A 57,671-nucleotide genomic window follows, 5' to 3' on the forward strand; every position below is an offset into this window, starting at 1 on the left:
TTTTTCTTCAGTTTCTGTATCAACTGCAGACAGACAGTCATCAAAAAGTAGAATATCTGGTGTCTTGATGATGGCTCTGGCAATAGACACACGCTGCTTTTGTCCTCCGGATAAAGTAATGCCACGTTCTCCTAAAACCGTATCGTAGCCTTGTTTAAATCCAATGATGTTTTTATGAACTCTTGCATTTTTGGCAGCCTCAATAACCTCTTCATCAGAGGCATCTTCTTTACCAAATTTTATATTGTTTTTTATGGTATCTGAGAATAAGAACGCATCTTGAGGAACATAACCAATACTTTCTCTGAGGCTCATAAGGTTTAATTGGGCTATGGTCTTGCCATCAACCAAAACGCTTCCTTGATCTATGTCATAAAGCCTACCGATGAGATCGAGTATGGTGGATTTGCCCGACCCCGTTTTACCTAGTATGGCAAGTGTTTCACCAGACTTAAGGGAAAAGCTCACGTTTTTCAAAGCTTCAATATTGGTATCTGGATAAACAAAAGATACATCCTTAAATTCAATATCGCCTCTAATCGGTGTTAATTCATTGGCAATATTTCGAATTTCGGGTTCTGTCTTTAAAAACTCATTGATACGCTCTTGTGAAGCCTCCGCTTGTTGCACTAAGGATGTGACCCAACCCACTGTGGCCACTGGCCAAGTCAACATGTTGACATAGATTATGAACTCGGCTATTGTCCCTATATTCTCAATCTCACCGTTCATATATTGCATCCCGCCAACGTAGATAACAATCAAGTTACTAATGCCGATGAGCAATATCATTAAAGGGAAGAAGAGGGCTTGTACTTTGGTGAGGTTAATTTGTTTTTGTCTATTTTCTATGGATAAGTCTTCAAATTCCGAATTAGTTTTTGGCTCAATGCCATAAGATTTAATCACCGAAATACCGCTAAAGGTTTCTTGTGCATACGTGGAGAGCGTAGATAGTGATTGTTGCACTATGGTACTTCGTTTGTTTATAAGCCGACTTAAGTTATATATGGCAATAGAAAGGATAGGTAATGGTATTAATGTATAAAGGGTAAGTTTTGGGGCCGTACTTAGCATATATATAATGGCTACCGTGAACAAAGTCACTGTATTAATACTATACATTAAAGCAGGTCCGGCATACATCCGCACTTTACCAACATCCTCGCTTATACGGTTCATTAAATCCCCTGTTCTATTTGATTTGTAGAAATTCAAAGAAAGGATTTGGTAATGCTGATAGATTTCATTTTTTAGGTCGTATTCGATATATCTCGAAACATTGATAATGGTCTGACGCATTAAAAACGTAAATAAACCTGCCACTACCGCTGCTCCTACGATGTATGATACATCAGTAATTAATTCTGTCTTAAAAACTTCATAAGAGATTTTGCCCTCTAAGCGGTCTGAAATAACATTAATAGCGTCACCGACAAATCGAGGAGTAAACAACACAAATATCTTTGCAATTATTGTGATGATGACACCTACAATTAATCGATATCTGTACTTATAAAAATATTTATTGAGATGTTTTAGTGCTTTCATAGTGCATTTGGTCAGTCAAAAGTATTACGTTAATCTTATTTCAACGTTAATATTTTGCTAATCCTCTAATTATAATTTATTTTTGCTCGCTGTTTTTAGATATCTTTCAAACGGCCTTAAATCTAAATCTTAAATGACTTCAGAAATAATAAGTTCTAAAGCGCTTTCAAAAGCAGACCCCGTATTTGGTCAAAATTCATTCGATGACCACGAGCAAATCGTTTTTTGCAACGACAAAGATACAGGTTTGAAAGCGATTATTGGTATACATAATACAGTGTTGGGACCAGCCTTGGGTGGTACGAGAATGTGGGATTATAAAAATGAGTGGGAGGCCCTAAATGATGTGCTGCGCTTATCACGTGGGATGACCTTTAAATCTGCTATTACTGGTTTAAATTTAGGTGGAGGAAAAGCCGTAATTATCGGTGATGCCAAAACTCAAAAAACACCAGAACTCATGAGACGTTTTGGTGAGTTTGTCCATTCTTTAAGTGGGCGATATATCACAGCGGAAGATGTAGGTATGGAGACGGCGGATATGGATTTAGTTAGGGAAGTGACCCCTTATGTTACTGGAATTTCTCAGAATAAAGGTGGAGCCGGAAACCCTTCGCCAATTACAGCCTATGGTGTGTTTATGGGCATGAAAGCGGCAGCAAAGTTCAAGTATGGCTCGGATATTATAGAAGATAAAAATGTATTCGTTCAAGGTATTGGCAATGTAGGTGAGGCATTAGTAGAACATTTAATAAATGAAGGCGCTAATGTTACCATATCGGATATCAGTCAAGAGCGTATGGAAGACGTAAGCTCCAAGTATGGCGTTAAAATTTATGAAGGCAATGATATCTATAGTGAAGCCATGGATATCTACGCACCTTGTGCTTTAGGAGCGACCATAAATGATAATACCATTTATAAGTTACAAGCTGAAATTATTGCTGGTGCAGCTAATAACCAGTTGGCAGACGAAAATAAACACGGCAGAATTTTACAGGAACGCGGTATCGTATATGCTCCGGATTTTTTAATTAATGCGGGTGGTATTATTAATGTGTATGCTGAGCTAGAGAATTATGACAGACAAGAGATTATGCGTAAAACCGAAAATATATACAATACCACATTAGAAATCTTGGACAATGCTAGAGCCAATGATTTAACAACTCACAAAGCGGCTTTTAGCATAGCTCAAGAGCGTATTGAAACTCGTAAAAGAGAAAATTCTAAATAATTTTTTTCGGAATTAAATAATAGTATTTTTGCAGGGTGAATCAATGTTGATTCACCTTTTTTAATAACCCAGATAACGCGGTTCTTTCTAGATGCTGAATAGAAGACACATCAGAATAAAAGTCATGCAATCTTTGTATGCTTTTAAAGGTCATGAGAGTGACGATTTGGTTAAAGACGAAAAGTTTTTACTGCATAGTTTAGACGGTATGCTCGATTTGTACCTTTCTATTATGGCATTGCTTACCGAATTGCATAAGAAGAGTAAAGATTACAACCAAAAGTTGCAAAAAAAGCTTTTAAGTGCCGATTCTGACAGAAACCCTAACACCAAGTTTCAAGATAATTTATTATTGAATTTTATTAGCGATAATAAAATGTTGCAAGATGTTATCGCCAAGCGAAAGCTAAACTTTTGGCATCTCGATTTTGAATATGTAGATATGCTTTTTAAAACCATTAGAAAAAGCAAGCTCTACGATGACTATCTGAATAGCCCTGATGTCGGTTTTATGCACGATAAACAATTTATCATCACTATTTATACAGAAATTATTGCCCCTAATGATAAATTGTTCGATTATTTTGAGGACAAAAAATTAACTTGGGTTGATGACTTTCCTGTGGTAAATACCGTTCTACTAAAACTTTTAAGAAAGGTAAAGCTCACCTCACCAGAGACTAAGTTATTGCCAGATTTATACAAGGACGAAGAAGATAAAGCCTTTGCCAAGGATTTATTAAAAAAGACCATTTTGAATAATTCAAAATTTGATGAGGAAATCTCCAAAAAAACTACGAATTGGGATACTGAGCGCCTAGCCAGCTTGGATGGTTTATTATTAAAAATGGCCCTTTGCGAATTTCAAAAATTTCCGTCCATTCCACATAAGGTTACCATTAATGAATATTTAGAAATTGCCAAAGAATATTCGACTCCAAAAAGTAGCTTGTTTATTAATGGTATTTTAGATAAAATCGTCAAGGAATACCAGTCCAAAAAAATGTATCCTAAAGCGGGTCGAGGACTAATGTAAAAATACTTGTAAGTTAATTCTTTCATAAACCTGTTAAGAGCGCTCTAAAAAATTTTAATTGCTGCTAATTATTATTACCTTTGCCCGGAATTATTATTACCTTAGCCCCTTGAAAATTCAAAACGTATTAATTAAAAATAATAAGTAATGAAAAAGTTAATCTTAGGACTTAGCGCTTTATGTATGGTAGCTTTTACATCTTGTAAAGATGATGCAGCTAGTAAAGTGAATTCAGAAAAAGTAGCTGTTGCTGCTGAGCGTGATGCTAACGCAGGTAATTTACCTGTAATGGAAATGGACAAAATGGAGCACGACTTTGGGACTATTGTCAACGGAACTCCTGTTGAAACAATTTTTAAATACAAGAATACAGGAAACTCTATGTTGGTAGTAAGCAATATTAAGAGTACTTGTGGTTGTACAGTACCTTCAAACTATACCAAAGAAGTAGCACCAGGAGAAACAGGTCAGTTCACTGTAAAGTTCAACGGTAAAGGTAATGGTAAAGTGTCTAAATCTTTAACGATGACGACTAATACCGAAAAGGGTACGGAAGTGGTAAAAATCACAGCAATGGTTGAGAAAGATCCAAATGCCCCGGCACCTGTTAAGCCTGCTAGCAATCCTTTACCAGCAGCGAAGACAGCAAACTAGTCTTCGTTGATTATTTAATACTATCAATTAACAGAATTTAATGGAAGGATTAGGATCGTTTTTACCGTTTATTGCCATTTTTGCGGTGATGTATTTCTTTATGATTGCACCACAGTTAAAGCGCCAAAAACAAGAAAAGAAGTTTGCAAGTGAGCTAAAACGTGGAGACCGTGTCATCACTAAAAGTGGTATGCATGGAAAAGTCGTAGAATTAAACGATAAAGACCATAGCTGTGTTATTGAAACATCAGCTGGTAAGATAAAGTTTGAGCGTTCTGCGATTTCAATGGAAATGAGTAAAAAATTAAATACATCTGCTAAAGCAAAGTAGGATCCTTTCTTTGAAATATAACTAAAGCCGCTCTTTGAAGTGGCTTTTTTATTTAGCAATTTTTGTATTTATCGTACAAACCAATGCCTTTCATAATCATTGGTGTAATTTTTTCTATGCGCGATTGTTTGGTGGCTTCTCTTTTGGCCTCGTTGATATAACCGCAATATTCGCGCTGTTTCCCCGGTGTTAAAGCAGAAAAACCTGACTTCAGTTCAGCATTTGTGTTTAAAATCGCTTCTAATTCTGGGGGAATAACCACTTGTTTCGCTTGGCGCTGTGGTTTTAGTTCTTTTCCTGCCTTTTGGTTAGCGATAGCTTCCTTCACATAGGCTAATACCAAATCCTTCTTGATATCTACCTTGGTTTCAAACCGCATTTGCCTTAAAGCTTTTGTTTTGCCCTCTTGTGCATTCACTAATAGCTTATGTTCATCTTTTAAAAAGACCCCTTGAAAAAACCAAATACCAAAATGGTTTTTAAATGCCCCCAAGCCAACAACATTTTTACCATTGGAGCAATACGTGGGGGCACTCCATTTCAATGTTTCCTCAAGTCCTGTTGAATTGATAATATCACGCAGAATAGTCAGTTCCTCGCTATAATGCGCGTTTGTTTCTATGTATTCTTCTACGGAGTATACTTTTTTCATAATTATAGTTTTATAAAAGAAAACAACACTTTAAAAGCATGGTTCGTATGATTTCAGATGATTAGAGCCAAACACGGTCGTTGATAAAAAATTAGTTTTCTGTGGCGCTATAGTTTTTTGTATTGTTCTCAATGGTTTTCTTTAAGCTGGCAAGATTTGTGTCTTCCTGTGCTTTGATAGAACTTCCTACCAAGGCCATAATGGATTTAGATACCATGCCATTTCCAACGGCCGTGGTGTTCGATGTTATTTTTGTTTTTCCACCAAGAGCTTCCATGGCGAGTTTGTAATCCATATTCATAAAGTCCGATGTAAAGGACATAGCGATGGATTTATTAGGTACGATGTCTTTAATGGTTTCCCTAATGACCATTTCTTGACCTTCATTTATAAAATAAACATCAGATACAGCTCCTACAGTACCAGGTGTTCCACTGACTTGTTCGATGCGCTGAAATCCATCCAACCAATCAGCCATTTTTTCTTCATCCTGACTAACTGCCCAAGCTTCGTCTAATGGTTTATCTACCGTTACTTCACACTGATAAGTCACTTCCGACTTGATTAATCCCAAAAGGAAAAACCCAATGATTAAAAGGGCCAAAATTCCAAATATATACTTTAAATACTTCATCTTTTGATTGTTAGTTATAGTTTAATATTATACTTATTTGAACTTTGAATATAGAACAATTTAGATGTTTAGGTATAGCCTAAAGATAATGAATTGTAATTGATACAGGCTAAGTGATTATCGATCCGCTGTTCAATGTGGTGTTTTTTACGTTTGTAGTAAAATATACTTTAGGCTCTATTTAGACAACCTTGAATTCTGCATTTTTTGCCCGATTCCATTCGATATGACAGGATTATCCCCTCCTACAAGTTATTTGTATTTATTAGCGGTCAATTCAGCAATCTTACAAATCACTTCTACGGCTTTTTGCATACTTTCAACAGGGACGTACTCATAGCGACCGTGAAAGTTGTGCCCTCCTGCAAAAATATTAGGACAGGGTAAGCCCATATAAGACAACTGCGAGCCATCTGTACCACCTCTAATGGGTTTTATCAATGGTGTAATGCCTAAAGTCGTCATGGCCTCTTCAGCAATATCAACAATATGCATGACGGGTTCAACCTTTTCTCTCATGTTATAGTATTGGTCTTTAATCTCTAACTCAAATACTTCAGCTTGATACTTGCTATTGAGATTTGCCACGATTTTTTCCATTAAAGCTTTACGGGCCTCAAACTTCACCTTATCATGGTCCCTAATAATGTATTGTAAGGTGGTTTCCTCGACCTTACCTTCGATATGGTATAGGTGGAAGAAGCCCTCATAACCCTCTGTGCGTTCTGGTGTTTCCTCTTTGGGTAAGGCATTGATAAATTCTGAGGCATAATACATGGAGTTGACCATTTTACCCTTGGCATAACCTGGATGAACAATCTTCCCGATAACCCGAATTTTGGCACCTGCAGCATTAAAGTTTTCGTATTCCAACTCGCCAATTTGGCTACCATCCATAGTGTAAGCCCAATCGGCGCCAAATTTTTTAACATCAAACTTATGGGCGCCACGTCCAATCTCTTCATCTGGCGTAAAGGCGACCTTGATAGTGCCATGCTTAATTTCAGGATTGTTAATCAAATACTCCATGGCCGTCACGATCTCCGTAATACCCGCTTTATCATCCGCTCCTAGAAGTGTCGTGCCATCTGTAACGATTAAGGTTTGACCAACGTAAAGTAGTAAATCTTCAAAGTAACTTGGGGATAGAATAATGTTTTCTTCAACATTTAAAGCGATATCCTTGCCGTCATAGTTTTTGACGACTCGGGGTTTTACATGCTTTCCTGTAAAATCGGGAGATGTATCAAAATGAGATATAAATCCTATGGTTGGCACCTCATAATCGACATTACTTGGTAGGGTAGCCATGACATAAGCATTATTATCAATGGAAACATCTTTCATACCTATCGAAATTAACTCTTTTGTGAGCTTGTGTGCCAAATCCCACTGTTTTTGTGTACTTGGTGTCGTATTGGAATTTGGATCGGATTCCGTGTCGATGGTTACATAACTTATAAAACGATCAATAATGTGTTGCATGTTTAAAGTTTTTACCAAAAATAACAACTATTGCTAGGAAACATTAAACAGAAATGAAATACTTTTTAATTTATTGGTTTCTAATAAAATAAACTTTACTTTTATTGAAGTGTTATGAACCATTTAGCCAACTATGCACTATACCACCAGTTTTTTACTGACTTTAAGACTCGTTTTATTCTTCACCTTAAAGAATTCTACAAAACTAATTTGACATGAAAAAACAACTAACCGCTCTTGTTTTATGTATTAGTACTATTGTTCTAGCACAAAAACCTAATTATAATATCGGTGTTTTATTAGATAATAATTCAGCAGATTTGACTCCAATTGTGGAGCGATTAAAATCTCAAATTAGCGCTGTCGTTGGGGAAGATGCCACGATTAGTTTTCCGTTAGAAAATTTTTTAGTTAATGGCTATGACCTTCAAAAAGCCAAGCAAAACTATGAACAACTTTTGAATAACGACACGGATATTATCTTGGCCTTTGGTGTTATTAATAATGAGGTTGTGAGTAAACAAAGTAGCTATCCCAAGCCAACGATTTTGTTTGGTGCGGTGAATAGCGATTTTATTGAATTGGACTTAAGCAAGACCAGTTCGGGTATTTCTAACTTCACGTATTTAATTGATTCACAATCCTTTCTGGATGATTTTAAGATTTTCAAGGAGCTTACTGAGTTTAAAACTTTAGGGATTGCCATCGAAAGACCACTAATGGACTTTCTGCCGCTTAAAGAAACATTTGACAGGGAATTTGAAGAATTGAATGCCGATTACAAATTAATCCCTTTTGATAATGCGGCTGATATTACTCAAAACCTGACGGATATTGACGCGATATATTTGGCAGGTGGTTTCTTTTTGGCGCAAGACGATATCAAAGTATTGGCGAAGGCTTTTATACAACAAGGCTTACCCTCTTTTACAGCTTTAGGCATTGATAAGGTAAAGGAAGGTATTATGGCTACCAATCAAGCAGATGACGATTTTGACCAGTTCTTGCGTCGTATAGCCTTAACTGTTGAAGGCTATATCAATGGGAGACCATTGTCTGAAATGCCAGTTTATATTGAGAATAAAAGTAGATTAACCATAAATTTTAATACGGCAGAGGCTGTAGGTGCCATTATAAAATATAGTCTCATCAACAATACCGATTTTGTGGGCGAAATGAAAAATGCCTTATCTGAAAAGCAGTTTGATCTTTTGGAAGTCATTAATGAGGTGCTGAATAAAAATTTGTTCTTACAATCATCCCAAAAGGATGTTGATCTGTCCTCTCAAGATGTAAAAACCGCTAAAAGTAATTATTTGCCAAGTATTACTGCCGCTGCTAATGGCACTTATACGGATCCTGAATTGGCCGAAATAAGCAATGGCCAAAATCCTGAGTTTCAAACGGCTGGTAATATCACTTTAGAGCAAGTTGTTTTTTCAGAGTCTGCAAATGCTAACATTTCTATTCAAAAAAGTTTGCAGAAAGCTGAGCAAGAAAATTTTAACACGGATCAATTAGACCTTATTTTCGATGCCACTAATGTCTATTTTAATGTTCTTGTGTTAAAGACCAATGCTCAAGTGCAATTGCGTAATTTAGATTTGACTAAGCGCAATCTTGAAATTGCTACCCAAAACTTTGAGGCAGGAGAGTCGGGAAAGTCCGATATGTTGCGTTTTCGCAGTCAATTGGCTCAGAATACCCAAACTATGGTGCAGGCTATAAACCAGCTCGAACAAAGTTTTGTCTCATTGAATCAATTGCTTAATAACCCCGTAAATACAGAAATAGATATTGAAGATGCCGAACTTGGTGAAGGTATATTTGAGACCTACAACTACAATCAGCTAAGAGATTTACTTGATGATCCGGTATCTCGCGAACCATTTATAGAATTTCTAATTCAGGAAGCTAAGACTAATGCGCCAGAGCTCAAGTCTTTGGGTTACAATTTAGATGCTACAGAACGCAATATTAGGTTAAATAGCGGGGGACGTTTTTTGCCTACTGTGGCTTTACAAGGACAATATAATCAGGTGTTCGATAGAAGTGGGTTAGGAAGTACGGTATCGCCACCATTCGCATTGGTTGACAATAATTACAGTGTGGCTTTGAATGTATCAATACCTATTCTTAATCAGAATCTCAACAATATTAATCGCCAAACAGCTATTATTCAGAAAGACCAATTAAATATCAATAAAGAAAATACTGAATTGGCCATAGCCGCCAACGTAAGAAATGGTGTTCTGAACCTCATTAACGAGATTTCTAATATTGAATTATCTAAAGTCTCGGAAGAAACAGCCAAAGAAGCCTTAGAGTTAACCCAGACTGCATATTCTAGTGGAGCCGTTAATATTATCCAGTTGATTGATGCCCAAAACAATTATTTAAATGCGCAGTTAGATCGGGCCAATGCAATTTATAATTATTTAATTAATGCCTTGCAGTTGGAACGTTTCCTAGGCTATTACTTTTTACTCAATAGTAAAGAGAGCAACGATGCTTTTACACAGCGCTTTTTAGAATTTTTGAATTCGAGAAACTAATACAAAGAATACAGCTTGATGACTGTTTTATTATTCAAGCCTAACTTAAATACAACCAAAATGAAACACGGACTTAAAAATTTCAGTTTAGTTATTATGACTTTATTGCTTTTCGCTTGTGGTGAAGAGGAAAAGGTCGCCGAAAAACTTACAAGACCGGTCAAATATCAAGAAGTCGGATATTTAGGAGGTGAAAAGATAAGGAGTTTTAGTGGAACGGCGCGAACCGATAAAATCATCAATTTAAGTTTTAGAAATACAGGAATCATTACAGAATTTGATATAAAACTCGGTCAAAAAGTCAAAAAAGGGCAGATGTTGGGAAGACTCGATAATGTGCAATCACGTTTAGCCTATGAGCAAGCTGTTACACAACTTAATAGTGCCGAATCACAAATGAATACAGCCAAACTAAGTTTAAACCGTACACGTTCGTTGTTTGAAAAAGGGAGTGCGTCTTTAAGTGATTTCGAAGCAGCAAAAAATGCCTATAAAACCGCACAAGAAAGTTATCAATCCGCTAAAAGAGGCGTTGGCATTCAGCAAGATCAAATCAACTATGGCTATATTTATGCTCCAGAAGATGGAGTCATAGCCTCAGTGACTGCCGAAATCGATGAGACCGTTAGTCCAGGACAAGCCGTTGCCACGCTTAATGCCGGAACAGATATGGAAATTACCCTTGGAATACCAGAAAGTGTGATTAACGGCGTAAAACAAGATATGAATGTAGAAGTGGATTTTGCCTCGCTACCAGATAAGCAATTTAGAGCTAAAGTGACCGAGGTAGCACCAGCAGTCGATGCAAATACGGCCACCTATCCCGTTCGCGTTCGAGTCACCAATCCGAGCGAAGAAATTAAAAGCGGTATGGCTGCCAATGTTACTTTTGACTTTGGAGAACGAAAAGATAGCAATACAACCTTGGTTATTCCTGCTAGTGCGGTGGGAGAAGATAGTAATGGACGCTTTGTCTTTTTAATTGAAACCGAAGGAGAGAGTTCCAAAGTAAAAAAGCAAAAAATTGCTATAGGAGACTTAACCTCCGAAGGCTTTGAAGTAAAATCTGGATTGTCGGCCGGACAAAAAATAGCAACTGCGGGTTTACAGACATTACTGGATGGCCAAGAAGTTAAACTTCAATAATAAAATACGAACCAACCTATGAATTTAGCAAAATTCTCTATCGATAAAAACCGTATCACATTTATGGTATTGGCCACTATTATTCTTTTAGGGATTAATATGTATTTTGAGTTATCACAAGACAGTATGCCACCTTACACGGTTCGTGTGGCCACGGTGGTCTCTCAGTTTCCTGGTGCCAGTCCAGAGCGTGTAGAGCTTTTGGTAACGGATAAAATTGAAAAAGTGTCGCAAGAACTTCCTGAATTGGATAAAGTTACCAGTACATCCCGTACGGGATTATCCGTCGTCAGTGTGACCTTAAAGGATGAGGTACCACCAGAAGACATGCAGTCCGTATGGGACCGATTAAGACGAAAGCTCAATGCCATACAGGGCTTACCAGATGGGGTAAAACCAAATCTAGATGATGATGGTATTGGGGATGTTTATGGTATAGTGGTCGGGTTAACATCAGATGGCTTTAGCTATGCCGAAATGAAGGAATATGCGGATGATATTAAAGATGATTTAATTAAACTGCCAGACGCGGCAAAAGTAGAATTGGGTGGTGTCCAAGACGAACGCGTTTTTGTCGAATTTGATAATACACGCTTAAAAGAATATGGCTTATCTGCCTCTAGATTGCAACAGACCATTGCATCCACCAATATACTCAACTCGGGTGGACAAGTTAATGTTGGGGACGAGCGTATCATTTTGGAGCCTACGGGAAATTTTAATTCTGTCGATGATATTAGTAATATGCTGATAGCCGTTGGTGACGGGTCACAATCTGTAAAACTTGGCGATATCACGACCATTACAAAAGGTTATATTGATCCACCTTCGCAAATCGTAAGTGTTGATGGTAAGGAAGCGATATCACTCCATGTTAACTTGAAAGAGGACAAAAATGTGGTGTATCTAGGTGAGGCGGTCGATTTAGTAGTCGCAGAATGGCAATCTAGACTTCCTGTAGGCTTGGAACTAACACGAGTATCCTCCTTGGATGACTATATCGATTTTAAGGTCAGTGATTTTATGGTCAATTTAATGCAGTCCATCAGTATCGTTTTAATAGTGATGCTTGTGTTTTTAGGCATTCGTACCGGTTTTGTCATTGCTAGTTTAATACCTATAGTCACTATAATGACCTTAATGATTATGGGCTTAATCAACGTAGGATTAAATCAAGTCACCTTAGCGGCATTAATTATGGCTTTGGGAATGTTGGTAGACAACGCCATTGTTGTTGCAGAAACAATTATGGTGAAATTGGAACAGGGAGTCGACAAGTATAAAGCGGCTATAGAGGCCTTCTCTGAACTTTGGATGCCGCTTTTAATCTCAACTTTAACTACTTCCGCTGCCTTTTTGGCGTTTTACTTATCTCCGACAACCATGGGAGATATTGTAGGGCCTATATTTGTGGTCATTTCTATAGCCTTGTTATCCTCTTGGTTAGTTGCGCTAACCGTAATTATTATGTTCTGCTATATGTTCTTGAAAGTAGCTCCCAAAGGTGAGAAAAAACCAAGTTTGGTGGATCGGATTATTGCTTCTGCAAAGCGCTATTACAAGGATCTGATTATGATTGCTTTATATCATAAATACAAAGTGATTATTGGGATTTTTATAGCATTCTTTATTTCGCTCTATGGTTTTGGATTTATCCCATTTATCTTTTTTCCGGATAGTGACCGAAATATGATTACTATTGATATTAACCTTCCGGAAGGGAATAAGATAGAACGTACAACCGAAGTTGTAAAGAAGATTGAAATCTTTATGCAAGACTCTTTGCGCACCAATGAGCGTCGTGATAAGGGTATTCTTAATTGGTCATCCTATATCGGTGAAGGCCCGGAGTCTTATGATTTGGGTTATCAGCCAGATGAAGCTAATTCTAATTATGCACACATATTGGTGAATACCACATCCTTTAATGAAAATACTGAAATGGTCAAACGCCTAGACGCATATACCTTCCGAAATTTTCCGAATGCAGATATTAAGGTTGGTTTTCTAGCTGCAGGCGGTGGTGGTACTCCAATAGAAATAAAAGTATCAGGACCAGACCCAGATGTCCTTTCTAGCATTGCTGAGCAAGTAAAATTGAAATTATCAGAAGATCCTACCACTAAAAATGTGAAGGATGATTGGGGACCAAAGAGTAAGAAGTTTATTATTGAAATTGACCAGAGTAGGGCGCAAATAGCTGGTATTACAAGTTCAGATATTGCCACATCGTTGCAAACGGTATTAGATGGCTTTCAAACAGGCGAATATCGCGAAGATGATAAATCCATTCCCATATTAATGCGAAGCGGGGATAGCCAACAGCAATCCCTTGCGTCTTTAGAAACTTTAAACATCTACGCTCAAAATAGTGGTAAGAGTGTACCACTGCTTCAGGTAGCCAATATTGTACCGCAATGGCAATATGCAAAAATTAAACGCTTGGATTTAGATCGCACCATTAACGTGAGTAGCGAATTACGCGAAGAGGGTAACGCTTCTGAGACCATGGCTATAATGACACCTTGGCTCAATGAACAAATGGCTAATGTTTGGCCGGACGACTATTCATATTCTTTAGGTGGTGATGCAGAGCAGACTGCTGATAATATGGGGCCTATTATTGGTTATTTACCTATTTCAGGCTTTATTATTGTTTTACTGCTTATTATTCAGTTTAACTCGTTCCGTAAAATGGTTATGGTCGTATTGACCATTCCTCTAGGAATTATAGGCGTAGTGATAGGCTTACTCATATTTCAAGAAGCCTTTGGTTTTATGCCGTTTTTAGGGGTGATTTCGTTGGCAGGTATCGTGATTAACAACGCCATTGTCTTGATTGACCGAATGGAGGTGGAGCAATCTGCAGGACGTACGGATCAAGATGCAGTCATTGCGGCATGTTTACAGCGTTTCAGACCTATCTTATTATCAACGTTTACGACAGTGCTCGGTTTAGTGCCGTTGTATGTGTCGGGAGGTGAAATGTGGGAAGGTATGGCTGTGAGTATTATGATAGGCTTATTATTTGGAACTATTATTACATTATTGTTTATTCCATCTTTATATAGTGCCTTATTTAAAGTAAGCTATAAAGGGTATCAATTTAATGAACAGTTATTAGAGGATTAACTAATGATAGACAAGTTATACAAACTTCGTTTTGAAATTTTCCTGATTACACAATTGGCCATACTGTTTGGATCCTTATTGTTCCCACCAGAATTATATGACCATATTTTGTTACCGCTTTTTTACCTTATTAGTATCGCCGCAGGGATACTTATGATTTCCAAGAATAGACGGTTGACTTGGTTTTTTGTTGCGTTATTTGCCATTTCTGCTTTTGTTTTTGGTTTTGAGATGATTTCTAGACGACAGAATATGGACAACTTATTAATACGGCTTTCACTTTATTTTGTCTTTTATATCACCGTAGCTTGGAACATTATCAAACAGGTTTGGCAAGCGAAACGCGTGACAAAAAACGTGATTATGGGCTTAATGAGTGGTTATATATCCTTAGGTTTTCTAGCCTTTTTTTTGTTTATGTCCATTGAATTGGTAAATCCAGGAGCATTTTCTGGAATTTTATTGGAAACGGATGATATCGCTCTAAAATCGGATGGGATTCTTTATTACGCCTATATCACTTTGCTTACAATTGGTTATGGCGAAATCGTCCCTACGATTCCAATAGCTCAAAAGGCGGCCATGTTAGTAGGGCTGGTTGGGCAATTTTATTTGGTCATTATTACTGCCGTGGTTGTTGAAAAGTATATTAAACACTCGTCATCAAAAAATTAAAAGACCTTAGATAGGTCAAGAAAAAATCTAAGGTCTTTTAATTGTCTATAATTTAAAGGTCACCACCGGAAGTTTAGAGTGGTTGACCAAATCTTCAGAAATACTTCCTCCGAAGAAGTGGCTTAAGCCTGTTCTTCCATGGGTAATGATAGACACCGCATCGGCACCTTCTCTTCTGGCATAATTAAGTAAACCATCTTCAACGGTATGGTCTGCCGTGTAAGCAATGTTTAAATCTCCTTCTTCAAGCCTAGAAAGTTTTAAGAAATCAGAGACGCGCTCATTGATTTCATCCGTACTTAAAAAGCTTAAATTAGGAAGATTGACATGTAATAAGGTTACTTTATCCGTTATCTCATTTAATAATTCCAAGGCATTCTTTACAGCAGAAATACTGTCTTCGCTAAAATCGCAACCCAGTACCACATTATTAAAATTAACAGATTCCGGTTTTGATTTTACGACCAAAACAGGGGTGTCACTGTAACGGACTACTTTTTCCGTATTAGAACCGGTGAAAACACCATCGTGTTCACTATGACCACGAGATCCCATAACAATGAGATCCGCTTTTTCATGACCCGCAACTTCTGCGACTTCCTTTAATACTTTATGGTGCTTTATTAATGGCGTTACCGTAATATCTTCGAGATAGGGCTTATCCAAGAATGTTTCGAATTCTTTATTCGTGACCATAAGCATAAACGCTGTTTCTTCATTTCTTTCAGAACTAGATGCCGAGAAAATAGATTCTGAAAGCTCTAGCATATGCATCACAATGAGTTCGGCATTGTGCTGTTTTGCCAGCGCGGCTCCAGTTTCTAAGGCATATTCCGAATGTTTAGAAAAATCGACAGGAATTATGATTTTTTTCATGATTGTTTTTTAATGAGTTACAAGCTCAAATGTAAGAATTTGTAGCATCAAAAAGAATGATATTTGACAGTTTATGACTAAATATTTAGTAGCGCTTTGGAGCTCAAATAATTATTTAGATTCTTATTTTTGCAAAGCAATTTAGTAGCCATGTATAAAGCAGTCATACGACCAGTGCTCTTTTGTTTCGACCCAGAAAAAGTGCACCATTTTACCTTTTCGTTAATAAGAACCATCTCAAAGATTCCTGGAGTTAAGGGGGTGTTTAGAAGTTTATATCGTATTGAGAATGATAAGTTAGAGCAGGAATTATTTGGGTTAAAGTTTAAAAACCCTGTGGGCCTGGCGGCAGGTTTTGATAAGGATGCCAAGCTCTATAACGAGCTTTCAAATTTTGGTTTTGGATTTATTGAAATCGGAACCTTAACACCAAAACCCCAGTCTGGCAATCCAAAAAAGCGCTTGTTTCGATTAAAGGAAGACGCCGCGATTATCAACCGAATGGGTTTCAATAATGGAGGCGTAGAGGACGCTGTTGAACGACTTAAAAATCCCTCGGCTGCACTTAGGGCTATGGGAGTTTTGATTGGTGGAAATATTGGAAAAAACAAAGTCACACCCAATGAAAAGGCCGTAGATGATTATAAAATCTGTTTTAATGCCCTTTTTGATTATGTGGATTATTTTGTGGTTAATGTGAGTTCACCAAATACCCCCAACCTCAGGGCATTGCAAGATAAAGAACCTTTAACCCAATTGTTAAAGGCCTTACAGGTCTTGAATTTCCAGAAACCAAAACCAAAACCAATTTTACTAAAGATTGCGCCGGACTTGACTGACGAACAACTTCTGGATATTATAGACATTGTTACCGAGACTAAAATCGATGGTGTCATCGCTACAAATACGACAATTTCAAGAGATGGGTTAAAAAGTGCTAATCAATCAGAAAGCGGTGGTTTAAGTGGAAAACCATTGACCAAGAGATCTACTGAGGTGATTCGATTTTTAGCCGAGCAAAGTAAAAAAGCATTTCCTATAATAGGTGTTGGCGGTATCAATTCTCCTAAAGATGCATTGGAGAAGTTAGATGCCGGTGCCGATTTGGTACAATTATATACGGGCTTTATTTACGAAGGGCCCAAACTTATTAAAGACATTAACAAAGCACTACTAAAAAAGGCACAGTAATACAACTGTGCCTTAGAAAGGCAAAAAGGGGTTTTTGAATTTATTGCCTTAATCTATAATCAATTTTTTCGTTTCAATAGCGCCAGAATTGTTGGTGAGTTTTACAATGTATATACCGGCTCTCAAATCGGTGACATCAACCGTATTTTGCCTTTTAGCGTTATTGGCGAGCTCTAGTTGTTTGACGCGTTTTCCTAAAGCATTATAGATAGAAATTTGACTTAAACCATTAACATTACTAATGGTTACCTTACCCGTGGTATTAGGGTTAGGATAAAGTTTTACAGTCGTTGGATTGTTGAAATCGTTAGTGCTCAAGGAGGTGTTCTTTAAAGTAATGGTTAAGGTCCCTACTTTTTCAGAATTAAAGGGATAACCGGCTACACCAGCTATATTTGTTATGACCCCTTGGGGTACTGTCGCCGTGTTATTTATAGAATACCCGTAACCATCTTCAGTGCCTGCATCATAAGGAAACAAGTCTATAGTAAATGTATCTTTCCAGCTATTGTTCGCGGTATCCCACAGGTTTAAGCCATTCACTGCAATCATCCAATCGGGACTCGGTGCAATCATAGAGACTAAGGTTAATAGAGGAAAATCCTCAGACACGGTAATATCGTTTAATGTCGCCGTACTAATAGCAGCAAATGGTGAAAATGGTTGCCGGAGCCACTGTTCAGCGTGGCCGGCATTAATAGCAGCTTGTACTTCCGAGTTAAAAGCCGTATTAACTCCAAGTTCAGCGACATCTTCAATACCTTGCGTGGCCATGCCGCCCATTTCCCAAAACGTAATGTTGGCATTGTGATTGGCTCCAACTAAATCAGACCAATGAGCACTACTAGGTAAAGTGCCATGATCAGAGGAGTTCCAAGTACTTGTAAAACTGATGTCATAAGTCGCTGTAGATTGCGCAAATAGTGACGCTACAGTTAAAGTTAAAAGTGTTAATCCGAGCGTAGTTTTTTTCATAGACTTTCTTTGATGTTATTAGGTTTAGTTCGAAGAGGATATGGTGAGCTTACAGCGAATACCGTATTTTAGCACAAATTTTTTTGACTTGAATTACGATATACTGATATCTTTCGCACTAGCGACCTCTGCCTTAGCCATATCTCCAGGACCTGACAATATTTATGTTTTGGTACAGAGCATTACGAACGGCAAGGCTTACGGCTTAGCTACGGTTTGTGGACTAATCACAGGATGTATCGTTCATACCACATTATTGGCCTTTGGGGTGTCTGCCCTAATAAAGGCGAATGAACATGTGTTTTTTACAATTAAGCTTTTGGGCGCTCTATACCTTTTATATCTAGCGTACCAAGTCTTTAAGTCGAGTTCTCGGCTCGACTTTAACTCTAATACTGCACCAAAAAAGAGTCTAAAGGCACTGTTTGTGCAAGGGTTTTTTATGAATGTCCTAAATCCCAAAGTGACGATCTTCTTTTTGGCCTTTTTTCCTGGATTTTTGTTCTCTGGTACAATGAACACCATTTGGCAGTTTTATATCCTTGGAGGCATTTTTATGTTGGTCTCTTTTATTATTTTTTCGACAATTGCTTTATTGGCAGGTCAGATTAAAGTATTCACCTTAGAGCATAAAAATGCGGGTCTTATATTTAAGTGGTTGCAAATAATAGTCTTTATAGGTATTGCTGTTTTTATTCTTTTTTAATGTCTAGGATGAGCTTTGGTACTGTTGTCGACTAAAGTTTGAAAACGTTTTCGTAAGTCTTATATTTACGCCAATGAACGCCACTGTGAAACTCATAGAATGCCCTCGAGATGCCATGCAGGGCATCAAGGACTTTATACCTACAGAGATAAAGGTACAGTACATTCAATCATTGCTACGGGTTGGTTTTGACACTATTGATTTTGGGAGTTTTGTATCTCCAAAGGCCATTCCTCAAATGGTTGATACCGCAGCGGTTTTAGCACAATTGGATTTGAGTAAGACCACGAGCAAACTACTGGCTATTATTGCCAATGTTCGCGGGGCTAACGATGCCTCCAAACATCCTGAGATTGACTATTTGGGGTTTCCTTTTTCGATTTCCGAAAATTTTCAAATGCGTAATACCCACAAAACCATTGCCCAATCCGTAGAGACCTTAACTGAAATATTGGATATTGCAAATAAGGCGGGCAAAAAGGTCGTGGTGTATATCTCTATGGGTTTTGGTAATCCTTACGGTGATCCCTGGAATGTAGATATTGTAGGGGAGTGGACCGAAAGATTGGCGAAAATGGGCGTAGCTATTCTATCCCTAAGCGATACGGTAGGCACGTCTAATCCAGAAAATATAGATTATCTATTCTCTAATTTGATTCCTAAATATCCTCATATAGAATTTGGAGCCCATTTACACACCACACCGACCACTTGGTTCGAAAAGATCGATGCAGCTTACAAAGCAGGTTGCCGACGTTTCGATGGCGCTATTCAAGGCTTTGGGGGCTGTCCTATGGCCAAAGATGAATTGACGGGAAATATGCCTACCGAAAAAATGCTCTCGTACTTTACCCAAAAAAAAGCCCATGACTTAAATGCCATGAGCTTTGAAAGTGCTTATAATGAAGCTATTAAGGTTTTTACCAAATACCATTAAAAGTCTTTACACTTGTTATCAATAAGCAAAAGACTCTTAGTGTTGTTTGATTTTACTCTTCTAATAATTCGTATTGAAATTGAGGGTAACCACGTTCTCCCGATTCGCTTTCAACAGCTGTAAATCTTAGTTTGTAGTAATTGCCATCAGTATCTTTTACAATATAGTATCTATTTTCTCTAACTGAAGTTTCACCAGTCATAAAGTCTACACTTCTCCAACCACTTCCTACAATGGCACGATCGTTATATATGAAACTAGTCTCATTAATGTCAGCATAGCTAAAGTTCGTATAACTTTGAGTTGTATCATCCTCATTTGTGATTTCATATAAACCTACACCACCGAGTGTATTATGCAAGGTATAGTCAGAGTAAGTTAAGCCTGCAGCCAAGGGACCTTGAAAACCGTAAAAAGAAAATACACCGCCAAAGTCTATATCCCAATCTTTTGACATTGGTTCGAGGCTAGAGATTTGTCCATCTGATAAGCTTACGGCAGTAATATTATAATTACTATCCTTTGTTACCGTAATTTCAGAAAAATCAGTGTTATTGCTTAATTCGGCGTACTGAATAGTATAACTACTACCATCAGTTAAAATTCGAACTTTCATGAAACCTCTTGAGTCTCCTGTAGTGTTTAAAGACCCATTGTTAGTTGTAGGAATTTCGTTTCCTAAATGTACAATATAAACGTTATTAGAACTATCTGTTGTTGAGATTTCATCAAAAGCTGTACCTGTCAATTCACCTTCCTTACTATCGGTAAATGAAACCCCAGCATTTATATCACCATATTGCGTATATCCAACAGGTAAACCTTGCATCAGTTCGGCAACAGTAGTAACAGTTACAGTAATAGGAGTAAAAGTTTGGTCTAAGGCATTTAAAGTTAATGGAGAGGTCAACGCCGTACTTTCGGTCACTGCCGTGATATCAGTAATGCCCTCTAATTCTGCAGCTGAGACTAGTAATGCATTATTCAGAAATACTCTATTTTGCGAACCGTTGTATACAGCAATTTCCCAAGTGTCTCTTGCTATAGGTATTTGATCACCTGTACTCAAATCTACATATACACGATTAGCCTGGTTAAAACCACCTACCTCTGGATCTATGATTCCGCCAGAAGATGGAGGTGTTACATTTACGCCATCGTCATCACTACTACAGCTCGTTACAAGCGCAGTTGTTATAAATAATAGTAGTATCAAAAATTTGTTTTTCATGATTTTTTGTGTTTAAAAATTTAAATTATATGCTAGTTTTAAAAAGTATGATCTGCCATTACCAATGAGTCTCGAAGCTGATGTGGCAGTAGAATGCGCTCCGGCTGAAGTTCCTGTATTTATACTGACAACATCAAAAAGGTTTCTTGCACCGATTGTTGCGCTTATTTTAGGCGATATATCTGTTCTTACGGATGCATTTAACCATGTAAAAGCTTCGGTTTCGCCGATAAATAATTCACCATCCGAATCGGTGAATACACCCTGTGTTCTACCAGTATATTTGAGTTGCGTAGATACGGTAGTATCCCATTTTTCGATGTTGTAAATTAATGAGGATTGCAAGTTTAGACTCCACAAATAGTCGGAGCTATTTTCTACCGATTCATTAATAGCATTTGTAATACCCAAATAGGTGGCACCAAGACCAATATTCCAGTTTTTATAAACAAAACTATTGTCTAGAGTAAAGCCCAAACGTTTACTGTAATCTATATTATCTTGTGTAAAAAGCACTCTGCCATCTTCGTCTTCGGTCGTAACGCTGGCTATAGCATCTTTAAGATCGATATAAAAGAAGTTAAAGCTAGGGCTTAAAAAACCTTCTTTGGCAATTCTGTAATTGTCTTTTAAGTTTACAAAAACAGAAATACCATCTTCGGGCTGCAGATTTGGATTGCCTCTAACATTGTGGTTAGCATCTACAAAATAGAAGAAAAGCTCTTCAAAATTTGGCGCTCGAAATGCTGAACCCACTACGGCCTTTAGTCGTAGTTTTTCTGTAAAATCATAAGTAGATGATAACGACCAAATAAGAAAATTGTTGAATTGAGAATTATTGGTAAATCTCCCCCCAGGATTTATAGATAGTTTTTTTGTGGGTTGAAATTCGGCAATCCCAAACAGTTCGTAATTGGTGATTGTATTTTCTACCACATCACTAGAATAATCACCAGTGGCAATAGCATCAAATCCAGATTGGTTCGTAAATTCATAACCTAGCTGAAAATCAAAAAAGCTAGATTTTGGTATAATATTGTTGACAAAAGCTTTAGAGTACCATACTTCACTTGATTGACTTAAGGCATCAACTTCAACAGATTGCGTTTGTCGATCCAATATATTGTAGATATACTCTTGGTAATTGCGTTTTTGGGTTTGATATGAGAATGAAAAATTATAGGTAGTGGCTCCATGTAATGGACCAGAAGCATTTAAGTTGCTTACCCATCTATCTGTCGCGTAACTTTGATCTAGAGCCGTTGGATTTAGTGTTCCGTCTTCAAATCTACCATTTACAGTTCTGTTATAAATATCTAGATTTTCATCAAAGAATTGAAGTTTATAAAAGATATTATGTTTGCCTATATCGAGGTCAACGTTTGCAGATACAGTTATCTGTTCTTTAGGATTCCATTCAGTTCCGCGTAAACCATCATTTACAATAGTACCATCTTGGATATTTGCATAATTCTGACCTCTAAAACTGTTGTAAAAACCAGCAAAATCATTTCTAGAAGCGCCAAAAGAATATGATAGTTTTTCATTGACTTGATTAGTCACTCTAAAGTTTTGAATATGCCTGCCTTGATCGAATAATTCAAACTCATCACCAACCGTTTCTTCCTGAAGCGATAGTTGGAGCTGCCAACCATTTTCTCTTAGGCCTCTTTTGGTAATAATATTAATAACACCCGCTACCGCATTATCGCCATATAGTACGCCCATTGAGCCTTCAACAATTTCAACACGTTCTACATCATCTATATTTATTTGGGTGATGTCTATATTGTTACCTACACCATTATCGCTAACGACGGGAATGCCATCGACTAAAATTTTAACATACTGACCATCGAGACCGAATAGGCTAATGGTTGAACGCCCATTAGAAGCGTCTGGGTTTACGGTTATGTTTAAGCTATTAAACAAGACATCTGCTAAATTGTTACCTGCTACATTTTCAATATCTGTCCTTTTAATAGTGCCAACAGTAAATAACTTTTTACTGAGAGACATAACATTGCTTTCACCGACGACAACAACTTCGCTTAGCTTTTCTACTTTAGTCGTATCCCTTTCTTTTTCTTGGGCATTAAGTACACAACTCAAAAAAACTAAAAAATAAAAACAGATTTTATTTTTATTTAGACTCATTCTTGATTAAATTTGCCGCAAATATAAACGTTATTTTAAATCAATCTAAATAAGAATAAGAAATTTATCAAAAAATAAACCTTTAGTTAAAATGAAAAAAGTAGCACTACTCACCAGTTTAATTTTTGCAATCTCGTTTACGGCAATTGCCCAAAAAAAGAAAAAACAAGACAAAGAAGCCATCAAGGAAATGTGCGGTTGTTTTGAAGTCACTTTTAACTTCGCAGAAACTTTTCAGTTTAGTGAAGACTCGCTCTATAAGCCTTCCAAAACAAAAACAGATAGAGGTTTAGAATGGGCACAATTAGTCGTAGATGAAGACGATAAAGTATCTATTCAACACTTATTACAAGTTGGCCCTCCAGATCAACCGTATATTGTAAAACATTGGCGCCAAGACTGGTTATACGAAAACACAGATTTCTACATGTACAACGGTGATAATGAATGGCTTTTTAAAGAAAAAGACAAGAAGAATGTCAAGGGTCAATGGACCCAAAAAGTATTTCAAGTAGATGATAGCCCGCGTTATGAAGGTTCAGGAACCTGGGTGCATGTAGATGGTAAAAGCTATTGGGAAAATACAACAACAGCACCGCTTCCGAGAAGAGAATATACAAAGCGCAGTGACTATAATATTACCATGAGAGGCAATCGACATGAAATTACCGATTTTGGTTGGGTACACGATCAGGACAATGATAAAGTCATACGCGAAGCAGGAAAAGAAGATGTGATCTTGGCAAAAGAGAAAGGTTACAATACGTATAAAAAAGTAGATGACAGCCGTTGTCAGGCTGCTCAAGATTGGTGGAAAGCGAACTATGACAAATGGGCCTTGGTAAGAACTAAGTGGCAAGATGTTTACGGACGTAATAAAGACTTGATTCTTGAGACAAAAGTCGATAACAAAGTATTATTCAAACATCTTTTTGACGAAGAAATGACCGCGAAAGAAGATATAGAAAAGGTCATCGAATCTTTTGTAAAAAGTAGTATCTAATGAAAAAGAGAAATTTAGTATTGAGTATTGTCATTATACTTTTTGTTTCACCTTTTTTTGCCCAAGAATCGAACATATTCTTAAACAGGGACTTTTGGAAAGCGAATCCTTCTATAGCAGATATTGATGAAAAAATTGCAGAGGGTCACGATATTTCAGAACTCAATCGGAATGCCTTTGATGCGGTTAGCTATGCACTGATTGAGAAAGTGGATAATACAACTGTAAAATACGTGTTGTCAAAAGAAGGCAATGGCGTGAATAAGTTAACGCACGATGGACGAACCTATATTTTCTGGGCAGCCTACAAGGACAACTTGGAAATGATGCGATACTTAGTGAATAAGGGTGCCAAAACAGATATTGTAGATAGTCATGGATATTCGTTATTAAATTTTGCTGCAACAACTGGACAGACCAATACCAAGCTATACGATTTTATATTTGATCATGGTGCTGATGCATCAAAAGAGTCAAATCATGATGGTGCCAATGCCTTATTGTTAGTGGCTCCGTTTTTAGAGGATTTTTGGTTAATTAATTATTTTACTTCTAAAGGCATTGATATAAAAAGCGCTGATAATAATGGCAACGGCATCTTTTATTATGCAGCAAAAGGCGGCAATATTCCATTTTTAAGTCTATTGATTGAGAAAGGTCTACCTTATAAGAATCTTAACGATAAAGGTGGAAATGCCGTAATGGCAGCAAGTCAAGGTACAAGAGGCAAAAAGAATACTTTAGACACATACAAATACTTGGAGAGTAAAGGCTTAGCCGTTAATGTTATCGGTAAGGATCGTAAAAATCCATTACATAACATCGCTAATGATAGTAAAGACATTACATTGTTTAAATTTTTCATTGATAAGGGAGTAGACATCAATCTTAAAGACGACAATGGCAATTCACCCTTTATGAATGCCGCTAGCAGAAATTCTATAGATATCGTTACATTTTTATTACCATATGTAAAAGATATCAATGCCACCAACAAAGATGGACGCTCTGCTTTAGCTATGGCTGTTGGTAGAAATGCTATTGAAGTGGTAAGTTTCCTGTTGGAAAAGGGAGCTGACATACATACCATAGATAGAGAAGGGAATTCCTTAGTTTACGATTTGCTAAACACTTACAGAACTGCTAACACCAAAGTATTTGAGACAAAGCTTGAGCTATTGACTGAGGCTGGTTTGGATCTATCAAAACCACAAGGTCACGGAAAAACACTGTACCACTTGGCTATTGAAAAGAATAACTTAAATCTTTTAAAACGCATCCATGAGTTCAAGGTTGATATCAATGCTAAAAATAAGGATGGTTTAACACCGTTGCACTTAGCTGCCATGAAAGCACAAAATCAAGATATGTTAAAGTATCTCATTTCAATTGGTGCTGATAAAACCGTGAAAACAGATTTTGAAGAAACAGTTTATGATTTGGCCAGTGAGAACGAATTGCTTCAAAAGAACAACATTAATATCAATTTCTTAAAATAGCATGCGAAATTTTAAACTTTTAAGAAAAGCACCTTTACTTGTCTTAGCCATTATGCTATCATTTGGGTTTACTATAAAACAACCAACATCGTCCTATAAGTGTATGATCCAGATGACCAATTATACTGGTGAAGGTGCTTATATAGTTATCTCCTTAATAAACCCAGAAGGAGACTACGAAAAAACACTGTATGTACAAGGCGATGATGACGAGTGGTATTTTGATATCACCGAATGGTGGCAATTTCAAGGTAAAGTACGCGCCGATATTGATGCCATCACTGGTGCTACGATTAGTGGAGGAGAGCGTGCTATCAGTGTCATAGAAATTGAAGACGAGAAGATTGATAGTGGTTATAAAATCAGATTTGAAACGGCTGTTGAAGATCAGGAATACTATACGGACGATGTGGAATTTGAATTGACTTCGGAGTCTGTAAAAAGTAAGGTTGAAGGCAAAGGATTTATACGATACATCCGCTTGTTGCCGCAATAATCAAACATAACATATGACGATTTCCATATGGAGATACAGTCATTTAGTATTGGCTGTATCTTCTGCCTTATTCATTTTTATTGCCACCATCACAGGGATTATTTTGGCATTCGAACCGATTTCAATTCAGGTTCACCCATACGCTGTAGATAATGTCAAAGATCTGTCCGTGGGCGAAACGCTAGAGACTTTGCAGAATGAATACGATGAAATCCTCACACTGAGTATTGACGACAACGATTTTGTAATGGCCTCTGTGATTACAAAAGATGGTAAGAGTGATACCTTTTATGTCAATCCATTCACTGGTGAAAAACTTGGAGAACTCATCAAGAAGAAACCCATTTTTGAATTTGCAACCAACCTGCATCGCTCACTATTCTTAAAGTCCACAGGACGCTTTTTAGTTGGCTTCTTTTCCTTTTTACTTTTCCTTATTGCCATCACGGGTATAAAACTAATTTTAAAGCGTCAAGGAGGTTTTAAACGTTTCTTTTCCAAAGTTGTTAAGGAAAACTTTGAACAATACTATCATGTCATTTTAGGCAGATATGCTTTAGTTCCCATAGTAATCATAACGCTGACAGGTGTTTTTTTATCACTAGAAAAGTTCGATTTGTTACCAACGGATAAGTTGGTCCATATTGAAAATGAAAATGTTTCGACCTCAAAACCAATGGGAATTGAAGATTTTGACATATTCAAATCCACCCATTTAGAAGAACTTAAAACCTTAGAGTTTCCTTTTTCTGAAGATGAAGAAGACTATTTTATTTTAAAGCTCAAGGATAAAGAATTATATGTCCATCAATATACGGGAAAGCTCATCAGCAAAGCGGATATTCCATGGATAACGATAGCTTCAAATTGGAGCTTGGTATTACATACTGGTCAGGGTACCTTTATTTGGGCTATCATATTGCTTTTGAGCTGTTTTGCCATTTTATTTTTTATGCACTCGGGCTTTGCGATGGCACTTAAGCGCAAAAAAGACGGAGTAAAGGTTAAGAACACCTATTCCAAGGATGAAGCAGCGTATATTGTATTAGTAGGTTCAGAAACAGGCCATACCTATCGTTTTGCTCAGCAATTTTCTGATGCACTGATTACTGAGGGTAAAACCGTATATCTCGACCAATTAAATAACTACTCAACTTATCCCAAAGCCAAACATCTCATTGTATTTACAGCGACCTATGGCGAAGGAGAGGCCCCATCGAATGCCAAAAACTTTGAAAGGCTAATAGAAACGGTCAAGCAAAAACAGCAAATAGCTTACGCCGTAGTAGGTTTTGGATCTTTAATGTATCCTGACTTTTGCAAGTATGCTGTAGTGGTTGATGCCCTACTTCAGAAGCATCTTAATTATATACCCACTTTGCCGCTTTTTAAGATTAACAATCAATCATTTGAAGCCTTTAGATCTTGGATAAAACAATGGAATGCTAGTACGGGTCAAGATTTAAAAGTGGTATGGCGTCAACCCCGAGTAAACAAAAAAGCACTCAAAGCTCTTGAGGTGGTTTATAATTCGGGATGTAATAGCGACGATACATTTTTGTTGCAATTAAAACCGATTAAAAAACAAAAATTTCAATCTGGGGATTTGTTGGCGTTCTATCCAGAGGAAGATCATATGGAACGACAATATTCCATTGGTCGCGTAGAGGATACCATTTTATTGAGTATTAAAAAGCACGAATTTGGAATCTGTTCTAAGCAACTGAGCACCTTAACACAACAAACTATGACCAAAGCAAAAATAAAACGGAATTTGGATTTCCACTTTCCAAGCTATGCTAAAGAAGTCGTTATGATAGCGAATGGTACGGGTATAGCCCCTTTCTTGGGGATGATCAATGCGAATACCTCTGAAGTAAAAACCCATTTATTTTGGGGCGGGCGCACCCAAGAATCCTTTGAGCTGTATTCAGAATTCATTGATAAGGCATTTAAGCGCAATTATTTAAAGAGCTTTCATATCGCATATTCACAAGAGCAAGAAGAAAAAATCTATGTGCAAGATATTATCCAAGAAAAACAAGACCTTATAAGCAAAGTGCTCAACAATGAAGGGGTCATTATGATCTGTGGCTCTATTGCCATGCAGAATAGGGTATTGGAGGTTCTTAATACCATAACAATGTCAAAATTAAAGCAGCCCTTAAGTACATTTGAAAACAATGAACAAATTAAGATGGACTGCTATTAAAATAAAAATATGTGCCAACAAATGAAGTTATTATCTAAAGTTAAAAGTGGAGATTTATGGTATTGCAAGAATTGCCAATCATTCCATTTAGTATTCAATAATTTATTTTTAGCATTAAATCGTGGAGAGCTCAAACGGCTTAAGTCATATATAGATGGTTTAGAGATCGACTACTGGGAGCATAAGTATGCCTGCTCTGATCTCTGCCGAAAAATTCCACTGCCTACAACTCAAGACAACCTAGTTGTGATGTTTAATAGACAAGAAGTGATTGAATTAAGACACCTTTTATCTTTTTTAAACAAAAACCATGAGAAAAAAGGACTTTATCTCAATGTAGATGATATCGATTATAACCTAATTCTTAATTGATATGAATGATATTGATTTGATCTATTACAATCATACAGGTACAGTATTCTACTTAAAACGCTGTACCATAAATGAAGTAAATAGGATACAATTGGTCTTTAACAAGAGGGCATTCCATTTGTCTAAAGACGAGCTGTATCGTTTGAAAGATGCAATTAAAATATCGCTTCAAACGCTGAGTGAATTAGAACATCCAATAACTGAAAACGATACTATAGCGATTAAATTGGATAGCAGTAGCGACGAATTTTGTGTAAATCTAATGGAATTAAAAGCCTTGGATGACTTGATTTGTGGGACTCTCTTTCATCTAAATTTTGAAAGTACTATCGCTGACTTGATACGTCTATAAAATTTAATTTAAAATTAATCTAAATAAATTTTGCGTGTGTGTATTTGAAGCTTATTTTTGCGCTAAATTATTTATAACAAGTCTTAATAAGAATAATAAAACGATTAAAAAATGAAGAAAATTGCCTTTAGTCTCTTAGTTGTAGGAGCTATATTCACATCATGTTCTGATGATGATGACAACAACGGAACACCTACTTTAACTATTCCAACAGAATATACATCGACAAATTTTAACGCCAATGTTGCTGCCGAAAACACCGTAGTAGATGAACTAGCGACTATGACATCTGCTGCCAACGCAGCAGAATCTGATGCACAAAGTACAACAGTAGCTGCAATTGCTTATCCTGCTACCTTATCTGCTGTAACCTTGCCAAATTATAGAACGCGAGTACAAAATTGGTTGGTGGAACTCGTCGCTGCTGCCAATTCTAACGATGGCTTTATTAACCCAGGATTTGGTAATAGCCCTGATGGGTCGGATGAGGGTGGACTTTTAGGTTCTCGTTTATTAGATGAATACGGACTTGAACTTGAGCAAATGGTACAAAAAGGATCATTTGGAGCTGCACTTTACAATCATGCGATTACCGTTGTTAACGGAATTAAAAATGGAACGGATGGATTTACAGATAGTGGTGCGGTTGACCGATTGGTTGAAATTCATGGTACTGAAACGACGTTTGATCCGTCAGAAACAACGGCTGCAGCAACATACTCTAGAAGACGATCAAATCTATCAGCGGAAACAGGATTTTTCTATGATATCCAAACAAACTTAATCACTGCGAAAGCTGCAATGGAGGGTGGTAGTGACTTTAATAGCATCAGGGATCAAGCTTTGGACGATTATTTGATGAACTGGGAAATGTCTAATTTTGCCACCGTAATTTACTATTGCAATGCTACTAAAAGTCAATTAGAAGCAGCTTTTGCATTGGAAGATGGTGCTGAAAAAGATGCAGCTTTAGGAAATGCGCTGCATGCCTATGCAGAAGGCGTTGCTTTTGCCCATGGATTCAAAGGTCTATCCAATAAAATGATTACGGATGCTGAAATTGATGATATCCTTACAGAATTATTAGCTGTAGAAGGGCAAAATCCAGAAAGTCATAGATTTTTAAATGAAGTTGGATTATTTGCAAACCTTGATAACGTTATTGATAGCATACAAAATATATATGGATTTACGGATGCAGAAGTCACAGGCTTTTATGTAAACAACAATCCATAATATTTGTTGAGCAGTTAGTTAGTTGTACATTGCGCCGACGATAAGTTGCTATAATTAGTGGCGACTTATCGTTGGTTATTATTAAAATCAAAGCTATGAAATTGAAACTTTACAAATTAATCGTTCCATTCGCCTCTCTTGTATTGGGTATTATTGTTTGGAGTTGTAGCGATGACAACTCAGATGGTCCTGGCGCTAATAACGATGATTTTAATCGGCAGGTGATGCTTGCCAATTGGGCCGATAATATTATTGTGCCTTCATATGTGGCCTTCAGCGCGGATGTTGATGCGCTAAAAGTAGCATCTGATACGTTTGAATTATCTCCGGATCAAACCAACTTAAATGCACTTCGTTCAGCTTGGGAAGCAGCTTATATCTCTTGGCAAAATGTATCCATGTTTAATATTGGTCCTGCTGAAACTGCTTTTTTTAGAAGTTTTATAAATACCTACCCGACCAATACCAACAGTATTGATGACAATATTACCACAGGAAATTACAATTTACAGGATATTAACCTAAATGACGCCCAAGGGTTTCCTGCACTCGATTATCTATTGTTTGGTATAGCATCTACCGATGCAGAAATTCTGGAGTTTTATACCGTCAATAGCAATGCAACCGATTACATCGGGTACCTAAGCGACGTTGTGGACCGAATCAATAGTATCACCGATCAAGTGGTATCAGAATGGCAAGACAATTATCGCGATACTTTTGTTAATAATGATGGTTCGTCATCAAACAGTGCCACAAATAGTTTAGTAAACGATTGGATGGAGTATTATGAACGGTTTTTTAGAAACGGAAAAATTGGTTTTCCAGCGGGTGTTTTTTCAGGTGGTAATTTGGAGGCTGAAAAAGTCGAGGCATTTTATAAAAGAGACTTGTCCAAGACACTATGTTTAGAGGCCTTAGATGCACTACAAGCATTTTTTAGAGGAAGTGCATTTAATAGCGCGAGCAACGGAGATAGTCTAGAGAGTTATCTTGACTTTTTAAACACAATGAAAGACGGTGAAGACTTATCAGCCCTTATCAACGAACAATTTAATACTTCCAGAACAGCGATTCAAAGTTTGGATGACAACTTTTATCAACAGATCATTACTAATAATAATGCCATGCTTACGGCTTTCGAAACGCTACAAGCCAATGTGGTATTGTTGAAATCGGATATGTTTTCCGCATTGAGTATTGCTGTAGAATTTAATAGCGGTGACGGCGATTAGGATTTGGTAAAGCGTATTACTGCATATTTAAAAGAACCTATAAAGGCCGCACCGCTTGCGGTCTTTCGGATTTTATTTGGTTGCTTAATGCTATTTGCCACCTTACGTTTTGTGTTTGGCAACTGGGTAGAGAAGTATTACATAGCGCCCACTTTTCATTTTAAATATTTTGGTTTCGAGTTTGTGACAGCATTTGGTCACTACACTTATATCCTCTATGCCATCACATTTTTATCAGCATTGGGAATAATGATAGGATATCGTTATAGGCTTAGCTGTATCTTATTCTTTTTAACCTTTACTTATAGCGAGCTTATAGACAAAACTTATTACCTTAATCACTACTATTTTGTCAGCATCATAGGATTTTTGCTCATTTTTTTACCAGCGAACAGTCATTTTTCCCTAGACGCTTTTAGGAAGCCAAAAAAGGCCTATTCTAAAGTGCCCCGCTACACGATTTTTGTGATTCAATTAATGTTGTGTATCGTTTATTTCTATGCGGGTTTGGCCAAGGCGAATTCCGATTGGTTGTTGAGAGCGATGCCTTTACAGATTTGGCTCCCGTCAAGAGACTATTTACCAATAATAGGCGATTTTTTCAGGGAAGAGTGGATGCACTATGCGATGAGTTGGTGCGGTATGCTCTATGATTTATCGATTCCATTTCTACTATTCTATAAAAGAACACGCCTGTTTGCATTTGGTTTGGTTGTGATATTTCATGTATTGACGCGTATACTATTCCCTATAGGCGTTTTTCCTTATGTGATGATATGCTCCACATTGATTTTCTTCGATGCGTCGTTTCATGAAAAAATCATAGTTATACTTAGAAAAGTACTTAGACTCAAAGGGAAATTTACGCATTCGGCCACTTTGTTTTGGGTACCGAATACTAGGAATCGATTAGTGGCGGGTTTGTTTATTGTATTTTTCAGCTTTCAACTCTTATTTCCGTTTCGATATTTACTTTATCCCGACGAATTATTCTGGACCGAGGAAGGCTATCGCTTTTCGTGGCGCGTTATGTTAATAGAAAAGGGTGGCTATGTACAATATAAAATTGTCAACCCAGAAAATGGTAACTGGTTCTATGTGGATCATAGTAAATTCTTGACCGATTATCAAGAGAAACAATTGCGAACACAAGCCGATTTTATTTTGGAATTTGCTCATTTTTTAGAAAAACACTATCAAGACCAAGGCATTAAAGATCCTGAAGTTTATGTCGACAGTTATATCGCACTAAACGGAAGGTTGAGCCAACGCTATATAGACCCAAATATTGATTTAACAAAAATAAAGGATTCCTGGAGGCACAGGGATTGGATCTTGCCTTTTAATGACAAAATTTATGGATTTTAGAACACTACTGATCGTAGTTTTAGTTTTTTTTACTTCAGTTGTAAATGCTCAGTATAAATTATCGGGTACGGTAGTCAATGCTGAGACGGAAAAACCAATTCCTTTTATAGAATTATACGATAAGCTATCCGGTAAGGAAACCACCAGTGACGCTAATGGCTATTTTGAGTTAAATAATCTAGAAGAGGGTATTCATCATATCGTGTTTTACAATGATGACTACGCCTGGTTTGAAAAGGCTTTTGTGATGGACACCAATAAGACTGTGGTAGTCAAGATTAAAAAATCCAATGAGTTATCCGAAGTCTTTATACAAGCAAAGCGCAGGGAAGTTTTTGACCTAAAACGGGCTAGGGATGTAGAGGGCACCACCATTTACGCAGGAAAGAAAAACGAATTTGTTTTGGTGGACCAAATCGTGGGTAATAAGTCGAATAGCAATGCAAGACAAGTATTTGCCCAGGTCGTCGGTTTGAATATTTATGAGAGCACCAATTGTGGTTTGCAATTGTCTATTGGAGGTCGTGGTTTAGACCCGAATCGAACGTCCAATTTTAATACCAGACAAAATGGTTACGATATTAGTGCCGATGTATTGGGCTATCCGGAAAGCTATTATACACCACCTGCAGAAGCCTTAGAAGAAATACAGGTGATTCGAGGTGCCGCATCATTACAGTACGGTTCTCAATTTGGGGGATTGATTAATTTTAAGTTGAAAGGGCCTTCCGTAAAGCCCTTAGAGGTTGTGACTCGACAATCTTATGACACCAATTGTGGTTTTTCTACGTTTAATAGTTTTAGCGGTACTAATGGCAAGTTTAGTCATTATACCTATGTGTCTTACAAAAATAACTTTGATGAGGCGCCTCGACCAAATATGGGATTGGAAGCATTTAACGCCTTTACAGATCTAAACTATCAGCTATCAGAAAATACCAGCATTGGATTGGAATTTACGCACCTTAGCTATACGGCTCAGCAGCCTGGAGGTTTAACTGATGCCCAATTTTATGAGGACCCTACATTTAGCAACCGTACAAGAAACTGGTTTCGTGTCAATTGGAACTTGCTAACCGCAAAATTTAATCACGAATTTTCAAAAGATGAGCGCTTTAATGCGATTTTTTTGGGAATGAATTCTTCGAGAAGTGCCATAGGTTTTAGGACAAATCGTGTGTCTCAAATAGACGATTTAGAGGAACCTAGAGACTTACAAGTTGGCGATTTTCGCAATTGGGGAGCCGAATTACGGTATTTAAAAAATTACACTATTGCCAATAAAAAATCGACATTATTGGTAGGAAGCAAATATTATCAGGCCTTTAACGAAGAACGTCAGGGTCCCGGTACTACGGGCAACGATGCTAATTTTAATTTTGTCGAGTACGAGGTTGAAGATTTACCCATAGAACTACGACAGTCCGACTTTGATTTTCCAAATCTTAACGTCGCCATATTTGCTGAAAATATATTTTATTTGTCCGATAAACTATCCTTAACACCAGGCATTCGTTTCGAATACATTAAAACTGAGAGTGAAGGGACGTTTCGTTCAGTGAATAGGGACCTCGCCGATAATGTGCTTTTAGATAGCACTTTTGATGACAACCGAACACGTGAGCGCAACATATTGTTGTTGGGACTGGGCGCAAGTTACAAGCCTGTTGAAGGTTTTGAAGCCTATGCCAATTTTTCACAAAACTATAGATCAGTGACCTTTAATGATATCAGAATTATTAATCCTTCGTTTCAAGTTGATGAGAATATTGATGATGAAAGTGGATTTACCGCAGATTTAGGTATTCGAGGACGTTATAAGAAAGTCTTATCTTATGATGCCAATGTATTTGGATTATTGTATAATGACCGAATAGATGAGGTGATACGAACGGGAACACGTGTCAATGCTTTCGGCGAAACTGTGGAAGATGGTAGAATTGTAAGATTTAGGGGAAATATAGGAACGGCATTTACCTATGGATTTGAAAGCTTATTGGACTGGAATGTCAGAGAGACGTTTTTTACAAATCATGGTGCCTATAAATTGAACTACTACATAAATTTAGCACTAACCCAATCCGAATTCACACAATCTGAAGTGCCAGGGGTAGAGGGTAACGAATTGCCATTTGTACCCAATGTAAATCTGCGAACGGGATTAAAAATGGGCTATAAAAATTTACTTGTCGATTTTCAATATTCCTATTTGTCAGAGCAATATACAGATGCTTCAAATGCACCCCAAGATAGAAGTGATAGTGTCAGCGGTATTATTGGAACTATTCCTGCCTATTCGGTATTCGATCTGTCATGTTCATATCGTTACAGGAAATGGACTATAGAGACAGGGATCAACAATCTGCTGAATGAGGTCTATTTTACGCAGCGGGCTACGGGGTATCCAGGGCCAGGTATTATACCTGCACTGCCAAGAAGCTATTACCTTACTGTAGGATTAAAATTATAAGCAATACCGTAACTATCAAAATTAATATTTCCATAATCATTAAGCGCTTATTTTTTATCATCTTTGAACAAACTACAATGTGTTAAAGTGAAAAAAATCACGATTCTTCTATTTGTTATCTTCACAAGCTTCATTACTAAAGGACAAACTGAACTTTTGCAATCTGGGCCTATGGTAGGCTACTCCGATTTTAGGGAGGTCTTGATTTGGGTACAGACCAAGTCAGCAGCTGAAGTGAAAATAGAATATCAGGCCACGGATGAACAGGAAAGTCATTTTACCGAATCATTAACGACATCAAAAGACAATGACTTTATTGCCAAGTTATATCCAAATGAAGTCGATTATGGTAAAACCTACACCTACAAGCTTTATATTAATGGTGACTATGTGCCGAGAGCTTATCCCTTAGAATTTAAAACACAAACCCTATGGCAATGGCGTACGGATCCACCAGATTTTAGTTTTGCTATTGGTTCTTGTTTTTATGCTAATGAACCCAAAGATGATCGCCCCGGAAAACCCTATGGCGATGGTTACGAGATATTTAATAGTATTTTAGAAAAGGATCCTGATTTTATGGTGTGGTTGGGCGATAATGTGTATCTAAGAACACCAGATTTTCTCACCGAACGCGGTATAAGACACCGTTACAGATATGTGCGTGCTACTCCAGAACTTCAACCTTTGCTAGGCAGTATACACCATTATGCCACTTGGGATGATCATGATTATGGACCAAATGATTCTGATCGGTCCTATGTTAATAAGGACATAACAGAGAAAACCTTTAATGATTACTGGGGGAACTTAAACACGGATGCTGCGAAGATTGGCGGAATTACCTCCCATTTTTTATGGAATGACCTTGAGTTTTTTATGATGGATAATCGTTACCATCGCGATCCTAACCGTCAAAAAACTCCCAATAAGGCTTATTTGGGCCAAGCACAACTAGATTGGTTGATTAAGGCGCTTAGCTCAAGTAAAGCCACTTTTAAGATGGTATGCATTGGTGGACAAACCATTTCGGATGCCGCCGTGTTCGAGAATTATGCGACTTACCCAGAGGAACGGCAAGCATTGATAGAACGCTTAAACAAAGAAAGAATTGAAGGAGTTATCTTTATGAGTGGGGACCGACACCATACGGAACTATCGCGTTTAGAACGTCCAGGAGCCTATCCGCTTATAGATATCACCTGTTCACCTTTAACTTCCGGAGTTCACAAGCCTAGGGATGAAGGCAACACCCTCCAAGTGGAAGGAAAAACCTTTTATGAGCGGAATTTTGGTTTAGTAAAGGTCTCGGGCCCTAGAACCGATCGCCAATTAGTATTGACCATCTACAACCAAAAAGGAGAAAAGATTTGGGATTATGCGATCAAGGCAAAACAGCTGCGTTATACTAAGAAAGATTAGTGTGAATTATATCGTGGTCCCGACATTGAGGTGTATTTTAAGATAAGTCTTCAGTGAATTTATACTTAGACCTTGTTAAGCGGCATTAAGTGAAATAAAATGTGTAAATTTGCATGCAATTAATTGAAAACAATAACAAAATAGCGAGGGCTATTTTACTTTAAAATTGTCATTCCCGAGAAATTGGGAATCTAATTGCAACATGACAGCACACGAAAATAAAATCCTAGGTGAAGGTCTTACCTATGATGACGTCCTATTAGTTCCAGCATTTTCAGAAGTATTACCACGCGAGGTTAATATTCAATCCAAATTAACGAGAAACATCACGATCAATATTCCTGTAATTTCTGCAGCGATGGATACGGTGACTGAAAGCCGAATGGCTATTGCCATGGCACAAGAAGGCGGCATAGGGGTACTTCATAAAAACATGACGATTGAAGACCAAGCCCAAAAAGTGAGGCGGGTAAAACGTGCTGAAAGTGGTATGATTATAGATCCTGTGACCTTAGAGATGGATGCCACGGTGGCCGATGCCAAAAATGCGATGCGCGAACACAGTATCGGAGGTATTCCCATTGTTAATGGAGATGGTATACTAAAAGGGATTGTGACGAATCGCGACTTGCGTTTTGAGCATAACAATGATCGACCTATTGTTGAAGTGATGACGGGTGAAAATTTGGTAACAGCTCCTGTAGGCACCTCACTAAAAGATGCCGAGACTATTTTACAAGCCAATAAAATTGAGAAGTTATTGATTGTAGAAGGCGATAAATTAGCGGGTTTAATTACCTTCAGGGATATCACTAAAGTGACACAAAAACCGATTGCCAACAAGGATCAGTATGGAAGATTACGCGTTGCTGCTGCCATTGGTGTTACGGGTGATGCGGTCGATAGGGCAGAGGCATTGGTAAACGCAGGCGTTGACGCTGTAGTCATTGATACGGCTCATGGGCATACTAAAGGTGTAGTGGGGATTCTTAAGGAGATAAAAGCTAAATTTTCCAATTTGGAAGTGATTGTAGGTAATATAGCAACAGGTGAAGCCGCAAGATATTTGGTAGAGGCTGGTGCGGATGCAGTTAAAGTGGGAATTGGACCCGGTTCCATCTGTACGACAAGAGTCGTTGCTGGTGTTGGCTTTCCGCAGTTTTCAGCGGTGCTTGAAGTGGCAGCGGCCATAAAGGGCTCAGGTGTACCTGTGATTGCCGATGGAGGTATTCGCTACACGGGTGATATTCCTAAAGCCATTGCTGCTGGTGCAGATACGGTGATGTTGGGATCGCTTTTAGCAGGAACTAAAGAGAGTCCAGGTGAAACTATTATTTACGAAGGACGTAAGTTTAAATCCTACAGAGGAATGGGTTCTGTGGAAGCTATGACAAAGGGTAGTAAAGATCGCTATTTCCAAGATGTAGAGGATGATATTAAAAAATTGGTCCCAGAAGGCATTGTGGGTCGTGTCCCTTATAAAGGCGAGCTGTTTGAAAGTATCCACCAATTCGTTGGAGGACTTAGAGCTGGGATGGGCTATTGTGGTGCCAAGGATATTGCAACCTTACAGGATACAGGACGTTTTGTTAAGATTACAGCTAGTGGTATTCATGAAAGTCATCCACACGATGTGACCATTACTAAGGAGGCGCCTAATTATTCGAGATAAGTGCATAAGACATAAAATAAAAAAACAGCATCCAAAAGATGCTGTTTTTTTTCAAAGTGGTTTTAGAACTCTAAGTCCACTACAATATCGAACTCGTCATAGATGACCTTGTCTTTAAGATTATCGAAAAAGCTCGCTGAACCATAGCGTACATTGAATTTGGTTCTATCGATTTTTAATGAACCAGTAGCTTTATTGCCGTAAATGGATAAGTCAAAACTAATGGTTTCCGTTTTTCCCTTGATGGTGATATCACCAGTAATTTCATAAGCGTTTTTTCCGCTAGCTTTTACCTTTGTAAAGACCAATTTGGCTTCGGGATGATCAGTAACTCCAAAGAAATCATCTGATTTTAGGTGGCCTTCTAGCTGGGCTTTATAGTCTCCTTTAAGATCGGTAACACTTATGGTGGTCATATCAATTGTAAAGTTACCGCCAGTAAGCTTATTGTCATTAAAGCTTAAGGTTCCAGATTTTATTGAAATTTGCCCTGTGTGCGATCCTGTCACCTTATAGCCTTTCCAGGTCACGGTACTTTTGTCTGCACTCACTTGTTTATCCGTCTTGTCTAGAGTCGTAAAAGAAAAGGTCATAAAGGCAATGGCAATCATTGCCGTGGTTTTTTTTATAGTTTTCATTGTTTTAGTGTTTAATATGTTCTTTAAGATCCGTAGTAAAATTTTTCCTTAATGATTTTTCCATCTTTCCATTCTTGTAATGCCACTTGGGTATAATTGCGTTCTCCCCAATCTTTATGGGTATAATCAAAATGCCATTCGACCATCGTTGTATTTTCACCAACGGTGACATTTAGGGGCTGGGCACCTCTAAACTCGGTAATTGAAGCAAAGAACTCTTCTTCGCGTTGTCTGTTAGCTACTTTACCCTTTACAACAGGGTTGTCATTTTCTTGCATCACAACGTCTTCATGATAAAACTGATCGAAAGCCTCTAAAGCTTTACCTTCTAAAATCATGTTATTGATAGTACTGATGTTGTCTAATAATGTATTCATTGTTTTTGTGTTTTAATGTTATGCTACAAAGGTCTCTAACATTAAAAACTTAAAAAATGAACTAGAATACAAAATGAGGTTAAACTAGATTAACTTTTTCTTAGTCGTGGAGGAGTTGACTTTTTATTTTACTAAGAAATTCCTTGGTAATACCGAGATAAGAGGCGATCATATATTGGGGCACACGACGATCAATTTCGGGATACAAGGATTTAAAAATTTTGTAGCGTTCCTTAGCCCCGAGACTAAAGTTACGTATAATGCGTTTTTGGGAAGCGACAAAAGCACGTTCTATAATGATTCTAAAAAGGCGTTCCATTTTCGGAATTGCTTTGAGTAAGGCGTCATGCTGCTCATAGCTAAATTGTATGACTTTGGTTTGCTCTAGACATTGTACGTTAAAATCGGCTGGTGTTTGGGTAATAAAGCTACCCAAATCGGAGGTCCACCAATCTTCGATAGAAAACATAACGATATGCTCTTGGCCTTGGTCGTCCATATAAAAGGTTTTGGTACAACCCGAAATAATGAAATTTTCGCTTTTGCAAATATCCCCTTGCTGAATGATATACTGATTTTTAAGATAGCTGCGTTCGGTGATCATGGTGCTCAATAGGTCCACTTCTGCAAGGCTTAAGTCGACATGTTTGCTGATATAGTTTAAAAATCGTTGATTGAGCATTTAAGGATTTTATATAAGAACAAGTTAATTAATTTTGAATTTATTTCAGTAGCGTTCTTCAAATTCTGGGCAATCTAATCTAATGTCCTGTTTTAAAAGATCCGTTTTAAGTAAATTACAGTAGTCTTGGCTATCATTTTTAGTATAAAATTGACAGCCATAACAAGTTCGTTGTACATTTAAAATTCCACTGCGGTTTAGCTTGTAAATCAGTTGACTGAGTGTGCCAAACAACGATTGTAGTTCAGATTGAGGTAAGCGCTCCAATTGAATCTTCAAAGGGTCAGCAAAATCATCGGTTGCAGATACAATTTTTTTTCCTGACTTAGATAAACTTATGGAATAACTGCGGTTATCGGATGAGGAATAGTCCTTTACAATCAGGCCTTTTTTGTCCAAAGCTCTTACAGCGTCACTAATTGTTGGCTTGGTCACATTAAACTCTTTGGCCAGATAACTGACATTGCATAGGCTTTGTTTGTGATAAGCAATGAAAACAAGTATTTGAATTTGAATCGGACTCAAACCGACTAATTTGGCTTTTTCCCAAAGTAAGACTTTAAAGACTTCTGAGATGCGTTCTAAACCCGCTACAATTTTACTCGAAACATCGTGTTCCTGTTGATCTGGATTAAAGCTGCTTTCTTTCATATTAAAAATGCCTGCCACTATTAGGTGACAGGCAAAGTTAGTCATCCTAGTTAAATTAGGAACAATTTTCCATTTCTATAATAGAATACCCTTGGTTTTCAATATCGTTAATCATGATTTCGGTGCCATGTTCAATATGGCAAAAACGACATTCCTTGGATGATAAAACGTCTGTTTTAAAAGGCTTGCTCTTTAGATAATCATTCCCGAAATTATAAATGTCTTGCTCATTTGTTAAGTCATTTGGCACCAATATGTCGAAATGCATTAGGCTGCCATTCTCTCTTTTCACATAAGTATCCCAGACTGCTATTTTCATGATTTATTCTTTTTTACGCTATAGGGCAATGATAAGTCACCACTGGCTACACTATAAACATGGTATACACCAAGCATGGGCTTATTGTTCTGACTCGTGTTTACAATCATATAAGCGGCCACACCATCGTAATTAAACTCAATTTTGTTATTAATTCTATAGTCAGGCACTATAACTTTAATAGTGTTGCCAACTGTTTTTACGTTGTAACCGGGTGAGTCCATATACATGGGCATTCCAGGGTTAGTCGGTGGAAGCTTTACACTGCTATCATTCGTGTCGAACTGCTTAACGGCTAAACCACCTGCAACGCGCTCATCTTGATGAAGAACGACCCAATGGGGATGCCAAATAATACCATCGTTATTGTAAATAGTATCGCTATTTTCATCCCATAAAGGTGTATCATCGAAGTCTGGATGTGAGGTAAGTGCTAAGGCAACAATACCGTTAGTATCAATAAAACCTACATCAGTAGGACTTAACGAAGTGGGGAATACGTAACCTAGGACAGGGGCGCCATCTAATTGTCCTGCGGGTGTTGGTGTGGTAGCACCGGCTGATCCTTTGACGCTGATTTCCCAAACTGTAATATCTAAGTCTGCGTTGTGTGTTACTTGAACAGAGGTGATTTTAAAGTCATCGGTGTTATAGGGTTCTTTTTTTTGAGCACAGGCTACTGAAGTTATAGTAAAAAGAACCGTGATTACTAGTTTTGAAATTATTTTCATTATTTACAATTTTAAATTAGGAATCCTAACTATTAAATATAAAAAAATTAGCCTTTTACCTCTTCTAATGAGGCGCCAAAGTTAATATGCAATACATTCCCATTAGTAGTTACTAAGGCTGGGACTGACTTAACACCAGCTTGTTCAGCTTCGTTAATTCTCGATCTGTTATTTCCTAAATGTACAATATCTACATTGTCTCGTCCTGCTAAATCGATGATGTCGTGCTCTGCACTGACGCATACTGGACATCCGGCGTGATAAAAAATTGATTTACTCATAGTTTAAAAAATTTATAGATTATTATTTAATTATTTCGGAACAAATATAGTAAGGAATCCTAACTAAAACAAATTAAAACTAAAATTTTATTTGAATTCAATCTTAAGAATCTTAGTGAAATGCAGCTTAAACCTTTATAATATCAAATATTGAGTCGTTCAACCCGAGGTTTTATAAGAGCTGTCATCGCTAGAAAAGCGTCCCTTTTTTTATTGGTATCTATAGACCTCATGGATACCGAAATCCAATAGGATCATTTTAGAATCAAGCCTAGCTCCAAGTCGTAAGGCTAATGTCTTGGAAGGCTCATTATTTGGGTCTATGTAGCTAACAAGTGTATCTAATTTTAGTTGTTTTAGTGCAAAGTCCTTAACAGCAAGACCAGCTTCTACACCAAATCCTTTGCCCTGAAATTGTGGTAATAACCAATAGCCTAATTCAGGCTCCGGCCATGGTGCTGATTTCCATAATCCTATAGTACCTATTAAATTCTTGGAGGCTTTCTCTTCTACAGCAAGATATGAGAATCCATTAAGGGTATAGTGCCCAATGTAGCTTGCCATTAACCGATAGGATTCTTCGGGAGTTTTAAGTCCACCAACATATTTGGCATGAACCTCGTTCGAAAAGAATTCTGCAAAAATTGGGTAATCCATAGCTGCCCATTGTCTAAAGTATAATCGTTCCGTTTCTAGGCCTATCATCTGTTCTGTATTTAAATAATTCACTGTTTTAGTATGGCTTATTAGAGATTAATGGCACATACCTCTAAAGCTTAAGGGTTTTAATAATCAGCTTAAGTTTAGAATAGTGATCCTAAAATCTTTTACGTCCATATTCTGCCTGGTATAACTGCTTTTGCCCTTTGTAGTTTTCATCTTCATTAACCTTGTACCACATGGCATTGGTATCTTGATGATACGCTGGTGTAAATACATCGACCAACTGTGTAAATGTGTTAGGCATAATAGAATGAATATTACCTTCGTCTGCAGTAAGAATGCTAACGTCCCCCTTTTTTATTCTTTCGTTTCCCGTCTCGCGAATAATACAGGTCTTAATTTCAGAAACCTCCCCATCGATTATGAGTTCTCGAGTGGTTGAAAGCTGCTCTTCAATACTATAGTTTTTGGCTGAGATGTCTCCTGAAACGACATTGATTACACCTGTCATGTTAGGATGATCGTGATGCGGAATATACTCCCCTTTTTCAAATTGAAAAAGCGACACCTGAAAATCGACTTCATAGTGTAAATTTGCCGATTCAAACCAGTCTTGGTGTCTGTTTTCATAGGCTTCTATCTCTTTTTTGATATTCTCAAATTCTGGGAAATCACAGTTTAGCATCAGTTGCTTCACCTGTTTGGCATATTGCATTTGATTCCAAGGCAATTGATGCTGTGTTTTTGCCAACTGCGTCAAACGCTCTAAAAACGCATCCCAGTTTAATTTGGTATGCACGTCCCATTTTCCTAAAGTTGCATTGGCCTTTTGTGCATAGGTTGAGATGGAATTAAGTTGCAGTGCAATGCTTGCAAAGCCTAAAGCACTTAATTTGATAAACTCCCGTCGCTTAAAATCGTCCATAGTGATAGTTTATTTTAAAGGATTTATATGGGTAAACAGGCACTGGTGGTACCTCTTGTAGATGGTATGCATAGTATTTTTGTATTTATCAAATTCCAGTTGCGTCAATCATTGGGCTTAGCCCTCGATCTGATTCAACTTGTTCATTTTCTCTATTAAGTCACCAGTAATGGCCACCACAGCAGGTTTGGGAATGTTGTCGCCATCAAAAGGCCATTGGCTCGTTGGATGGTTCACATCCGTTGTCTGTTCTCCCGGATGCTGTACGCTGAGAAATAATGTCTTACCATCTGGTGAAAACCATGGACCCGTTAATTCTGCATCTCTTGGTGCCGATGCCACGCGAATCACTTTTCCAGCATCTTTTCCATATCTTGGGATGACGAATAGGCTATTATTTTTAAAGGGCATATAAGGTTTTTCTGGATTATTCATCCAACTTCCAGACATATCGGAAGTCATCCATAAGTTTCCGGAGTGATCAAAGGCTAAATTATCTGGACAAGAAAATCCAGTGGCCTCACCACCAGCTTTATAGGTCGAAGCTTTGAAGGTTAAGGCATCAAAAGCGCCATTGGTTTCTTCTATTTTTAGAATGGAACCATGAAAATCGTCTTTCCACTTGTTATTGGTTAATGACACAAATATGTGACCTGTTACAGGATCAATTTCAATATCCTCAGGTCGGTTTAAAGGCGTAGCCCCTAATAATTTTGCAGCTTCTCTTGCTCTGATAAGTACTTCAGTTTGATCTTTGAATTTCTTTTTTAGTATGGGTTGGTTTTCCCAATCTAAGGCTAACCATTTCCCATTGATAGTATCGGCGACATAAAGAGTACCTTCCTTTAAAGAGCTTGGCTGGGATGAGATGAACTTGTATAAATGCTCATTATTTTTGTCGTCTCCAGTATATGCAACGATGCGTTTATCTTCGAGTTCGTATAGTGTACAGCATTCGTGAGCAAATCGTCCAAGGGCTATATGTTTTTGAGCCGCGCCGTCTTTTGGATTTATTTCTACAACCCAACCGTAATGTTCGGGTGGATGGTTATAAAATCTTTCCCAGCCATAATAATCGCTAGAAACTGTTGTAGCTACATTGTTTTCATATTTGGTTTCTCCATAAAAATCATCATAGTTTTCTTCGCAGGTGAGAAATGTATTCCAAGGTGTTATACCACCAGAACAATTGGCAAGTGTACCAATGGCTGTGGTTTTCCCTTTTATTGGCGTGTCCCAATTTAATTTTATGGGCGTCTTAGCTGTTATTCTTCTATTATGTGGATCGTTTTCTACGACCTTCCATTTACCATGTTCTTCTTTGATTCTTATAATACTTCCACCTACATTGTACATCTCTTTATCGACCTGTTCTAAGGTGACGTGCTCCGGTGGGTTTTCGTAGTCTCTATAATTAAAACCTGCAATATAAAGCGAGTTAATATATTCATGGTTTACCCATAATAAGCCATCTTTAGGATTGTTTTCATCTAAAGGAATAAAGCAGGTAAAATCGTTGTTAAACCCAAAGGTGTCCGCATCACTTATCCTATCTCCCCATTTTACTATGGTATGATAATCTAAGCCTTTAGCCAAAAGTAAATCATCTTTGTCTGAGGCTGGTAGAGCTTCGAGAACAAACGTCTTTAGCCGTTCTAATTCTTCTTCTGATAAATTTTTAGTCTCAGTCGGTGTGGTGGTATTTCCACAAGAGATTAAGAATGGTGGAACCAAAGCTGTTCCTAAACTAGCTTTACCAAGAAAGGAAATAAATTTTCTTCTGCTGTAACTCATATTTTTTAATTGGTTTTAGACTTATTCGTAGGTGTATGACTTGAACACATAAGTCTTAAAAACGCTACTTTTTCTTAATTAGAATTCTATCGTTTAGGAGCGATAGAATAATTAAGAAAAATACGGAATTGTCATCATTATTCTTTTATCTTATCGTTAAGATACTAGGAAAGTTTTGAAAACACGAATTTTCAGAAGCAAAACATCTTAGCCGTTAAGATAAGAACATAAAAAAAGCAAACGCACTAGTTTATCGTTTGCTTTTTGTCTTCTTTCGAAAATTTTGAACGTATTAAAATTATGTCATTATGCTGGATTCGATTCCAAATCTCTCAAGTTAATAACTTCGAAATTTCTGGCATCGAAATAATCATCTATGCCGTGACCAGTATTAATTATTACACCTCCTAAAAGTGTTACTTTATCCACTTTAAATTCGTCTTTACAAGTCTTCACGTAGTCATGAACTTTTCGATTAATAATCTCGTAAGTTGCGTCGGTAATAGCTTTCTGAGGATTGTCACTATTGAGAATCTCTTCTCTGTGAGGCAATAGACTTTGCTCTAATGTCATTTGTTGGTAGTCATCGGCATTCATTACTGGTTTGTAATTCTCATCTTCCAATCGACTTAGTGCTAACATCAAAGCACCGCAAGAACTTCCCTTTTCTTCCATTCTTGGACGATACATTTTACCAAGCTCACCTTCCAAAGTGATTCCGATATGAGGTCCGTAGAAAATAAATGCGCTTCCTTCATCTGGAACGTGGTGCGCAAATGCCGTCATACCTGTTTGTCCAACAAATGGAATACCACCCAATCCACCCATAATAAAAGGACCGAATAATACATTAAAAAAGGTTGTAGATGGAATATTGATATCGTCGGAACATAATGAGGTCGCCATCAACACTTTTGAAATGTCAATATTGTGCTGATTTTGCATTTTCCCTAAATAATGAATGGAGGTGTCCTTTGCATCTTTTGCATATGGGTATTCGCTTTTTACGACTTCGTCAAATTTTCTTTGTAGCATAACTAGATTGGTATTAAAAGATTGAATTATGAACTTTTAAAAATACGACATTATTTCATAAACGCCACGAAGTTGCATTTATACTTTTGTTAAATAATCCCTTAAAAAAGTATTTTATACGGTATGTCTTAAATAAAAATACCTTGTCATGAAATTCTAATTCCATAACAAGGTATTTGCTATTAAAAGCTTGGGCTATTTCTTAGTAATTGTTAATTCGTCCACAATGTTTTTGGCATCAGAATAGGTGTCTATTAACCAAAGTACATATCGAATATCGACATTTATAGTGCGCTGTAAATCCTCATCGAATATTACATCTCCAGCCATAGCCTCAATATTCCCGTCAAAAGCTAATCCAATCAATTCTCCTTTTCCATTGAGTACTGGTGAACCTGAGTTTCCACCTGTGATGTCGTTGTCTGTTAAGAAATTTACAGGAAGTTCTCCTTTTTTATTAGCATAGCGTCCGTAGTCTTTCTTTTCGTAAAACTCAAGCATATCTTTAGGTAAATCAAACTCATGATCATTGGGTTTGTATTTATTGATAACACCTTTAAAGGTCGTGTAGTTGTTAACTGTAGCATCATTTCTGGCATCTTTAGGTAAAGCTCTTACCTTGCCATAGGATAGTCGAAGCGTTGAATTTGCATCGGGATACTCAATTCTACTTATTCCGGATTCGCGCAGTCCATCAACTAATAATCTAAATGATCTTTGGTAATCATTTAAAGGTTGTTGAAGGGCTTCAGGTTCTTCTCTATATTTATCTAATAATGCTGATGATAACTTATAAAGTGGGTCATTAGCCAATAAGTCGGCATCAGGATATTCTAAAAATGCTTCCACGCGTTCTTTTGAGGAAAACAAACTAAGGTTAAACATGGCTCCCACATACGCATTAATATCCTCTTTAGAGGCAATTTCATTGACCATCTCTGGTAACTCATAATTGGATTTTGAGCTATATAACTTAAGTTGTTCAGCTAAAATTTCTTTCTCTAAAGGCAAGTGATAATCTTTAAACTGACTTTCTATGAATCCGGCTAATCGAGGTCGTAGCTCCTTACGCTTAGCTTCATTAGAATTTACATAGTTGTCTAGTCCTCTTCCTATTCTGTATGGAAGTACGGCAAATTTACTAGAACGCAATAAAGCCAACATATAATTATCGTGTTGTGCTTTTTCGTTAGTGAGACTATAATAATTATTAATGGTGCTTATGACGTCTCCATAAGTCGCTTTATACTTTGATTTATTGGCCCATTTATTAAATTTTTCTTCTATTTTACGCTTAGTTGCTGCAGTTCCGTGTTTGGTTAAAGCATCGATCATACCTTGACGGTTTTTCCAATAATTGGCGATTCCTGCGTATTTTGAGGCGTACATTAAATTGATGGATTCATCTTTATCCATATACTTTTTCATGACATCCATACTCCGTTTAGAGCCTTCAACCCAGGCCGGATAGGCATACTTAACATTTTGTTCTATGCCTTCCGCAGGCATCCAGCGATTTGTGCGTCCGGGATAACCTAAAATCATGGCAAAGTCCTTCTCTTTTACACCGTCGATATTAACGGGTAAATGATACTTTGCTTTTAATGGCACATTGCTCGGTGAATATTCTGCAGGTTCACCGTTAGCGTCAGCATATACTCTGAATAAGGAGAAATCCCCAGTATGACGTGGCCACTCCCAGTTGTCGGTATCACCACCATATTTTCCAATACTTTCTGGAGGTGTACCCACTAATCTTACATCCGTGTAGTCTTCATATACAAAATAATAGTATTCGTTGCCTTGATAAAAGGACCGTACTGAAACTGTGTATTTTCCTCCTTCATTGTTTTCTTCCTGAATTTTTGCAATCTCCTTATTAATGGCGGCTTCACGTTCTTTTTCCGTCATAGAATCATTAACCTTTGATAGAATACGTTCACTAACATCATCCATCCTTACAAAAAACCTGACGGATAGACTCTGTGGTTTTAATTCTTGGTCCAATGATTTTGCCCAGAAACCATTTTTTAAATGATTCTGTTCAGCGGTTGATAATTCGGCTATGACATTATACCCACAATGATGATTTGTAAGTACTAAACCATTATTCGAAATAATACTTGCCGTACAGCCTCCACCAAACTGTACGATAGCGTCTTTTAAACTTTGATTATTAATACTGTAGATTTCTTGAGGTGTTAACTGAAGTCCCATTTTCTGCATATCACGATAGTTAAGACGCTCGATATGCATTAAAAACCACATGCCTTCGTTGGCAAAGATGGATGTAGGTAGCGTAAATAGAAGGGCAATTAGAATAAAGTTTAGTCTTTTCATGTGTTATTTTATTATAAATTGATGGTTTTTGATGATATTAATTGTTATTTATTCTATTATAAAGCATAAGCGCGTTCCACTGGCCATGAGTCTTCATAGCCCTCCATCCATTGCTGCGTATCTAATTCTTGGTCGGTGGATAGGCAATGGTCTAAGAGTGATCTGATGTGAGCCTCGTTCATGTTTTGTCCAATAAAGACGATTTCATTTTTTCGATCACCGAAGTTAATATCCCAATCGGATTCTATTAAGGCTTTATTTTCTACGAATGCCAATTGCTGAATACGATTTTCGAACGGCATACTGCTCCACCAAACTCCAGCGCTATCAGCTTTTAAAGAACCACCGGCTTGGCCCCATATCAATGCTTGATCTGGTCGGGAAGCCAACCAAAATAGGCCTTTACTTCTAATGATATTATCGGGAAATTTTTCTTGGACAAAGTTTAAAAATCGTTTTGGGTCAAACGGTTTTTTTGTACGATATACAAAAGACGATATGCCATATTCTTCAGTTTCTGGAGTGTGTTCTTCCTTATTGAGTTCTTCTATCCAACCAGCGCTCTGCTCAGCTTCTTCAAAATCGAATAAGCCTGTATTTAGAATTTCTTTAGGATCAATTTTACTATAATTTGACTCAAGAATACGCGCAGAAGGATTTAGTTTTTGAATCGTCGCCTTCAATATAGCGAGATGATCTTCTGAGACCAAATCGGTTTTATTGAGAATGATAACATTGGCAAATTCGATTTGATCTGTCAATAGATTGACAATGGTACGGTAATCGCCTTCAATATCGGTAAGCTCCCTATCCATGAGTGTTTCAGGGCTGCCAAAATCCTTGAAGAAATTAAATGCGTCTACTACGGTTACCATAGTATCGACATAACTAAAGCGTGATAGGTCGATATCATTGTCTTCATCAATAAAAGAAAAAGTTTGGGCTACAGGAATAGGTTCACTAATACCAGTGCTTTCTATCAAGAGATAATCAAATCTGTTTTCCTTAGCCAAGCGCTCGACTTCAATCATCAAATCCTCACGAAGTGTACAACAAATGCAACCGTTGCTCATTTCGACCAATTTTTCTTCGGTACGCGATAATGTATTTTCACTTTTCACCAATTCGGCATCGACGTTGACCTCACTCATATCATTAACAATAACGGCAACTTTTAAGCCCTCTTTGTTATGTAGAATATGATTTAGTAATGTTGTTTTTCCAGCGCCTAGAAAACCGCTTAAGACCGTGACTGGAAGTTTTTTTGAAATCTGCATTAGTATTAAAGATATTTAAAAAAAATTGAATACAAATTTACTAAGAAATCTTTAAACGCAACCCAGTTGCGATTATACATAAACGATTAATCATGTCATAAGCTAGCTATGTCTTTAATTATATTTTGCGTGGGTTTAATATAAGTGGGTCATTTGAAAAGATGACTGAAATCATTTAAATCTAAAGTATCCTAATACTTGTATCCATTTTGGATATAAACTCCAGAAATACCTAATTAATCGGCGAGTTGACCTTCACAATCATTGAGAATATAATTAAAGTGATTGATATCTTCACTATTGAGTTGTAGTACGCCAGTAATGGTAACGATATCATCCATTTTAAAGGAGGGTTTAGAGGAAAAATGGAGCTCCATAGCTGTTTCAGGTCCGCCAACACCACAGAAAAAGCACGACGACATTGGTCCTCTAGACAAAATGAATACTTCTCCTTGTGGATCGATATCTAAAAAATAACCGGTTATACTTACTTTTTTCCCTTCTAAGGCTTTGACGGAAGGCGAAAAATTTGGGTATAAAAAATACTCGTCATATACAGGGAAGTATTTTCTTTCGAAACTTACATCTGCCAAATCTTGCCAAGTAATATTTTTTTGTGCATAACCTAGAAAGGAAGTAAGCGTTATAAAAGCGACTAAAATTTTATTTTTCATTACTTAAGATTGTTGATATATTCATTTTCATAATTGGGTATATAGCCAATGAAATGGATAAAACTATCATTACAAAAACCAGGCCAATGATTTGTAATATTTGATTAAATGGCAAGCTTTGTAACATGATTTGCTGGTGTCCACTTTCAAGATAATTGAATAATACATGCAGCCCGACATTTGCAAATAAAAAACCAATTACAAATGCAAAACAGACTATAATTAGACCTTCGTAAGTTACCATTTTTATTAATTGTATGGTACTGGCGCCGTAAGTTCGTAAAAGCGCTAGGTCAAAAGCACGTTCTTTTATCATTTTATATAGGCTTATAAAGATAGTCATTCCAGAAATAATGAGAATGATATAAGCTATCCAAGAAATGGTTTTAAACCCCACACCAGTGTACTCATATAACCTATTCAGTTCATATTTTGGCAATGCGGCTTGCATATTGGTGTCTTCGTTAATTCTTCTTGGAAGTGTTAGGAGCGCCGACGGATTTCTAAAGGTAATTAATAGCGACGTAATTTCCTTTTCATCGCCATGGTCTTCGTGATGATGACCATGCTCATCCTCGTCTTTATGCCCTTCATGATCATGGTCATGTCCATCTTCATCTCCATGGGCTTCATGATCATGGTTATGCCCGTCCTCATTTTCGTGCGCTTCATGATCATGGTCTTGCTCATCCTCACTTTCATGTGCTTTATGATGCTCATCTTGGTCTTCAACCTGTTGTTCATCATCTTCGTGCGTGTCGTGCTCATCATGGTCGTGAACATCCCATACGCTTTCTAAATTGGTCACTATTAAGCGATCTATTACTTTTTGTGTAGGTTTAAAAACACCGACGACTATTAATTCTTCGTCGTGTACATGGACATCGTTATCTACCAATCCGTGAGAACTTAAAAATGTATCCCCTATTTTAAGTTGAAGCTGTTCGGCTACGCTATGACCTAATACCACTTCCATGGATTTTTGCACAAGGCGCCCTTCCTTCAATTCAGCACCGTAAAAGGTCGTAAATTCTGGGGTCGTTCCAACAATCTTAAAGCCTTTGTAATTGTCCCCGTAAGAAATGGGCACTGCCTTTTTGACTAAGGGATTTTTTCGAAACTTATCAATTGATTTATAAGGAATATTACCAGTAGGATTGTCTAAATGCAATACCGAAGATAGGATGAGTTGAAGTGGACTTCCTTTGGCACCAATGACCAAATCAATATCTCCTAAATTATTTTCCATTTGGTACTCGAAAGAGGTTTTTAATTGCTGGATGCCTAAGAGCAGTGCAATACTTAATGCCAACATAAAAACACTTAATACAGTGTACAGGGGCTTTGACTTTATATTTTCGATGCTAATCTTCCAGATATTCATAAGGTAATGGAATTTTGAAAGAAGGGTTTTACTCTATGATCGTGTGTTATGACTATTAAATTGGCATTGTTTTTTTCGGCCTGTTTTTTTAGCAGTTCAATGACAATTTTACAGTTTTCATCATCCAAACTTGAGGTCGGTTCGTCTGCCAAAATGAGTTTTGGATTGTGTATTACCGCTAAGGCAATACCTAAACGTTGTAATTGGCCTTCGCTTAAGGCGCCAATCTTACGATGTTTTTGTTCGGTCAGCCCCAAGTCTTTAAGTAATGCGTCAATAATAGGGTTATCAACGGCTTTTTTACTTAAAAATAGGCGTGCTTGTAAATTCTTGAAGACCGTTAATGAACGCACCGCATGATTCTTTTGAAATACAAGCCCTATATGCTTTCCTCTAAAAGCGTCTAATTTACTCGCAGATAGGGAACTGATATCGACGTCATCAATACATATCTTACCGCTTATAGGCTTTAATAAACCTGCTAAGAGATGTAAAAGTGTTGTTTTTCCTATTCCTGACTTACCTAAAATAAGTAGGTTGTCTTGCTTTTTTAAATCAATATCTGGGAAGCCAAAACTGTCTTCACCTTCTTTATAATAAAACTTTAGATGTTCTGTTTTAATCATTTAATGCTTATGATGCTGTGTTCTTAAAAATCTCCAATTAAAGTAATGTGCAATTGATACCAATAAAGCACCAAACACTGTATTACCAATTTCCCATAACGCCGTAAATTCGAATCTCCCGATCGCAATCAGAAAAAAACCTACAGATGCAAAACGTAGTGGTTTTAATTTATGGTGAACTTTTTTGTAGCTAGGCCAAAGCGAAATAAAAACAAATAAAACACCTAAACAAATAAAACACCATTCTATATATGGGTTTTCTAAAAAGTGCAAACTACTTAAGGATGAAAAAGAGAGTACTACAGGTATAACTGCACAATGTATAGCACAAATTAGCGAACTTGTCAATGCGATAATGTCTAGGTTAGCATTTTTTATCTTCATAGCGTCATGTCCTGATATATATTATTGCAACTTAGTTGCAATAAGGGAATTTATGCAAATATATTACTTATTTATGGCATCACAACACTTCAGCTATAAGTTAAGAATACATAGCACAAGACTCTAATAACAAAAAGGTGCAGCATTTGCCGCACCTTTTTATTTAACCGTTGAGTTAGCTTTTATATTACTCAGCTTTTAATGTCACCTTACGTTCAACCGTGTTGAAAGGTCCTGGCAACACCTTACCCTCAGCATCTACTAATTGTAATTTAATGGTGACCTCTCCCATGGGTAAACCTGTCACGACTTGCGGTGCCCATTCTGAGATGGTAAATGATTCACCATTGATAGTCGCTAAGACTTTATGACCAGTTTCTGATAATTCAGTATTTAACACAAAGAAATCCAGAAGTAAATTTTCGGTATCCTTCCCAACATAAGTACCTTTTGGTCTGCTGTATATCAAAGTAGGAGCCTCCATATCCAAACCTAAACTATCTTGGGCATTTTCACCAACCACTAATTTTCTAACTACCATAGAATTGTCATTCTTTACGGACTCATGATATGAACGGCTTAAAAAAGCAACAAGATGATGCACACCTGCAGGAATTTCTTTTTTAATATTTGGCTCATAGTGTGCAGAATAGGGCTGATTGTTTAATATAAAATGAATGTGCTGCCCTTTGCCAGAATTGGCTAGTTTTTGCGCATTCGGACTATCGGTTTGATCTCCAAGCACATAATTTTCTAGAGTAAAGTTAAAATCAACTTCGCCAGCTTCTGCAACTGTCATGCTTTGCGGCGTATCTAACATAAGCTTGGCATCAGCATAGGCAGGGGAATCCGTAAGTGGTGCAATTGCTATTTTTGTCGTTTCAGGAGCTTCTTTGGTTGTTGTGTTGTCTTTTACTTCCTCTGTTTCTTTTTTACCATTTTTGCAGGCCGTTGCAAAAATAATACTGAAGGCTAATAAGGTAAGTTTTAGATGTTTCATGGTATATTTTTTTAAGTTAGTTGCTTATTTATACAAGCGCCAAAATGGACGAGTAAAGTTAAGGATATAAGTGCTGCAATGCAAAAAGAAATCAAGGCTTCTTTAACCATAATTTAGGATCAGTAATACCACGTTTTAGATTTCCTGTAAGAATTAGAGCTTTATCGACGCGCATTTGAGCTGATTTATATCTTGAAATGGTGTATATAATACTGCGTTGTTTTCCTGGTGTGAGGTTTTCAAAAATGGTATAAGCGTCATAATCGCTTAGCAGCACCGCTTCTAATTCTTCGGACATGTCTACACCGTATTTAGACGTATCCTCAAACACTTGCAGTTGAAAATAATCGTTCATAAATACGCCTAAGGCCTTTTGTTTGGCCTTACTAAAATAGATGCGATATAGCCCTGTTTTTTCGCGTTTTAAGGCCGCATAGAATTCGAGTTGTTTATCCTCAAAAGATGCTTTTACCTTAATGCGTTTATGATTTCCTTTTAAAAAATCGGCAATAGGAGCGTCTGGCAAGATAACACTCTGTTTATCGGCAAGAGTCACTTCAAAAGATGTACTTTTTAGCATTTAACTGTTTATTAAATCGTTACATGACAAATATCATATTTTTTACAGCACCTTACGAGTAATTTTGATGTAAGACAAACATAAATATGTGCCAAAAGTTAGTAAATAAATACAATGTGGCAGGTCCACGCTATACCAGTTACCCAACGGTTCCGTATTGGGATACGGGCTCATTTTCGTTACACGAATGGGAAAAAGTACTGAAACAGTCCTTTGATGAATCTAACCGTAAAGAGGGTATAAGCTTGTACGTGCACCTGCCATTTTGCGAAAGCCTTTGCACATTTTGTGGATGCCATAAACGTATCACTAAACGTCATGAGGTTGAGTTACCCTATATAAAAGCCGTTTTAAAGGAGTGGAGCTTATACCGAACATTATTAGGTGCAAAACCTAAAATTAAGGAACTGCATATTGGTGGTGGTACACCAACGTTTTTCTCACCAGAAAATTTAAAGTTCCTCATTTCTGAACTGTTTAAAGCTTCTGAAATAGCGGAGGATTACGAATTTAGTTTTGAGGGCCATCCGAACAATACCACGGCTGAACATCTGCAAGTACTTTATGACTTAGGTTTTAGGCGTGTAAGTTTTGGCGTTCAGGATTATAATATTGAGGTTCAAAAAGCTATTAACCGTGTACAGCCTTTTGAGAACGTAAAACGTGTGACCGATTTAGCCAGAACCATAGGCTACACCTCTGTTGGACATGACATAATTTTTGGTTTGCCCTTTCAGACCGAGGCGGATGTTATAGAAACCATCAAAAAGACCGAGGCTTTAATGCCAGATCGCATTGCCTTTTACAGTTATGCGCATGTGCCATGGATAAAGGGGAACGGGCAACGCGGCTTCAAGGATGCCGATTTACCGAGTGCCGCATCTAAGCGAAAGCAATACGAAACGGGTAAATATACGCTAGAAAAAGCAGGCTATGTGGAGATAGGGATGGATCATTTTGCATTACAAACAGATGCGCTATATCAAGCTATGCAGAATGAAACCCTGCACCGCAATTTTATGGGGTATACCGCATCAAAAACCCAAGCGATGATTGGTTTGGGCGTGTCGTCAATCAGCGATAGCTGGTACGGATTTGCACAAAATGTAAAATCCATAAGTGACTATTATCGACTTATTGATGAGCATATTATCCCCGTATATAGAGGTCATATTCTCGGTGACGAAGATCTCAAAATCAGACGACATATTCTCAATTTAATGTGCCATTTTAAGACCTCTTGGACAGCACCCGAAATGACCTTTGCAGAATTACCGGAGGTACTCATTAAACTTAAAGAATTAGAACACGATGGTTTAGTTGTTTTTGGAAGAAAGCAAATGACCGTAACTGAAAAAGGGCGACCTTTTATAAGAAATATTTGTATGGCCTTTGATTTGCTATTGCAACGCAAAAAGCCAAATACCCAATTATTCTCAATGACCATATAAAACGAATACTATGAAAAAAATTATTGTACCTATAGATTTTTCGGAGCATTCAGAATTTGCCCTGGAAGCTGCGGCTAATTTGGCCCAAAAATATGGTTCAGAACTTATTGTATTGCATATGTTAGAATTATCTAATGCGATACTTATTGCAGACGAAAATTCAATTAACGAAGAGGCCGTGTTTTACCTTAAACTAGCGGAACAAAAGTTTGAGGCATTTTTAGATAAACCTTACTTAGATGGTATTAAGATAACGCCAATAGTGAAGCACTTTAAGGTCTGGAGCGAGGTCAATGAGGTAGCCAATAAGCACGATGCTAATCTTATTGTTATGGGCTCTCATGGTGCGAGTGGCGTAAAAGAGGTGCTGGTGGGTTCTAATACGGAGAAAGTAGTGCGTCATGCAGATGTTCCGGTATTAGTGATTAAGCACAATCCTATTCTTTTGGATTTTGAAAATGGCGTCTTTGCCAGTGATTTTTCCGAAGAAGCCATCACGCCTTATCTCAATGCTAGGATTACCTTTAAAAAGCTCGGAGCGAAGATGCACTTGGTCTATGTGAATGCCCCTGATGGGAATTTTAAGAGTTCAACAGAAATAGATAAGTTGGTGTCCTTGTTTTTGAAAAAAGCCGATGGCGATTTAGATAATCTGGATAATGTAAATGTCGTTTCGGATTATTCTATCGAGAAGGGCATTTTGAATTTTGCTAATACCATTGGAGCCGATTTAATTGCGGTAGCAACACATGGTAGAAAAGGCCTAGCCCATTTCTTTGAAGGTAGCATCTCTGAAGATATTGCCAATCATTCGACTTTACCGGTAATGACCTTTAAAATATAGTTCTTGATGTTTATTAGTTAGTGTTATTTAATATCAAGTTAAAGCGCCAAGGATTAATTTCTTTGGCGTTTTTTATTTTAAAGCTTCTCTAAGCTCGCGATCCTGTTCGGCATTAAGGTTTAAATCTTCTCTAATCACAGAGTGTGTTGGTCTGAGAAAAATCATATAGACCAATAATACTCCAGAAATAACAAGATAGAATAGATTAGTGGTAGTCATGAAGATGACAATACCTAGAATCGCCGGTCCCTCAATTAGTGCCAATCTAATGATTCTAGCTGATTGATAACTCACAAGTTTCTCCTTTAATGTTGGTTTTGCATGAACGGCTTTTAGAAGATTATTAAAAATAAAATGGCTAGCTATAGGTCCGCCCATTCCTAATATAGGAACCAAATAAAAAAAGATGTCATTCGTATCATTCAAGTTCATTGTTGCATTATCAGTGATGTATAATGCAATAGTTCCAAATACCAATACTGCGAGACTATAGGCGTAGTGAAGGATAGTCATTGTT

The 57,671-nt window shown here is 37.4% G+C and carries 53 protein-coding genes (1 of these 53 cut by a window edge); 25 read left to right on the forward strand and 28 right to left on the reverse strand.

All coding sequences use genetic code 11. The features are described 5' to 3' along the window. A protein-coding gene (locus tag ACO052_RS10060; protein WP_422107881.1) for an ABC transporter ATP-binding protein crosses the window boundary here: on the reverse strand, positions 1-1,551 show its 5' portion. 207 nt of this gene lie to the left of the window's left edge; 1,551 of the gene's 1,758 nt are visible here — the first part of the coding sequence; the start codon lies at positions 1,549-1,551; the stop codon falls past the left edge of the window. 133 nt (positions 1,552-1,684) lie between these two features. Here ACO052_RS10060 and ACO052_RS10065 point away from each other — a divergent pair, with 133 nt between their 5' ends. From ACO052_RS10065 to yajC, 4 genes are all read left to right on the forward strand, one after another. Next, positions 1,685-2,788, forward strand: coding sequence for a Glu/Leu/Phe/Val family dehydrogenase (locus tag ACO052_RS10065; protein WP_422107882.1), 1,104 nt, complete (start codon positions 1,685-1,687; stop codon positions 2,786-2,788). A gap of 124 nt (positions 2,789-2,912) precedes the next feature. Continuing rightward, the gene (gene nusB / locus ACO052_RS10070) at positions 2,913-3,824 is read left to right on the forward strand and encodes a transcription antitermination factor NusB (protein ID WP_422107883.1); all 912 of its coding nucleotides are present in this window, start codon (positions 2,913-2,915) and stop codon (positions 3,822-3,824) included. 147 nt (positions 3,825-3,971) lie between these two features. Then, the gene (locus ACO052_RS10075; RefSeq protein WP_422107884.1) at positions 3,972-4,478 is read left to right on the forward strand and encodes a DUF1573 domain-containing protein; all 507 of its coding nucleotides are present in this window, start codon (positions 3,972-3,974) and stop codon (positions 4,476-4,478) included. A gap of 40 nt (positions 4,479-4,518) precedes the next feature. Continuing rightward, on the forward strand, positions 4,519-4,809 hold the full coding sequence (gene yajC / locus ACO052_RS10080; protein ID WP_422107885.1) for a preprotein translocase subunit YajC: 291 nt from the start codon (positions 4,519-4,521) through the stop codon (positions 4,807-4,809). A gap of 52 nt (positions 4,810-4,861) precedes the next feature. Here the strand turns inward: yajC and ACO052_RS10085 are convergent, their stop codons facing one another. The 3 genes from ACO052_RS10085 to pepT all read right to left on the reverse strand — a co-directional run bounded on the left by ACO052_RS10085 (position 4,862) and on the right by pepT (position 7,580). Then, positions 4,862-5,461 (reverse strand): YdeI/OmpD-associated family protein, encoded by a 600-nt coding sequence (locus ACO052_RS10085; protein WP_422107886.1) that lies wholly within the window; start codon positions 5,459-5,461, stop codon positions 4,862-4,864. Between the two features lie 91 nt (positions 5,462-5,552). Next, complete coding sequence (locus ACO052_RS10090) at positions 5,553-6,095, reverse strand: SRPBCC family protein (RefSeq protein ID WP_422107887.1); 543 nt, start codon at positions 6,093-6,095, stop codon at positions 5,553-5,555. 252 nt (positions 6,096-6,347) lie between these two features. Then, entirely contained in the window at positions 6,348-7,580 is a 1,233-nt protein-coding gene (pepT, locus tag ACO052_RS10095) for a peptidase T (protein ID WP_422107888.1), read from the reverse strand. A gap of 215 nt (positions 7,581-7,795) precedes the next feature. On the opposite strand from pepT, the gene ACO052_RS10100 reads away from it, so the two are divergent. Genes ACO052_RS10100 through ACO052_RS10115 form a run of 4 tightly spaced genes read left to right on the forward strand, consistent with a single transcriptional unit; the run spans position 7,796 to position 15,088 of the window. After that, on the forward strand, positions 7,796-10,135 hold the full coding sequence (locus ACO052_RS10100) for a TolC family protein (protein WP_422107889.1): 2,340 nt from the start codon (positions 7,796-7,798) through the stop codon (positions 10,133-10,135). A 60-nt stretch (positions 10,136-10,195) separates the two neighbouring features. Continuing rightward, the gene (locus tag ACO052_RS10105; RefSeq protein WP_422107890.1) at positions 10,196-11,281 is read left to right on the forward strand and encodes an efflux RND transporter periplasmic adaptor subunit; all 1,086 of its coding nucleotides are present in this window, start codon (positions 10,196-10,198) and stop codon (positions 11,279-11,281) included. 18 nt (positions 11,282-11,299) lie between these two features. Further along, positions 11,300-14,413 carry an efflux RND transporter permease subunit gene (locus tag ACO052_RS10110; RefSeq protein ID WP_422107891.1) on the forward strand — a complete coding sequence of 1,038 codons (3,114 nt, stop codon included), beginning with the start codon at positions 11,300-11,302 and terminating at the stop codon, positions 14,411-14,413. Positions 14,414-14,416: 3 nt separating this feature from the next. After that, positions 14,417-15,088, forward strand: a complete 672-nt coding sequence (locus ACO052_RS10115; protein ID WP_422107892.1) for an ion channel — start codon at positions 14,417-14,419, stop codon at positions 15,086-15,088. A 45-nt stretch (positions 15,089-15,133) separates the two neighbouring features. Here the strand turns inward: ACO052_RS10115 and ACO052_RS10120 are convergent, their stop codons facing one another. Beyond that, the gene (locus ACO052_RS10120; protein WP_422107893.1) at positions 15,134-15,964 is read right to left on the reverse strand and encodes a universal stress protein; all 831 of its coding nucleotides are present in this window, start codon (positions 15,962-15,964) and stop codon (positions 15,134-15,136) included. Positions 15,965-16,114: 150 nt separating this feature from the next. Between ACO052_RS10120 and ACO052_RS10125 the strand changes: the two genes are divergently transcribed. Beyond that, positions 16,115-17,155 (forward strand): quinone-dependent dihydroorotate dehydrogenase, encoded by a 1,041-nt coding sequence (locus ACO052_RS10125; RefSeq protein WP_422107894.1) that lies wholly within the window; start codon positions 16,115-16,117, stop codon positions 17,153-17,155. Positions 17,156-17,203: 48 nt separating this feature from the next. Here the strand turns inward: ACO052_RS10125 and ACO052_RS10130 are convergent, their stop codons facing one another. After that, positions 17,204-18,130: a spondin domain-containing protein gene (locus ACO052_RS10130; protein WP_422107895.1), complete on the reverse strand. Its 927-nt coding sequence runs from the start codon at positions 18,128-18,130 to the stop codon at positions 17,204-17,206. Positions 18,131-18,218: 88 nt separating this feature from the next. On the opposite strand from ACO052_RS10130, the gene ACO052_RS10135 reads away from it, so the two are divergent. Continuing rightward, a complete protein-coding gene (locus tag ACO052_RS10135; protein ID WP_422107896.1) occupies positions 18,219-18,836 on the forward strand; it encodes a LysE family translocator in 618 nt (205 codons plus the stop codon). A 73-nt stretch (positions 18,837-18,909) separates the two neighbouring features. Then, positions 18,910-19,773, forward strand: a complete 864-nt coding sequence (locus ACO052_RS10140; protein ID WP_422107897.1) for a hydroxymethylglutaryl-CoA lyase — start codon at positions 18,910-18,912, stop codon at positions 19,771-19,773. A gap of 52 nt (positions 19,774-19,825) precedes the next feature. Here the strand turns inward: ACO052_RS10140 and ACO052_RS10145 are convergent, their stop codons facing one another. Together ACO052_RS10145 and ACO052_RS10150 are read right to left on the reverse strand one after the other, a co-directional pair. Further along, a complete protein-coding gene (locus ACO052_RS10145) occupies positions 19,826-21,004 on the reverse strand; it encodes an HmuY family protein (RefSeq protein WP_422107898.1) in 1,179 nt (392 codons plus the stop codon). Between the two features lie 12 nt (positions 21,005-21,016). Next, positions 21,017-23,161 (reverse strand): TonB-dependent receptor plug domain-containing protein, encoded by a 2,145-nt coding sequence (locus ACO052_RS10150; RefSeq protein WP_422107899.1) that lies wholly within the window; start codon positions 23,159-23,161, stop codon positions 21,017-21,019. 91 nt (positions 23,162-23,252) lie between these two features. Between ACO052_RS10150 and ACO052_RS10155 the strand changes: the two genes are divergently transcribed. The 12 genes from ACO052_RS10155 to guaB all read left to right on the forward strand — a co-directional run bounded on the left by ACO052_RS10155 (position 23,253) and on the right by guaB (position 38,498). Next, the gene (locus tag ACO052_RS10155; protein ID WP_422107900.1) at positions 23,253-24,164 is read left to right on the forward strand and encodes a DUF6607 family protein; all 912 of its coding nucleotides are present in this window, start codon (positions 23,253-23,255) and stop codon (positions 24,162-24,164) included. Continuing rightward, positions 24,164-25,663 (forward strand): ankyrin repeat domain-containing protein, encoded by a 1,500-nt coding sequence (locus tag ACO052_RS10160; RefSeq protein ID WP_422107901.1) that lies wholly within the window; start codon positions 24,164-24,166, stop codon positions 25,661-25,663. The genes ACO052_RS10155 and ACO052_RS10160 overlap by 1 nt, the downstream gene beginning before the upstream one ends. 1 nt (position 25,664) lies before the next feature. Continuing rightward, positions 25,665-26,159 carry a DUF2271 domain-containing protein gene (locus ACO052_RS10165; RefSeq protein WP_422107902.1) on the forward strand — a complete coding sequence of 165 codons (495 nt, stop codon included), beginning with the start codon at positions 25,665-25,667 and terminating at the stop codon, positions 26,157-26,159. Positions 26,160-26,172: 13 nt separating this feature from the next. Continuing rightward, complete coding sequence (locus ACO052_RS10170; RefSeq protein ID WP_422107903.1) at positions 26,173-28,371, forward strand: PepSY domain-containing protein; 2,199 nt, start codon at positions 26,173-26,175, stop codon at positions 28,369-28,371. A gap of 21 nt (positions 28,372-28,392) precedes the next feature. Further along, positions 28,393-28,743: a DUF6686 family protein gene (locus tag ACO052_RS10175; protein WP_422107904.1), complete on the forward strand. Its 351-nt coding sequence runs from the start codon at positions 28,393-28,395 to the stop codon at positions 28,741-28,743. A gap of 1 nt (position 28,744) precedes the next feature. After that, positions 28,745-29,095: a hypothetical protein gene (locus ACO052_RS10180; RefSeq protein ID WP_422107905.1), complete on the forward strand. Its 351-nt coding sequence runs from the start codon at positions 28,745-28,747 to the stop codon at positions 29,093-29,095. 111 nt (positions 29,096-29,206) lie between these two features. Next, the gene (locus ACO052_RS10185) at positions 29,207-30,331 is read left to right on the forward strand and encodes a hypothetical protein (RefSeq protein WP_422107906.1); all 1,125 of its coding nucleotides are present in this window, start codon (positions 29,207-29,209) and stop codon (positions 30,329-30,331) included. 95 nt (positions 30,332-30,426) lie between these two features. Next, on the forward strand, positions 30,427-31,566 hold the full coding sequence (locus ACO052_RS10190; RefSeq protein ID WP_422107907.1) for an imelysin family protein: 1,140 nt from the start codon (positions 30,427-30,429) through the stop codon (positions 31,564-31,566). 87 nt (positions 31,567-31,653) lie between these two features. Continuing rightward, positions 31,654-32,934: an HTTM domain-containing protein gene (locus ACO052_RS10195; protein ID WP_422107908.1), complete on the forward strand. Its 1,281-nt coding sequence runs from the start codon at positions 31,654-31,656 to the stop codon at positions 32,932-32,934. Next, positions 32,924-35,404 carry a TonB-dependent receptor domain-containing protein gene (locus ACO052_RS10200; RefSeq protein ID WP_422107909.1) on the forward strand — a complete coding sequence of 827 codons (2,481 nt, stop codon included), beginning with the start codon at positions 32,924-32,926 and terminating at the stop codon, positions 35,402-35,404. The genes ACO052_RS10195 and ACO052_RS10200 overlap by 11 nt, the downstream gene beginning before the upstream one ends. Positions 35,405-35,491: 87 nt before the next feature. Next, positions 35,492-36,826, forward strand: a complete 1,335-nt coding sequence (locus ACO052_RS10205) for an alkaline phosphatase D family protein (RefSeq protein ID WP_422107910.1) — start codon at positions 35,492-35,494, stop codon at positions 36,824-36,826. A gap of 202 nt (positions 36,827-37,028) precedes the next feature. After that, a complete protein-coding gene (gene guaB / locus ACO052_RS10210) occupies positions 37,029-38,498 on the forward strand; it encodes an IMP dehydrogenase (RefSeq protein WP_422107911.1) in 1,470 nt (489 codons plus the stop codon). A gap of 62 nt (positions 38,499-38,560) precedes the next feature. On the opposite strand, the gene ACO052_RS10215 is transcribed toward guaB, so the two are convergent. The 19 genes from ACO052_RS10215 to ACO052_RS10305 all read right to left on the reverse strand — a co-directional run bounded on the left by ACO052_RS10215 (position 38,561) and on the right by ACO052_RS10305 (position 54,859). Then, positions 38,561-39,136: a YceI family protein gene (locus ACO052_RS10215; RefSeq protein WP_422107912.1), complete on the reverse strand. Its 576-nt coding sequence runs from the start codon at positions 39,134-39,136 to the stop codon at positions 38,561-38,563. 23 nt (positions 39,137-39,159) lie between these two features. Next, entirely contained in the window at positions 39,160-39,513 is a 354-nt protein-coding gene (locus tag ACO052_RS10220) for a SnoaL-like domain-containing protein (protein ID WP_422107913.1), read from the reverse strand. A gap of 100 nt (positions 39,514-39,613) precedes the next feature. After that, positions 39,614-40,195, reverse strand: coding sequence for a Crp/Fnr family transcriptional regulator (locus ACO052_RS10225; protein ID WP_422107914.1), 582 nt, complete (start codon positions 40,193-40,195; stop codon positions 39,614-39,616). 45 nt (positions 40,196-40,240) lie between these two features. Beyond that, positions 40,241-40,891 (reverse strand): MarR family winged helix-turn-helix transcriptional regulator, encoded by a 651-nt coding sequence (locus ACO052_RS10230; RefSeq protein ID WP_422107915.1) that lies wholly within the window; start codon positions 40,889-40,891, stop codon positions 40,241-40,243. A gap of 10 nt (positions 40,892-40,901) precedes the next feature. After that, positions 40,902-41,165, reverse strand: coding sequence for a DUF2024 family protein (locus tag ACO052_RS10235; RefSeq protein WP_422107916.1), 264 nt, complete (start codon positions 41,163-41,165; stop codon positions 40,902-40,904). After that, the gene (locus ACO052_RS10240) at positions 41,162-41,896 is read right to left on the reverse strand and encodes a hypothetical protein (RefSeq protein ID WP_422107917.1); all 735 of its coding nucleotides are present in this window, start codon (positions 41,894-41,896) and stop codon (positions 41,162-41,164) included. Before ACO052_RS10240 ends, ACO052_RS10235 begins: the two co-directional genes overlap by 4 nt. Before the next feature lie 47 nt (positions 41,897-41,943). After that, a complete protein-coding gene (locus ACO052_RS10245) occupies positions 41,944-42,177 on the reverse strand; it encodes a thioredoxin family protein (protein ID WP_422107918.1) in 234 nt (77 codons plus the stop codon). A gap of 210 nt (positions 42,178-42,387) precedes the next feature. Then, positions 42,388-42,906 (reverse strand): GNAT family N-acetyltransferase, encoded by a 519-nt coding sequence (locus ACO052_RS10250; RefSeq protein WP_422107919.1) that lies wholly within the window; start codon positions 42,904-42,906, stop codon positions 42,388-42,390. A gap of 88 nt (positions 42,907-42,994) precedes the next feature. Beyond that, a complete protein-coding gene (locus ACO052_RS10255) occupies positions 42,995-43,765 on the reverse strand; it encodes a hypothetical protein (protein WP_422107920.1) in 771 nt (256 codons plus the stop codon). 117 nt (positions 43,766-43,882) lie between these two features. Further along, entirely contained in the window at positions 43,883-45,559 is a 1,677-nt protein-coding gene (locus tag ACO052_RS10260) for a PhoX family protein (RefSeq protein WP_422107921.1), read from the reverse strand. A 306-nt stretch (positions 45,560-45,865) separates the two neighbouring features. Beyond that, positions 45,866-46,594 carry a hypothetical protein gene (locus ACO052_RS10265; protein WP_422107922.1) on the reverse strand — a complete coding sequence of 243 codons (729 nt, stop codon included), beginning with the start codon at positions 46,592-46,594 and terminating at the stop codon, positions 45,866-45,868. Between the two features lie 195 nt (positions 46,595-46,789). After that, positions 46,790-48,934 carry a S46 family peptidase gene (locus ACO052_RS10270; RefSeq protein WP_422107923.1) on the reverse strand — a complete coding sequence of 715 codons (2,145 nt, stop codon included), beginning with the start codon at positions 48,932-48,934 and terminating at the stop codon, positions 46,790-46,792. Between the two features lie 56 nt (positions 48,935-48,990). Then, complete coding sequence (locus ACO052_RS10275) at positions 48,991-50,211, reverse strand: GTP-binding protein (protein ID WP_422107924.1); 1,221 nt, start codon at positions 50,209-50,211, stop codon at positions 48,991-48,993. A 236-nt stretch (positions 50,212-50,447) separates the two neighbouring features. Beyond that, entirely contained in the window at positions 50,448-50,885 is a 438-nt protein-coding gene (locus ACO052_RS10280; protein ID WP_422107925.1) for a hypothetical protein, read from the reverse strand. After that, positions 50,875-52,269 carry an ABC transporter permease gene (locus ACO052_RS10285; protein ID WP_422107926.1) on the reverse strand — a complete coding sequence of 465 codons (1,395 nt, stop codon included), beginning with the start codon at positions 52,267-52,269 and terminating at the stop codon, positions 50,875-50,877. Before ACO052_RS10285 ends, ACO052_RS10280 begins: the two co-directional genes overlap by 11 nt. Continuing rightward, complete coding sequence (locus ACO052_RS10290; protein ID WP_422107927.1) at positions 52,266-52,895, reverse strand: ABC transporter ATP-binding protein; 630 nt, start codon at positions 52,893-52,895, stop codon at positions 52,266-52,268. The genes ACO052_RS10285 and ACO052_RS10290 overlap by 4 nt, the downstream gene beginning before the upstream one ends. Then, positions 52,896-53,279: a MerC domain-containing protein gene (locus ACO052_RS10295; RefSeq protein WP_422107928.1), complete on the reverse strand. Its 384-nt coding sequence runs from the start codon at positions 53,277-53,279 to the stop codon at positions 52,896-52,898. Positions 53,280-53,466: 187 nt separating this feature from the next. Next, complete coding sequence (locus ACO052_RS10300) at positions 53,467-54,279, reverse strand: hypothetical protein (protein WP_422107929.1); 813 nt, start codon at positions 54,277-54,279, stop codon at positions 53,467-53,469. A 91-nt stretch (positions 54,280-54,370) separates the two neighbouring features. After that, the gene (locus ACO052_RS10305) at positions 54,371-54,859 is read right to left on the reverse strand and encodes a YdeI/OmpD-associated family protein (RefSeq protein ID WP_422107930.1); all 489 of its coding nucleotides are present in this window, start codon (positions 54,857-54,859) and stop codon (positions 54,371-54,373) included. 86 nt (positions 54,860-54,945) lie between these two features. Between ACO052_RS10305 and hemN the strand changes: the two genes are divergently transcribed. Then, positions 54,946-56,310 carry an oxygen-independent coproporphyrinogen III oxidase gene (hemN, locus tag ACO052_RS10310; protein WP_422107931.1) on the forward strand — a complete coding sequence of 455 codons (1,365 nt, stop codon included), beginning with the start codon at positions 54,946-54,948 and terminating at the stop codon, positions 56,308-56,310. A gap of 10 nt (positions 56,311-56,320) precedes the next feature. Then, positions 56,321-57,154 (forward strand): universal stress protein, encoded by an 834-nt coding sequence (locus ACO052_RS10315; RefSeq protein ID WP_422107932.1) that lies wholly within the window; start codon positions 56,321-56,323, stop codon positions 57,152-57,154. 72 nt (positions 57,155-57,226) lie between these two features. Here ACO052_RS10315 and ACO052_RS10320 read toward each other — a convergent pair whose 3' ends face one another. Then, positions 57,227-57,667, reverse strand: a complete 441-nt coding sequence (locus ACO052_RS10320; RefSeq protein ID WP_422107933.1) for a hypothetical protein — start codon at positions 57,665-57,667, stop codon at positions 57,227-57,229. Between the last annotated feature and the right edge of the window lie 4 nt (positions 57,668-57,671).

The sequence above is a fragment of the Winogradskyella sp. genome (assembly GCF_965228925.1).
Lineage (GTDB): Bacteria > Bacteroidota > Bacteroidia > Flavobacteriales > Flavobacteriaceae > Winogradskyella.

What these genes read in the sequence shown, in the direction of transcription:
- ACO052_RS10110 (WP_422107891.1), top strand. Translation starts at nt 11,300, where the DNA reads ATGAATTTAGCAAAATTCTCTATCGATAAAAACCGTATCACATTTATG.
- ACO052_RS10115 (WP_422107892.1), top strand. Translation starts at nt 14,417, where the DNA reads ATGATAGACAAGTTATACAAACTTCGTTTTGAAATTTTCCTGATTACA.
- yajC (WP_422107885.1), top strand. Translation starts at nt 4,519, where the DNA reads ATGGAAGGATTAGGATCGTTTTTACCGTTTATTGCCATTTTTGCGGTG.
- ACO052_RS10320 (WP_422107933.1), bottom strand. Translation starts at nt 57,667, where the DNA reads ATGACTATCCTTCACTACGCCTATAGTCTCGCAGTATTGGTATTTGGA.
- guaB (WP_422107911.1), top strand. Translation starts at nt 37,029, where the DNA reads ATGACAGCACACGAAAATAAAATCCTAGGTGAAGGTCTTACCTATGAT.
- ACO052_RS10180 (WP_422107905.1), top strand. Translation starts at nt 28,745, where the DNA reads ATGAATGATATTGATTTGATCTATTACAATCATACAGGTACAGTATTC.
- ACO052_RS10275 (WP_422107924.1), bottom strand. Translation starts at nt 50,211, where the DNA reads ATGCAGATTTCAAAAAAACTTCCAGTCACGGTCTTAAGCGGTTTTCTA.
- ACO052_RS10305 (WP_422107930.1), bottom strand. Translation starts at nt 54,859, where the DNA reads ATGCTAAAAAGTACATCTTTTGAAGTGACTCTTGCCGATAAACAGAGT.
- ACO052_RS10155 (WP_422107900.1), top strand. Translation starts at nt 23,253, where the DNA reads ATGAAAAAAGTAGCACTACTCACCAGTTTAATTTTTGCAATCTCGTTT.
- ACO052_RS10255 (WP_422107920.1), bottom strand. Translation starts at nt 43,765, where the DNA reads ATGGACGATTTTAAGCGACGGGAGTTTATCAAATTAAGTGCTTTAGGC.
- ACO052_RS10165 (WP_422107902.1), top strand. Translation starts at nt 25,665, where the DNA reads ATGCGAAATTTTAAACTTTTAAGAAAAGCACCTTTACTTGTCTTAGCC.
- ACO052_RS10175 (WP_422107904.1), top strand. Translation starts at nt 28,393, where the DNA reads ATGAAGTTATTATCTAAAGTTAAAAGTGGAGATTTATGGTATTGCAAG.
- ACO052_RS10190 (WP_422107907.1), top strand. Translation starts at nt 30,427, where the DNA reads ATGAAATTGAAACTTTACAAATTAATCGTTCCATTCGCCTCTCTTGTA.
- ACO052_RS10315 (WP_422107932.1), top strand. Translation starts at nt 56,321, where the DNA reads ATGAAAAAAATTATTGTACCTATAGATTTTTCGGAGCATTCAGAATTT.
- ACO052_RS10280 (WP_422107925.1), bottom strand. Translation starts at nt 50,885, where the DNA reads ATGAAAAATAAAATTTTAGTCGCTTTTATAACGCTTACTTCCTTTCTA.
- ACO052_RS10065 (WP_422107882.1), top strand. Translation starts at nt 1,685, where the DNA reads ATGACTTCAGAAATAATAAGTTCTAAAGCGCTTTCAAAAGCAGACCCC.
- ACO052_RS10265 (WP_422107922.1), bottom strand. Translation starts at nt 46,594, where the DNA reads ATGCTACAAAGAAAATTTGACGAAGTCGTAAAAAGCGAATACCCATAT.
- ACO052_RS10145 (WP_422107898.1), bottom strand. Translation starts at nt 21,004, where the DNA reads ATGAAAAACAAATTTTTGATACTACTATTATTTATAACAACTGCGCTT.
- ACO052_RS10140 (WP_422107897.1), top strand. Translation starts at nt 18,910, where the DNA reads ATGAACGCCACTGTGAAACTCATAGAATGCCCTCGAGATGCCATGCAG.
- ACO052_RS10100 (WP_422107889.1), top strand. Translation starts at nt 7,796, where the DNA reads ATGAAAAAACAACTAACCGCTCTTGTTTTATGTATTAGTACTATTGTT.
- ACO052_RS10200 (WP_422107909.1), top strand. Translation starts at nt 32,924, where the DNA reads ATGGATTTTAGAACACTACTGATCGTAGTTTTAGTTTTTTTTACTTCA.
- ACO052_RS10185 (WP_422107906.1), top strand. Translation starts at nt 29,207, where the DNA reads ATGAAGAAAATTGCCTTTAGTCTCTTAGTTGTAGGAGCTATATTCACA.
- ACO052_RS10125 (WP_422107894.1), top strand. Translation starts at nt 16,115, where the DNA reads ATGTATAAAGCAGTCATACGACCAGTGCTCTTTTGTTTCGACCCAGAA.
- ACO052_RS10170 (WP_422107903.1), top strand. Translation starts at nt 26,173, where the DNA reads ATGACGATTTCCATATGGAGATACAGTCATTTAGTATTGGCTGTATCT.
- pepT (WP_422107888.1), bottom strand. Translation starts at nt 7,580, where the DNA reads ATGCAACACATTATTGATCGTTTTATAAGTTATGTAACCATCGACACG.
- ACO052_RS10240 (WP_422107917.1), bottom strand. Translation starts at nt 41,896, where the DNA reads ATGAAAATAATTTCAAAACTAGTAATCACGGTTCTTTTTACTATAACT.
- ACO052_RS10085 (WP_422107886.1), bottom strand. Translation starts at nt 5,461, where the DNA reads ATGAAAAAAGTATACTCCGTAGAAGAATACATAGAAACAAACGCGCAT.
- ACO052_RS10195 (WP_422107908.1), top strand. Translation starts at nt 31,654, where the DNA reads ATGCTATTTGCCACCTTACGTTTTGTGTTTGGCAACTGGGTAGAGAAG.
- ACO052_RS10290 (WP_422107927.1), bottom strand. Translation starts at nt 52,895, where the DNA reads ATGATTAAAACAGAACATCTAAAGTTTTATTATAAAGAAGGTGAAGAC.
- ACO052_RS10295 (WP_422107928.1), bottom strand. Translation starts at nt 53,279, where the DNA reads ATGAAGATAAAAAATGCTAACCTAGACATTATCGCATTGACAAGTTCG.
- ACO052_RS10270 (WP_422107923.1), bottom strand. Translation starts at nt 48,934, where the DNA reads ATGAAAAGACTAAACTTTATTCTAATTGCCCTTCTATTTACGCTACCT.
- ACO052_RS10120 (WP_422107893.1), bottom strand. Translation starts at nt 15,964, where the DNA reads ATGAAAAAAATCATAATTCCTGTCGATTTTTCTAAACATTCGGAATAT.
- ACO052_RS10230 (WP_422107915.1), bottom strand. Translation starts at nt 40,891, where the DNA reads ATGACTAACTTTGCCTGTCACCTAATAGTGGCAGGCATTTTTAATATG.
- ACO052_RS10235 (WP_422107916.1), bottom strand. Translation starts at nt 41,165, where the DNA reads ATGAAAATAGCAGTCTGGGATACTTATGTGAAAAGAGAGAATGGCAGC.
- ACO052_RS10260 (WP_422107921.1), bottom strand. Translation starts at nt 45,559, where the DNA reads ATGAGTTACAGCAGAAGAAAATTTATTTCCTTTCTTGGTAAAGCTAGT.
- hemN (WP_422107931.1), top strand. Translation starts at nt 54,946, where the DNA reads ATGTGCCAAAAGTTAGTAAATAAATACAATGTGGCAGGTCCACGCTAT.
- ACO052_RS10160 (WP_422107901.1), top strand. Translation starts at nt 24,164, where the DNA reads ATGAAAAAGAGAAATTTAGTATTGAGTATTGTCATTATACTTTTTGTT.
- ACO052_RS10225 (WP_422107914.1), bottom strand. Translation starts at nt 40,195, where the DNA reads ATGCTCAATCAACGATTTTTAAACTATATCAGCAAACATGTCGACTTA.
- ACO052_RS10215 (WP_422107912.1), bottom strand. Translation starts at nt 39,136, where the DNA reads ATGAAAACTATAAAAAAAACCACGGCAATGATTGCCATTGCCTTTATG.
- ACO052_RS10105 (WP_422107890.1), top strand. Translation starts at nt 10,196, where the DNA reads ATGAAACACGGACTTAAAAATTTCAGTTTAGTTATTATGACTTTATTG.
- ACO052_RS10285 (WP_422107926.1), bottom strand. Translation starts at nt 52,269, where the DNA reads ATGAATATCTGGAAGATTAGCATCGAAAATATAAAGTCAAAGCCCCTG.
- ACO052_RS10090 (WP_422107887.1), bottom strand. Translation starts at nt 6,095, where the DNA reads ATGAAGTATTTAAAGTATATATTTGGAATTTTGGCCCTTTTAATCATT.
- ACO052_RS10220 (WP_422107913.1), bottom strand. Translation starts at nt 39,513, where the DNA reads ATGAATACATTATTAGACAACATCAGTACTATCAATAACATGATTTTA.
- ACO052_RS10075 (WP_422107884.1), top strand. Translation starts at nt 3,972, where the DNA reads ATGAAAAAGTTAATCTTAGGACTTAGCGCTTTATGTATGGTAGCTTTT.
- nusB (WP_422107883.1), top strand. Translation starts at nt 2,913, where the DNA reads ATGCAATCTTTGTATGCTTTTAAAGGTCATGAGAGTGACGATTTGGTT.
- ACO052_RS10245 (WP_422107918.1), bottom strand. Translation starts at nt 42,177, where the DNA reads ATGAGTAAATCAATTTTTTATCACGCCGGATGTCCAGTATGCGTCAGT.
- ACO052_RS10150 (WP_422107899.1), bottom strand. Translation starts at nt 23,161, where the DNA reads ATGAGTCTAAATAAAAATAAAATCTGTTTTTATTTTTTAGTTTTTTTG.
- ACO052_RS10130 (WP_422107895.1), bottom strand. Translation starts at nt 18,130, where the DNA reads ATGAAAAAAACTACGCTCGGATTAACACTTTTAACTTTAACTGTAGCG.
- ACO052_RS10300 (WP_422107929.1), bottom strand. Translation starts at nt 54,279, where the DNA reads ATGAAACATCTAAAACTTACCTTATTAGCCTTCAGTATTATTTTTGCA.